Annotated in this window: 50 protein-coding genes and 1 other annotated feature (1 of these 51 running past the window's edge); of the genes, 5 read left to right on the top strand and 45 right to left on the bottom strand. The window is 41.1% G+C overall.

Annotated features, from left to right (window positions below; all coding sequences use genetic code 11):
• The first annotated feature begins 555 nt into the window (after positions 1–555).
• Entirely contained in the window at positions 556–1,824 is a 1,269-nt protein-coding gene (locus tag BLR42_RS11765) for an ArsB/NhaD family transporter (protein WP_091869285.1), read from the top strand.
• Between the two features lie 67 nt (positions 1,825–1,891).
• On the opposite strand, the gene BLR42_RS11770 is transcribed toward BLR42_RS11765, so the two are convergent.
• The 8 genes from BLR42_RS11770 to BLR42_RS11805 all read right to left on the bottom strand — a co-directional run bounded on the left by BLR42_RS11770 (position 1,892) and on the right by BLR42_RS11805 (position 10,487).
• Complete coding sequence (locus BLR42_RS11770; protein WP_091869288.1) at positions 1,892–2,674, bottom strand: HAD-IIB family hydrolase; 783 nt, start codon at positions 2,672–2,674, stop codon at positions 1,892–1,894.
• Positions 2,674–3,897 (bottom strand): tyrosine--tRNA ligase, encoded by a 1,224-nt coding sequence (tyrS, locus tag BLR42_RS11775; protein ID WP_091869290.1) that lies wholly within the window; start codon positions 3,895–3,897, stop codon positions 2,674–2,676. Before tyrS ends, BLR42_RS11770 begins: the two co-directional genes overlap by 1 nt.
• A gap of 88 nt (positions 3,898–3,985) precedes the next feature.
• Positions 3,986–4,238, bottom strand: a binding site (T-box leader).
• A 51-nt stretch (positions 4,239–4,289) separates the two neighbouring features.
• Positions 4,290–4,988 carry a hypothetical protein gene (locus tag BLR42_RS11780; protein ID WP_091869292.1) on the bottom strand — a complete coding sequence of 233 codons (699 nt, stop codon included), beginning with the start codon at positions 4,986–4,988 and terminating at the stop codon, positions 4,290–4,292.
• A 119-nt stretch (positions 4,989–5,107) separates the two neighbouring features.
• The gene (locus tag BLR42_RS11785) at positions 5,108–5,782 is read right to left on the bottom strand and encodes a hypothetical protein (protein ID WP_091869294.1); all 675 of its coding nucleotides are present in this window, start codon (positions 5,780–5,782) and stop codon (positions 5,108–5,110) included.
• A 201-nt stretch (positions 5,783–5,983) separates the two neighbouring features.
• The gene (locus tag BLR42_RS11790) at positions 5,984–7,006 is read right to left on the bottom strand and encodes an NAD(P)H-dependent glycerol-3-phosphate dehydrogenase (protein ID WP_022760195.1); all 1,023 of its coding nucleotides are present in this window, start codon (positions 7,004–7,006) and stop codon (positions 5,984–5,986) included.
• Positions 7,007–7,016: 10 nt separating this feature from the next.
• Positions 7,017–7,682 carry a glycerol-3-phosphate 1-O-acyltransferase PlsY gene (gene plsY, locus BLR42_RS11795; RefSeq protein ID WP_022760196.1) on the bottom strand — a complete coding sequence of 222 codons (666 nt, stop codon included), beginning with the start codon at positions 7,680–7,682 and terminating at the stop codon, positions 7,017–7,019.
• Between the two features lie 118 nt (positions 7,683–7,800).
• Positions 7,801–9,132, bottom strand: coding sequence for a ribosome biogenesis GTPase Der (der, locus tag BLR42_RS11800; RefSeq protein WP_091869296.1), 1,332 nt, complete (start codon positions 9,130–9,132; stop codon positions 7,801–7,803).
• Positions 9,129–10,487, bottom strand: a complete 1,359-nt coding sequence (locus tag BLR42_RS11805; RefSeq protein WP_091869298.1) for a DUF512 domain-containing protein — start codon at positions 10,485–10,487, stop codon at positions 9,129–9,131. The genes der and BLR42_RS11805 overlap by 4 nt, the downstream gene beginning before the upstream one ends.
• A gap of 96 nt (positions 10,488–10,583) precedes the next feature.
• Here BLR42_RS11805 and BLR42_RS11810 point away from each other — a divergent pair, with 96 nt between their 5' ends.
• A complete protein-coding gene (locus BLR42_RS11810; RefSeq protein WP_091869300.1) occupies positions 10,584–11,783 on the top strand; it encodes a ribose-phosphate pyrophosphokinase in 1,200 nt (399 codons plus the stop codon).
• A gap of 34 nt (positions 11,784–11,817) precedes the next feature.
• Here BLR42_RS11810 and BLR42_RS11815 read toward each other — a convergent pair whose 3' ends face one another.
• The 26 genes from BLR42_RS11815 to rpmF form a co-directional block, all read right to left on the bottom strand.
• The gene (locus tag BLR42_RS11815) at positions 11,818–14,349 is read right to left on the bottom strand and encodes a sensor histidine kinase (protein WP_091869301.1); all 2,532 of its coding nucleotides are present in this window, start codon (positions 14,347–14,349) and stop codon (positions 11,818–11,820) included.
• A 2-nt stretch (positions 14,350–14,351) separates the two neighbouring features.
• Entirely contained in the window at positions 14,352–15,056 is a 705-nt protein-coding gene (locus tag BLR42_RS11820) for a response regulator transcription factor (RefSeq protein ID WP_091869303.1), read from the bottom strand.
• Between the two features lie 23 nt (positions 15,057–15,079).
• On the bottom strand, positions 15,080–15,460 hold the full coding sequence (locus tag BLR42_RS11825) for a YraN family protein (RefSeq protein ID WP_091869305.1): 381 nt from the start codon (positions 15,458–15,460) through the stop codon (positions 15,080–15,082).
• A 5-nt stretch (positions 15,461–15,465) separates the two neighbouring features.
• On the bottom strand, positions 15,466–15,783 hold the full coding sequence (locus tag BLR42_RS11830; RefSeq protein WP_022760203.1) for an EscU/YscU/HrcU family type III secretion system export apparatus switch protein: 318 nt from the start codon (positions 15,781–15,783) through the stop codon (positions 15,466–15,468).
• Between the two features lie 12 nt (positions 15,784–15,795).
• Positions 15,796–17,730 carry a flagellar hook-length control protein FliK gene (locus BLR42_RS11835; RefSeq protein WP_091869307.1) on the bottom strand — a complete coding sequence of 645 codons (1,935 nt, stop codon included), beginning with the start codon at positions 17,728–17,730 and terminating at the stop codon, positions 15,796–15,798.
• A gap of 14 nt (positions 17,731–17,744) precedes the next feature.
• A complete protein-coding gene (locus BLR42_RS11840; protein WP_091869309.1) occupies positions 17,745–18,512 on the bottom strand; it encodes a ribonuclease HII in 768 nt (255 codons plus the stop codon).
• Positions 18,505–19,074: a signal peptidase I gene (gene lepB, locus BLR42_RS11845; protein ID WP_091869311.1), complete on the bottom strand. Its 570-nt coding sequence runs from the start codon at positions 19,072–19,074 to the stop codon at positions 18,505–18,507. The genes BLR42_RS11840 and lepB (BLR42_RS11845) overlap by 8 nt, the downstream gene beginning before the upstream one ends.
• Complete coding sequence (ylqF, locus tag BLR42_RS11850) at positions 19,071–19,949, bottom strand: ribosome biogenesis GTPase YlqF (RefSeq protein ID WP_091869313.1); 879 nt, start codon at positions 19,947–19,949, stop codon at positions 19,071–19,073. The genes lepB (BLR42_RS11845) and ylqF overlap by 4 nt, the downstream gene beginning before the upstream one ends.
• An 11-nt stretch (positions 19,950–19,960) precedes the next feature.
• Positions 19,961–20,554 (bottom strand): signal peptidase I, encoded by a 594-nt coding sequence (gene lepB / locus BLR42_RS11855; RefSeq protein ID WP_091869315.1) that lies wholly within the window; start codon positions 20,552–20,554, stop codon positions 19,961–19,963.
• 76 nt (positions 20,555–20,630) lie between these two features.
• Complete coding sequence (rplS, locus tag BLR42_RS11860) at positions 20,631–20,978, bottom strand: 50S ribosomal protein L19 (protein WP_022760209.1); 348 nt, start codon at positions 20,976–20,978, stop codon at positions 20,631–20,633.
• 112 nt (positions 20,979–21,090) lie between these two features.
• Entirely contained in the window at positions 21,091–21,867 is a 777-nt protein-coding gene (gene udp, locus BLR42_RS11865) for a uridine phosphorylase (RefSeq protein ID WP_022760210.1), read from the bottom strand.
• A gap of 88 nt (positions 21,868–21,955) precedes the next feature.
• Complete coding sequence (rimM, locus tag BLR42_RS11870) at positions 21,956–22,477, bottom strand: ribosome maturation factor RimM (RefSeq protein WP_022760211.1); 522 nt, start codon at positions 22,475–22,477, stop codon at positions 21,956–21,958.
• Positions 22,474–23,253 carry a tRNA (guanosine(37)-N1)-methyltransferase TrmD gene (gene trmD / locus BLR42_RS11875; RefSeq protein ID WP_091869317.1) on the bottom strand — a complete coding sequence of 260 codons (780 nt, stop codon included), beginning with the start codon at positions 23,251–23,253 and terminating at the stop codon, positions 22,474–22,476. The genes rimM and trmD overlap by 4 nt, the downstream gene beginning before the upstream one ends.
• A 59-nt stretch (positions 23,254–23,312) precedes the next feature.
• Positions 23,313–23,543: a KH domain-containing protein gene (locus tag BLR42_RS11880; protein ID WP_022760213.1), complete on the bottom strand. Its 231-nt coding sequence runs from the start codon at positions 23,541–23,543 to the stop codon at positions 23,313–23,315.
• Positions 23,544–23,568: 25 nt separating this feature from the next.
• Entirely contained in the window at positions 23,569–23,811 is a 243-nt protein-coding gene (rpsP, locus tag BLR42_RS11885) for a 30S ribosomal protein S16 (protein WP_022760214.1), read from the bottom strand.
• A 110-nt stretch (positions 23,812–23,921) separates the two neighbouring features.
• Positions 23,922–25,298 (bottom strand): signal recognition particle protein, encoded by a 1,377-nt coding sequence (gene ffh / locus BLR42_RS11890; protein ID WP_022760215.1) that lies wholly within the window; start codon positions 25,296–25,298, stop codon positions 23,922–23,924.
• Between the two features lie 3 nt (positions 25,299–25,301).
• On the bottom strand, positions 25,302–25,646 hold the full coding sequence (ylxM, locus tag BLR42_RS11895) for a YlxM family DNA-binding protein (RefSeq protein WP_091869319.1): 345 nt from the start codon (positions 25,644–25,646) through the stop codon (positions 25,302–25,304).
• A 109-nt stretch (positions 25,647–25,755) separates the two neighbouring features.
• Positions 25,756–26,844 (bottom strand): glycoside hydrolase family 25 protein, encoded by a 1,089-nt coding sequence (locus tag BLR42_RS11900; protein ID WP_091869321.1) that lies wholly within the window; start codon positions 26,842–26,844, stop codon positions 25,756–25,758.
• Between the two features lie 5 nt (positions 26,845–26,849).
• On the bottom strand, positions 26,850–27,725 hold the full coding sequence (locus BLR42_RS11905; RefSeq protein ID WP_022760218.1) for a YitT family protein: 876 nt from the start codon (positions 27,723–27,725) through the stop codon (positions 26,850–26,852).
• 3 nt (positions 27,726–27,728) lie between these two features.
• Positions 27,729–28,958 carry a threonine ammonia-lyase gene (gene ilvA, locus BLR42_RS11910; protein WP_022760219.1) on the bottom strand — a complete coding sequence of 410 codons (1,230 nt, stop codon included), beginning with the start codon at positions 28,956–28,958 and terminating at the stop codon, positions 27,729–27,731.
• An 11-nt stretch (positions 28,959–28,969) separates the two neighbouring features.
• On the bottom strand, positions 28,970–29,884 hold the full coding sequence (gene ftsY / locus BLR42_RS11915) for a signal recognition particle-docking protein FtsY (RefSeq protein ID WP_022760220.1): 915 nt from the start codon (positions 29,882–29,884) through the stop codon (positions 28,970–28,972).
• Positions 29,884–33,441 (bottom strand): chromosome segregation protein SMC, encoded by a 3,558-nt coding sequence (gene smc, locus BLR42_RS11920; protein WP_091869323.1) that lies wholly within the window; start codon positions 33,439–33,441, stop codon positions 29,884–29,886. Before smc ends, ftsY begins: the two co-directional genes overlap by 1 nt.
• Before the next feature lies 1 nt (position 33,442).
• Positions 33,443–34,135, bottom strand: coding sequence for a ribonuclease III (gene rnc, locus BLR42_RS11925; protein ID WP_091869325.1), 693 nt, complete (start codon positions 34,133–34,135; stop codon positions 33,443–33,445).
• 93 nt (positions 34,136–34,228) lie between these two features.
• Complete coding sequence (acpP, locus tag BLR42_RS11930) at positions 34,229–34,465, bottom strand: acyl carrier protein (protein WP_022760223.1); 237 nt, start codon at positions 34,463–34,465, stop codon at positions 34,229–34,231.
• A 109-nt stretch (positions 34,466–34,574) separates the two neighbouring features.
• Positions 34,575–35,585 (bottom strand): phosphate acyltransferase PlsX, encoded by a 1,011-nt coding sequence (gene plsX, locus BLR42_RS11935; protein WP_022760224.1) that lies wholly within the window; start codon positions 35,583–35,585, stop codon positions 34,575–34,577.
• Between the two features lie 248 nt (positions 35,586–35,833).
• On the bottom strand, positions 35,834–36,016 hold the full coding sequence (rpmF, locus tag BLR42_RS11940) for a 50S ribosomal protein L32 (RefSeq protein ID WP_022760225.1): 183 nt from the start codon (positions 36,014–36,016) through the stop codon (positions 35,834–35,836).
• Positions 36,017–36,312: 296 nt separating this feature from the next.
• On the opposite strand from rpmF, the gene BLR42_RS11945 reads away from it, so the two are divergent.
• Positions 36,313–37,287, top strand: a complete 975-nt coding sequence (locus BLR42_RS11945; protein ID WP_091869327.1) for a fibronectin type III domain-containing protein — start codon at positions 36,313–36,315, stop codon at positions 37,285–37,287.
• Positions 37,288–37,368: 81 nt separating this feature from the next.
• Here BLR42_RS11945 and BLR42_RS11950 read toward each other — a convergent pair whose 3' ends face one another.
• Both BLR42_RS11950 and BLR42_RS11955 read right to left on the bottom strand, forming a co-directional pair.
• Positions 37,369–43,533, bottom strand: a complete 6,165-nt coding sequence (locus BLR42_RS11950) for a non-ribosomal peptide synthetase (protein WP_091869329.1) — start codon at positions 43,531–43,533, stop codon at positions 37,369–37,371.
• Between the two features lie 55 nt (positions 43,534–43,588).
• Entirely contained in the window at positions 43,589–44,923 is a 1,335-nt protein-coding gene (locus BLR42_RS11955) for an MATE family efflux transporter (RefSeq protein ID WP_170832747.1), read from the bottom strand.
• 208 nt (positions 44,924–45,131) lie between these two features.
• Here BLR42_RS11955 and BLR42_RS11960 point away from each other — a divergent pair, with 208 nt between their 5' ends.
• Complete coding sequence (locus tag BLR42_RS11960) at positions 45,132–46,160, top strand: DUF3089 domain-containing protein (protein WP_091869333.1); 1,029 nt, start codon at positions 45,132–45,134, stop codon at positions 46,158–46,160.
• A 4-nt stretch (positions 46,161–46,164) separates the two neighbouring features.
• On the opposite strand, the gene BLR42_RS11965 is transcribed toward BLR42_RS11960, so the two are convergent.
• From BLR42_RS11965 to BLR42_RS11995, 7 genes are all read right to left on the bottom strand, one after another.
• On the bottom strand, positions 46,165–47,175 hold the full coding sequence (locus BLR42_RS11965) for an ABC transporter permease (RefSeq protein WP_091869335.1): 1,011 nt from the start codon (positions 47,173–47,175) through the stop codon (positions 46,165–46,167).
• Between the two features lie 45 nt (positions 47,176–47,220).
• Entirely contained in the window at positions 47,221–48,159 is a 939-nt protein-coding gene (locus tag BLR42_RS11970) for an ABC transporter permease (RefSeq protein WP_091869337.1), read from the bottom strand.
• 11 nt (positions 48,160–48,170) lie between these two features.
• Positions 48,171–49,811 (bottom strand): peptide ABC transporter substrate-binding protein, encoded by a 1,641-nt coding sequence (locus BLR42_RS11975; protein WP_170832748.1) that lies wholly within the window; start codon positions 49,809–49,811, stop codon positions 48,171–48,173.
• Complete coding sequence (locus tag BLR42_RS11980) at positions 49,808–50,770, bottom strand: ABC transporter ATP-binding protein (RefSeq protein ID WP_091869341.1); 963 nt, start codon at positions 50,768–50,770, stop codon at positions 49,808–49,810. The genes BLR42_RS11975 and BLR42_RS11980 overlap by 4 nt, the downstream gene beginning before the upstream one ends.
• Complete coding sequence (locus tag BLR42_RS11985; RefSeq protein WP_091869343.1) at positions 50,767–51,273, bottom strand: hypothetical protein; 507 nt, start codon at positions 51,271–51,273, stop codon at positions 50,767–50,769. Before BLR42_RS11985 ends, BLR42_RS11980 begins: the two co-directional genes overlap by 4 nt.
• 4 nt (positions 51,274–51,277) lie before the next feature.
• Positions 51,278–52,165, bottom strand: a complete 888-nt coding sequence (locus tag BLR42_RS11990) for a ParB/RepB/Spo0J family partition protein (RefSeq protein WP_091869345.1) — start codon at positions 52,163–52,165, stop codon at positions 51,278–51,280.
• Between the two features lie 231 nt (positions 52,166–52,396).
• Positions 52,397–53,590: an acetate/propionate family kinase gene (locus tag BLR42_RS11995; RefSeq protein ID WP_022760237.1), complete on the bottom strand. Its 1,194-nt coding sequence runs from the start codon at positions 53,588–53,590 to the stop codon at positions 52,397–52,399.
• 29 nt (positions 53,591–53,619) lie between these two features.
• Between BLR42_RS11995 and BLR42_RS12000 the strand changes: the two genes are divergently transcribed.
• Positions 53,620–54,912: a nucleotidyltransferase gene (locus BLR42_RS12000; protein WP_091869347.1), complete on the top strand. Its 1,293-nt coding sequence runs from the start codon at positions 53,620–53,622 to the stop codon at positions 54,910–54,912.
• Here BLR42_RS12000 and BLR42_RS12005 read toward each other — a convergent pair.
• Both BLR42_RS12005 and BLR42_RS12010 read right to left on the bottom strand, forming a co-directional pair.
• The gene (locus tag BLR42_RS12005) at positions 54,875–56,167 is read right to left on the bottom strand and encodes a hypothetical protein (RefSeq protein ID WP_091869350.1); all 1,293 of its coding nucleotides are present in this window, start codon (positions 56,165–56,167) and stop codon (positions 54,875–54,877) included. The genes BLR42_RS12000 and BLR42_RS12005 overlap by 38 nt on opposite strands.
• Positions 56,168–56,315: 148 nt before the next feature.
• On the bottom strand, positions 56,316–57,671 hold the 3' portion of the coding sequence (locus BLR42_RS12010) for a GGDEF domain-containing protein (protein ID WP_091869353.1). 561 nt of this gene lie beyond the right edge of the window; 1,356 of the gene's 1,917 nt are visible here — the last part of the coding sequence; the start codon falls outside the window, past its right edge; its stop codon occupies positions 56,316–56,318.

The raw sequence follows: 57,671 nt of genomic DNA on the forward strand, positions 1-57,671 counted from the left end.
TGTCTCAGCCTGTATTTTGACCATTAACTATTAAATTCCGAGGTTTCTGCGGAGCAGAAACTTCCATTTCATAATAAAAAAAGCCGGAGTTCTGCGTAGTTGGATGACATTCATACCTACCATCATTAGGGGTGGAATTCACTAACTCTTAACAGGACAACGTGAACTCGACTTCTGATTGTCATACGCATTTTTCCGACTTTTGTGCTATTATAGCCGTAAATGTGGATAAAAATCCATCATTTTTGTAAAAAGAAAACTCCACCCCGTGGAATTTACTCCTACAAGGTGGAATTTACTCTTACAAAGTGGAATTAACTATTACAAGTCACCGCCATAACTTGTCCATATTTACATTTGACGCGCTCTTCCAAATTTGATATTTTATTATAGGTAAAAGGGAGTAGTTGTCATGCATCTGCATGTAACATTCATCCGTCAGTACGGGAAGATGTCCTTCCCCGGATATGTTGTAATTAACGAGACTTTTACTGCATTATCTGCAGTATCAGTCTCTTTTTTTATCAAATATAAAATGGCGAAAGGAATTATAAAATGAAAACTCTTGCAATTATCTTATTTGTGGCAATGTATGTCGGACTTATCGCATTTCCGAAAAAGCGTGCATATATCGCTCTGGGAGTTGCCGCAATATTTATTGTGACCGGTATTCTCCCCTACACTAAAGTAGTTTCCGCAGTTGATTGGAACGTACTTCTCATGATTTTCGGTACGTTACTGCTCGTAGATTACTTTATTGAGTCAAAGATGCCCAACCTGATAGCAGATCATCTGCTTGATCTTGCTCCAAATGTAATGTGGGTAACAATTTATATGTCACTGTTCTCAGGACTGATATCTGCATTCATTGACAACGTGGCTACCCTTCTGATGGTTGCACCGGTCGGTCTCGCAATCTGCAAGAAGCTCAAGATCAATCCTGTTCCGATGATTATTTCGATTGCAGTATCATCCAATCTGCAGGGTGCTGCTACACTTGTCGGCGATACAACATCCATTATGCTTGGTGCTTATGCCAAAATGGACTTCAATGATTTCTTCTGGATGAACGGCAGACTTGGAATCTTCTTTGCAGTAGAGCTTGGTGCTATTCTTACAGTTCCGATCATGATGATACTTTTCAGAAAAGATAAAGAGCCTGTATCCGCAGAAGAAAAAACAGTCGTTAAAGACTATGTTCCTACAATAATGATGGTTGCCCACGTCGTTTTGCTCATGGGCGCTTCATTTATCCAGAACAAACCTGAGATTACAAATGGTGTCATCTGTCTTGTATGTTCTCTTATCGGAATCGTATGGGAATACTTCAAAGATCACGATGTAGACAGAATAAAAAATGTTGTTAAGAATCTCGACTATGATACCGTGCTCCTTCTTACCGGATTATTCATGGTAATTGGCGGCGTTACAGAGGTTGGTCTTGTGGATGATCTCGCAAAGCTCATTGTTAAAGCCGGTGGAAATAACATTTTCTTATTATTTACAATTGTAGTTTGGAGCTCAGTTCTCATTTCTGCCTTTATCGACAACATACCTTACGTAGCTACGATGCTTCCCGTACTTCAGGGTGTTACCGCGTCTCTCGGAATTGCTCCGTATCTGCTCTATTTTGGACTCCTTTGCGGTGCTACCCTTGGAGGAAACATCACTCCCGTAGGAGCAAGCTGCAATATTGCAGGTGTCGGAATGCTCAGAAAAGAAGGATATGAAGTAAGCTTCAAAGATTTCACCAGAATCGGTATTCCTTTCACATTGGCTGCCGTTATCGGCGCATATGTGTTCTTATGGGTACTTTGGAGATAATAATGCAGCAAAAAACTTCCTCTTGTCTCTCCTTTGAGAACAAGAGGAAGTTTTTATTTTACATTTTTTATATCAATTCAAAATGTTTCAGAGCCTTCCATATCCCATCATCATCAAGCGATGCTGTAATATAGTCGGCATATTCGGAAAGATCATGATAGGTTCCGCCCATACCTACACCGACACCGGCTGCTATAAGCATCTCCTTATCATTTATGCTGTCTCCGAAAGCAAAAGTATTGTTGATATCTTCTCCGAGAAGCTCACATACCTTCTCAATTCCGACGCCCTTATCAAAGCCCTTGGGAACCATCTCAACTACGGTATCGCTATGTATCATGTAATCATATAGGTCAGACAGCTTTTCAAAGCATTCATCGCGCTTTTCTACCGGAATCTCTGTGGCGCAGGAAAGCTTTTGCATCTCCCATTTGCCCCAGCATTCATCGATTCCTCGTAGACGGTCTCCCATCTCAGCTATCACTTTATCCCCATACATATCGCCCTCAAAATCAGACAATTCCAGGTATAAGTGATTTGGACCTTCCAGGATAGGTTTAAAACCATAAGCCCTTACTGTCTCAATAGTTCTTATGGCATCTTCTGCCGATATAAGGCGATTATAAACCACCTCGCTGTTGTACTCGATCATAGTTCCACAGGCTGATACTATGCCATCAAAACCTATTCCCAGCAGATCTTCATTAGTGACAAAGGCTCTCGCCCTGCCGGTATTTATAAAGCACTTATGCCCATTCTTCCGTGCAGCGCGAATACCTTCTATAGTCTTATCACTTATTTCATTTTTGTAATTCCAAAGTGTTCCGTCTATATCAAAAAATAAAACCATTAAAATACAACCTTCTTGAAGGACTTCTTACCTCTCTTAACCATCACACCATCACCGGCAAAAGTCTCCTTAGTGTATGTAGTCTTAAAATCGGTAACCTTGTCATCGCCAAATGTTACACCACCCTGCTGAACTGCTCTTCTAGCCTCACTTCTTGTAGGGCAAAGTCCTGAAGAAACAAGTACCTGAAGGATATCAATAACTCCGTCTCTGAAATCCTCTTCCTTAAGAGAAACAGCAGGAACATTTGCAAGATCTCCGCCGCCTGCAAATAAAGCTCTTGCACCATCCTGTGCCTTCTTTGCCTCTTCTTCTCCATGAACAAGCTCTGTAAGCTCATAAGCAAGAATTTCCTTCTTCTCATTGATTCTGGAATCCTCCCACTTCTCCATCTCCTCTATCTGCTCGATAGGAAGGAACGTAAGCATCTTAAGGCACTTATCAACGTCAGCATCTCCGACATTTCTCCAATACTGATAGAAATCATAGGGTGATGTCTTCTTGGGATCAAGCCATACAGCATTACCAGCTGTCTTACCCATCTTATTGCCTTGTGAATCTGTCAGAAGAGTTATAGTCATAGCATGTGCATCCTTACCGAGCTTTCTTCTGATAAGCTCTGTACCACCAAGCATGTTACTCCACTGATCGTCACCGCCAAACTCAAGGTTACAGTTATATTTCTGGAACATGTAATAGAAGTCATAGGACTGCATGATCATGTAGTTAAACTCAAGGAAAGACAGTCCCTTTTCCATACGCTGCTTATAGCATTCGGCACGAAGCATATTGTTAACTGAAAAGCATGCACCAACCTCTCTGAGAAGTTCTATATAATTGAGGTTCATCAGCCAGTCTGCATTGTTTACCATCATAGCCTTGCCTTCGCCAAAGTCAATGAATTTCTCCATTTGGCGCTTAAAACATTCTGCATTGTGATCGATATCCTCTCTTGTGAGCATCTTTCTCATATCGGATCTTCCGGAAGGATCTCCGATCATGGTAGTACCGCCACCGATAAGAGCGATAGGCTTATTTCCTGCCTGCTGAAGTCTCTTCATAAGAGTAAGTGCCATAAAATGGCCTGCTGTAAGGCTGTCTGCAGTACAGTCAAAACCGATATAGAAAGTAGCCTTCCCTTCATTTACGAGATCTCTTATCTGCTCTTCATCAGTTACCTGCGCAATAAGCCCTCTTCTTTTAAGTTCTTCATAAATTTGCATAATACACCTCCGTTTTTTATGCGAGGACGTCCTTTTGGTTCTCCTATAAAAACCAAAATAAAACGCCCTTCGCAATCAATTATAGATTACGAAGGACGGGTTTAAATCCGTGTTACCACCTTCATTCACATGTAATTCACATCACATGCCTCAGCAAGTACTTGGAATATTCCGCATACTCTTCCGACTAACGCTCGGTTCTCGTCGCGGCTTACTAGATATATCATTCCTCCGCGCAGCTCCCGGATGTATTCATCTAATGAGCATATCCGCGCCTCTCACCAACCGGCAACTCTCTGTGGCTGAATCATTAGACTACTTATTCCATTCATAGCCTTTACGTAATAATTATCAATATTTTTGATTTATTGTCAAGAATATAATTTTATAATTCAGATTTTTGTCCAGATTGAAAGCGACTTCATATTTTTCTTGAAATATGGAGTACTCGTAATAGATGCCCGGCCACTTGAAAACTCTGAAAAACCACCATTATTCTTTCCAATCTCCTTTTTAACTCCCGTGATACCTATGAGAAGTTTCCCTTCACTTTTTTTAGGATATGTAACATCATATGTTACATCCCAATTTTGGGTAATTGTATAACTGGCCTTAACATTTCCTTTTCTCTGTACAAGTTTTTTTAACTCTCTATTTGTGACAATCATTTTACAGGAAAGTACAGAACCCAAACGTCCCGTGTCCGCATCAAGTATAAATGAGCCACGATCAAGAGCACTGTTTTTATGCTTACTTGCCATAACAATCTTTGCTGCATTGTTTTTGATTTTATTGAGCGTCGATTTTGGATAGTAGCAATGAATTGATACTTTGGCCCGCTTTGCCTTATAGCTTTTACCATTGTATACGAATTCCCCATCTTTTTTCTCTACAGTTTCAAATCTTACTTTCATCTTTTGATAACCGATACCGGGAAAATATGTCTTTATCGTATATGTGCCGTTCTCTTTTGCAGATGTATTTAACATCCCCGGCGAATATGCTGCAGCACTTACAGTATTGGGTGTGTATGAAAATACTATTACAGATGCGAGAATAACCATTGAAAGGATTTTAAAAACTTTTTTCATATACCATTCCTCTATATTTTTTGATCAAGGATATTATATCAAATTCAAGGAGCTTCGTTCAAAAAAATACAAAAAGGGATCGGTGCGAGACCAATCCCTTTCACTAATGCGATTTTTAATTACTGAAGTCTGATAGCTGCAATGTTCTTTTTGCTTCCACCAAATCCTGCCTGATTAAATGTGCAATAACCATACTGATAGGAATTCAATGCGCTGTATGAAGGCTGACCCTTTTTAAGACCTGCTATACCAACGCAAACGTCCGGTGAATAAGCAGGGCATACAACCATAAGCTTGAAATTTCTGCTCTTAGGAGTAGAAACACTACAATGATATCTGTAATATCCACTTCTGTATACAGCTTTCTTTTTAAACTCACTGCTTGACTTTGTGATACTTGAATATTCCGCTGAAACTGCTGCTCTGGTACCGTTTATATCATTACCCTGACTATCTGTAAGAACCCAAGTATAAGTCGAGAGTGAAGACAAACCTTTCCTGGAGCATTCCTTATTAATTCCTATACATTCATCTGTGGTGAATTTTGTGTTCTGCAATGTAAAATCAACATAATATACATTGTAGCCCTGGGCAGATCCCATAAATCTTTTGTCGTGACAGGTAACCTTTGCCTTGTGTGCCTTGGCACCCTTATAATACTTTGACTGTACCTTCTTATTCTGTCCTACATTTACAGTAGTAATTCCGGCAGCAAATGCTGTCTGAGGCATTGCAGTGAATGTAATAGCACATGCAAGAACAACGCCTGCGAGTGTTTTCAATACTTTTCTCATTTTCTTTTCCTCTTTCCTCTCTCATATAGAAGACAAATCATTTCAGCAATGAGCCCCATAACTCATTAAATGATTTATCAGCTTAAAACGTACTTTGTAATATTACCACATTTGGAGAAAAAAATGAAATAAAATTTTATAATTATTTTATATTTACGAAAAAAACTCACATACCATTGTTAAATGGTATGTGAGCTTAAATTACCATCCCTGAAGGTCGTTTTCGTCCTTACCTTCTCTGTTCATAAGATCCGTAACAGCTTCAATCGCCGGTTTATTGTTAAACAATACCTCATTAACCTGCTCGACAATCGGCATCTCAACGTCATACTTTTTCGAAAGTGCAAGCGCAGCTGATGCACTATTAATTCCTTCCACAACCATCTTTACCTCTTTGGTTGCCTCGTCAGCGGTTTTACCCTGCCCGATAAGAATTCCAGCTCTGCGGTTTCTCGAATGCATAGATGCACAGGTCACGACAAGATCACCGATTCCTGACAATCCCGAAAACGTCTCAAAGTCGCCACCCATAGCAACTCCAAGTCTGGACATTTCCGCTATGCCTCTTGTTATGAGAGCTGCTTTGGCATTGTCACCATACCCCAGTCCATCGTTAACTCCTGCCGCAAGCGCAATAACATTTTTAAGGGCTCCGCCTATCTCTATACCAAGCATATCCGGGCTGGTATAGACACGAAATGTATCAGCCATAAACGTATTCTGAACTTCTTTTGCGGTATCCTTGGAGAATGCACTTACAACAATAGTTGTCGGCAGATCCTTTCCAACCTCCTCGGCATGTGACGGGCCGGAAAGAACAGCCACATCCCTTCCCGGGAGTTCATCAAGAATAACATCAGACATAAGCATAAGGGATTCTGCTTCGATTCCTTTAGCACAGTTAACGATTATCTGGTGCCCCTCTTCCTCAGGCATGAGATAGGGTTTCATTTTCTTACAAACCTCTCTGACTGCAACAGAAGGAACTGTTATTACTACCATATCCTTGTTCTTTAGTGCGCCTTCGAGGTTATCCGTTATCTTTATACTTCCATCCAAAATTACTCCGGGAAGCTTGTCCTTGTCCTCTCTGTAAGTTCTGAGCCTCTCGGCAGATTCTCTGCTCCTCGCCCATAAGGTTACATCCGATCCGTTTTTCCAGAGTCTCCATGCGAGTGCAATTCCCCAGCTTCCGGAGCCTATGACGGCTATACTGTTGTCCACATTATCCTCCTCAATCTACTTTATTTTTCTTCCAAATATAGGTTTTTCTCTCTTCACCGCGAATCAGCCTTCCAATATTGGTTCTGTGCTGATAAAACGCAAGCGCAGTCATAGCAAATGCTATAATATACATTTCAATAAGGTGCGGCTGAGACATGTTTAAAAGTCCCATTTGTCCTTCTACTACGAGCTGAATAAAAAATACTGCATAAAGGCAAAGTGAGCCAAGAGATACAAAATGAGTGATATTAAAAGGAATCAGAAATGCAAGTAGTCCTCCGATCACGAAGGTCCATTTAAATGCAAGAATATATCCTGCCGTACAAGCTATTCCTTTTCCGCCCTTAAATTTCATATAAAAGGGGAAATCATGCCCCAGGACACATCCTGCAGCAGTATATATCTTCAACAGATACTTCATGTCACCATATCCGTCACCAAGAATCATCTTACATAAAAATGAAGAAACCACTACAGCCGCTATACATTTAAGCATATCCCCAAAAAGTACTGTAAATCCGGCTTTTGCCCCAAGAACACGAAGCGTATTTGTTGTACCGGCGTTGCCGCTTCCGACATTTCTGATATCCACACCTTTCATCCTGCAATAAATTACAGCAGTCTGAATAAGGCCGAAAGCATAGCCAATTAGCAGACACAAAACTCTAGCAATCATACAAATCCCCTCCCGGGCCCCCATCCGTCAGCTTCGCTGACACCTTCTCCCCAGGGAGAAGGTATATATTTTAGAGTCCCCTTCTCTTTTTTACTTACTTTAATGTGTATTTCTTACTTTACTTCTTGTCATTAGTCCTCTCTCGGATAATAAACTTAAGAGGTGTACCCTTGAATCCGAAAGATTCCCTTATCTGATTCTCAATATATCTGGTATAGGAAAAATGCATCAACTTCTTATCATTAACGAAAATCACAAAAGTAGGCGGCTTAACCGCAGCCTGGGTGATGTAGTAGAGCTTTAACATTTTACCCTTGTCTGACGGAGGCTGCTGCATTACCACTGCCTGCATCATTATTTCGTTGAGGACACCGGTCGCAACACGCATAGCGTGATTCTCACTTACTGCATCTATCATGTCATACAGCTTTACAAGTCGCTGTCCGGTCTCGGCCGAAATAAAAATAATCTCTGCATAAGGCATGAAGGAAAGTACGCTTCTTACATCCTTTGTGAACTCATTAACCGTCTTATTGTCCTTCTCGATAAGATCCCACTTATTAACCGCAATTATGATTCCCTTGCCGCGATCATGCGCAATTCCAGCAATTTTGGCATCCTGTTCAGTGACCCCTTCATCAGCATTTATAACTATGACAGCCACATCAGCTCTTTCAACCGCGGTAACAGTTCTAAGGATCATAAATTCCTCTAGCTTTTCCTTGACTTTATTTTTCCTTCTAAGGCCTGCGGTATCTATGAAGGTATATTTCTTACCGTTATATTTAACCTCTGTATCAATCGCATCTCTTGTAGTTCCTGCGATATCTGACACAATAAGTCTGTTTTCTCCGCAAAGTCTGTTTATTATAGAGCTCTTGCCAACATTGGGTTTACCTATAACAGCAACTCTTATTGAGTCATCCTCTTCATCTTCGCTGTCAGAAGCTGTAAAGTTCTTGGTAACTTCCTCAAGAAGATCTCCGATTCCCTGCTTATTCGCAGCGCTTATGGGGAACGGCTCACCGATTCCCAGATTGTAGAACTCATAAACATCCATGGAATCACGCTTAAAGCTGTCCACCTTATTGACGCAAAGAACAACCGGTTTTCTGGATTTCCTAAGCATATCCGCAACCTGTGAATCCGCATCAGTCAGCCCCTGTTTTACATCACACATAAAAATGATAACATCGGCAGTCTCAATCGCTATTTCAGCCTGAGCTCTCATCTGCGCGAGAATCGTGTCATTTGTATCCGGTTCTATACCGCCTGTATCCACAAGTGTGAAATTGTAATTAAGCCACTCGACATCCTGATAAATTCGATCTCTGGTAACTCCGGGAGTATCCTCAACAATAGAGATATTTTTCCCTGCAACTGCATTAAACAGGGTACTTTTTCCTACATTGGGTCGTCCCACTACCGCAACTATGTTTTTTCTTTTCATAAAATACCATCCTGCTTCGTAATTAGTCCCCTTATGAAATCCATACCTCCGCTTTTTATAATGCGAACCTTAACCCCAAGTTCGCTCTCGATATCGGATACTCTCACATCATCCAGGAGATAATCTTCTCCTGCCCTAAGTACATTCTGTGGAAGTATCAGCGCATCTCCGAGCTTTTGACCTTTAAGCTGTGCAATTATGTCCTGTCCTGTAAGAAGCCCTGTAACGGTTATTCTCTCACCAAAGAAATTATTTATAATTTCATGAACATGAACCGTAAATCCCGGTGCTGCTTCGGTAAGCTTTCTTGCCATCTCGCATATAAACGGATATATAAGCCTGCCGCTAGCAGTTGACACCTCTCCTTTATATTCACTTAACGGAATGCCATCGACCCCGTTTTCTATTGCATCCCTAAGCGCTTCATCAAACTCATCCAGAAGAAGCCTGACCATCCCCACTCCGTTTTCAAGCTGTCCGTAATCGTCATACGCTTCTGCGGGAGGAATCGGAAGCTGTGCAATCATATACCACTCATCCGAGGCATGTACAAAATGGTCTCCGTATTCCTCAAAAGACTTCTCCTGCCAATAATTGATTTCCTTTATTACAGCTACGGCATCATCTTTTTCAAACGGTTCCAACGGAAACAGACCATCCCTGTATTTGGACAAACCGACCGGAACTACTGAAACACTCTTAAGATTTGGTCTGTAATTATATAGATCGGTAAGCGACCTGTGAAGTTCTTCCCCGTCATTAACACCCTTGCACAGAACAATCTGTCCGTTCAGCTCAATTCCGGTACCCGGCTCGCAAAGCCTGTCAACCTTTTTCAGTGCTTCGCCGGCAAATCTGTTATTTAGCATCTTGCAGCGAAGTTCAGGATTAGTAGTCTGAAATGATACATTTATCGGAGAAAGATGATATTTCAGAATCCTGTCGATATCTTTATCACTCATATTTGTAAGAGTGACATAATTCCCCTGAAGGAAGGATAGTCTCGCGTCATCATCCTTAAAATACAGCGTTTCTCTCATCCCCGGTGGCATCTGATCTATAAAACAAAAAATACATTTATTGCAGCAGGATCTGTAGTCATCCATAAGTCCGTTATCAAACTCTATACCAAGATCCTCGTCGTAATATTTTTCTATGTCAAGCTCCCACTCTTCTCCGTCCGGTTTTCTGACAAGAAGGGTGAGTTCTTCATCCTGCACCATATACTGGTAGTCAAATATATCCTCTATAGGTTGCCCATTTATTGCAAGCAAATAATCCCCGGCGGCAATTTCCAATTCGTCCGCTATGCTTCCGGGTTCAACCTTTTTTATCAAATGTCCTTTATTATCCATAAAACTGATTATACATTAAATTTCTTGACGTGTCAGTATAAGATACAATAAGATAATAGCGTAAAAAATCTATTATTATTTTTGTTAGGAGATAAAATGCCTGATTTTCATAAATTAGATTCATCAATACCTGTTGCTCCGATTGCACTCATGGTCATGGAGTCTGCCAAAGGGCTCGGAGAACTGGTCAATGCACGTCTTGTCGAATTCAGACACGACCTTCACAACGCCCCGGGTAACGACCCCGCTTTTCAGGGATATGTTAAGGATGAGTACAGGGTTAAATATGTTAATCCCCGCTTCGGAAGCGGTGAGAGCAAGGCTCAGATTTATGAGTCACTTAGAGGTAAGGATGTCTTCATTCTCACCGATGTTATGAATCATTCAATGACCTACAAAATGTATGGTTATGATAATTACTACTCTCCTGATGATCACTATCAGGATTTAAAAAGAGTCATTGCTGCCATCAACGGTAAGGCAAGAAGGATAAACATCATTATGCCTTTCCTCTACGAGGGCAGACAGCACAACAAGAACAATCGCGAATCGCTCGATGCCGCAGTTATGTTCTCGGAGCTTTACAGCATGGGTATAAGCAATTTCATTACCTTTGATGCCCATGATCCCAGAATATCCAATGCAGCTCCTATTTCAGGTTTTGATAACTTTATGGCATCACCGCAGTTCATGAAGGCGATTATTTCGGAAATTGATGATCTTACTGTTGATAAGGAACATCTGACCGTTATAAGTCCTGATGAAGGCGCTTTGGACAGAGCGGTTTATTTTGCAAATGTTCTTAACGTTGATACCGGAATGTTCTATAAGAGACGTGATTACAGCAAAGTTGTAAACGGTTCCAACCCCATTGTGGCACATGAGTATCTCGGTTCCGCAATTGATGGCAAGGACGTTATCATAATCGATGATATGATTTCCTCCGGTTCGAGCATGATAGACACCTCCAGACAGCTCAAGAAAAAGGGCGCAAAGCGTGTATTTATATGCACAACCTTCGGTCTTTTCACCAACGGAATGGAAGTATTCGATGAGGGTTATAAAAACGGTGACTTCGATGCGCTTATAACCACTAATCTCATCTATCAGAATCCTGACTTTATGAACAGAGAGTATTATCACATTGCTGATATGAGTAAATTCCTTGCGACAGTCATTGATTTCATGAACCACGATGCATCGCTCAGTAACGTTATTACTCCAACAGAATCTATTCACAGTATCATTGATAAATATAATGCCAGAGCAGCAAAAGCTGAGGACCTGTTTGATTAACAGGTCCTCATTTTTTAATAGTCTTTTTTATTATTTATCCCATTTTTTCCGAAGCGGGATTTCCGTTGCTGAATTTTCCGGTTTCAAATCCCACATTTACCTTGAACAAATCACCGTCAAGAATAATCTCAAACTCTCCTCCCATTGCTGTAGTAAGACTTTTTGCAATGGATAGTCCAAGTCCCGAACCTTCGGTACTTCTGGAAATATCTCCTCTTATGAATCTCTCTGTAAGTTCATCCGCGTTTATATTCAACTCATTTTTCGAGATGTTCTTAACAGAGAAAACTGCTTTGCTGACACCTATCTCCGTTTTTGTCACAAAAAGATCCATATACACTCTTGTATCAGGAAGAGCATATTTGCATACATTGTTCAAAAGATTCTCGATGACACGATACAGCTGTCTTGCATCAGCCTGAATAAACACATCATACTTCTCGCACTTAAGAATGGGCACCAGCCTGAAGCTCTCGAATTTCTCATAGAACTCACCAAGAATCTGATTTACAAACTCGGCAAAATTGAGCTCCGTCATCGTAAGTGTAATATTGCCGGAAGAAATCTTCGAAGCCTCCACAAGATCGTCTGTGAGCTGCCTCAGTCTCTGCGACTTATTATCAAGTATCCTTATATATTCACTGACTTTCGGATCGTCAATGTTTTCTCTTTTCAGAAGATCAACATAATTGATTATGGATGTAAGAGGCGTCTTGATATCATGCGATACATTTGTTATAAGGTCAGCCTTCAGCTTCTCATCTCTCATACTTCGATTTACAGCTTCTTCAACAGAAACCGAAATCTTGTTTAGTTCTTCCCCAAAGTAGACATTACTGCTGTGAAGCTTATTAACATCCACCTTGACATCAATCTCGCCCTGAGCAATCCTTTTTAGCGCATCAAGGATGATAAACTTATCATTGTTAAGGTTTATAATATATATCGCCACAGCAACATCAAGGACTACAACTATAACAATTCCTACAGCGCCCCATCTAAGAATAAGATATAGATTAAGCAGAGTAGAAGTCAAAAACGGCAGCACCGTTCTCACAAAAAGATTCTGCCTGAGTGTCATCTTATCAAAAAGCTTATGAATCAGCCCGATAATAAACTTAAACAGGGATGTTTTATATAATTGTCCTGCCTTGGCTCTTCTGATTATGCTGTAAATTGCATAACATATTGCATTATCACCTACAAAAGAGAGTCCTCCTGCAAGAAGCGACATACTCATTGTGTTATATTTAACAACTTCATAATTATTGATGGCGAATTGGAATAGCCCAAACAAAATACCCAAAACAGCCAGTGAAAACACAAACACAATTTCTATCGGGATAACATCTATTCTCTCAATCCCGCCTACTTTTCCGTCAGCGTATTCGATTCGTCCTTCATATATTGAAAGATGGACAAGTACAATCACATACATCACCGCGAAAATTGCACTTATTATATACAGTTGCCTGTAGTACGGCATATACCTGTTAAACGCTTCTTTTCCAACCTTGAAATCATCTATATTGGCAGTCTTGTTAATATCGATTGCAAAATAGAACTTCATTTGATCGGGGAAGGCATATTGATAATTGCCAAGAAGCTGTCTTAAGGAATCCTCGCTTATCTGAGTATTGGTTGAATATTCGATATCATAAGGGCAGTAATAAATATACCTTCCGTAGGACTTGAAAACATCCTTCATATTCAGTCCGTTTGTGCCGCTCTTAAGTGAATCAACATTTGTAAATACTTCAGTGCGGGCGTTAATCGTTCTGGTGATATAATATCTGAAATTCGATTTGTAAAACGAATATTTGTCCTTATATGTATCATAACGCTCATACCCTGCAGCCATTGTGGATGCGGTCTCGGTGATATTTGCACATAGCTGATTATACTCATCCCAGCCCGAAACAATATCCTCGATATTTTCACCGTTAATGGTTTTATATCTGGGAATCAAAACAGTATGTGATCCGGCTCCGTCCTTATCGACTTCCTTCACATTGGCTCTTACCGCATTGTTTTCAAGCTGAGAGTTTAAGAACGCATTCATTCCACCCTCAGCATTATTTTTCAAGAGATGCGTGTATACTGTAGTAGCAGATAAGAAATCCTTGCTTTCTTTTGTAGTAAAATTCGCATCATCATATTCAAAGCCATTCTGGGACCACTTGATCAAATTTGAAACCGGGTAAACCGCAGTAATATAATCGCTCTGTAAAACTGTATTTCTGTTAATAAAAGCGGTTACATCAATATTTTTATCTCCGTTATATACTCCATCGGTCTCAAAAAGAGTCTGATATGCGGCAAACTCCACCGCATTTCTCAGATTGTCAAATAATATTGAATTAAAAAGCTCCGAATCGGCATATTCTTTTCCGATGTCGTCCTTCTGCAAATTATAGACAACACCGTCCGTGCCCGTGAAGGTAGACCCTTTATAAATATAAAAAACAAGAGCAACTACCGCAGCAAGACATATGTGCTGAAAAATTCTAAGTATATATCTGCTGATCCAGGACATGGTCTTATGCCTGAATATTTTATCAAACATTATCAATCCTCAGTGTCGATTTTATAGCCTACACCCCAAACAACCTTAAGATATTTGGGATTTTTGGGATCAATCTCAATTTTTTCCCTGATATGCCTGATATGTACTGCAACAGTATTATCAACAGACACAGCGTTCTCGTTCCAGATATTCTCGTATATCTGGCTGATAGAAAACACCTTCCCTTTATTCTTGATAAGGAACATCAGAATGTTGTATTCAATTTTGGTAAGCTTGACCTCTTCTCCGTCCACGGTTACAGACTTGGAATTGTCATTGAGAACAAGTCCGCCGGCGCGGAAAATGTATTCATCATCGGCATCCTTTGTATCCGCATTTCCAAGCTCCGTATAGCGACGTAGATTTGACTTTACTCTGGCCACAAGTTCAAGCGGATTAAATGGCTTAGTCACATAATCGTCTGCACCAATATTGAGTCCCAGAATCTTATCCGCATCCTCTGATTTGGCGGAAAGAATAATAATCGGAATGGAACTGTGCTCTCTTATCTTCATTGTGCACTGAATTCCATCCATTACAGGCATCATAATATCGATGATAGCCGCATGAATCTCATTTGTTTTTACAATCTCCAATGCTTCAACGCCATTGAAGGCTTTAAAAACATTAATTCCTTCCTGTTTTAAATATATCTCAATAGCTTCAACTATCTCTTTATCGTCATCACATACCAAAACGTTCTGCACTATCTGTAAATCCTCCTCTATTATCACCACGCATTGTAGGGAATATATGAAAAAGCATTTTTATGCCATCTTATATGAATAGCTGATGTTTCGTCAACCTTTATGGCAACAACATCATATCTTATCGGGCATTCCTCGCTTATACCGAACCGTATTTTATAAAAATCCGACACCCTGCAGATTGTCTTCTGCTTCCGGGAATCCACCGCCGCTTCCGGTTCACCGAAACGAGCTGATGTTCTGTATTTTACCTCAACAAAAGTAAGATATTTTCCATCTCTTGCTATAATATCGATCTCACCCTTTTTACTCCTGAAATTTCTGCAAACAATCTTTGCTCCATTTTCCGAAAGATACTCACAGGCGAGATTTTCATAATATTGTCCTGTTTCTCTTTTATTCATAAAACTTATCTATTATTTTCTTTGGCCTTAATCCTATCCATAGCATCTACGAATACCAGAATCTCAGCCACTACCTCATAAAGCTCGGGAGGAATCATTTCACCGATTTCCAACTTCGACAGAGTATCTGCAAGCTTCGAATCCTCGTGAATCGGGATATCCTGCTCTTTAGCAGCATCAATAATTCTTTCGGCCACGATGCCCTTTCCGCTTGCTATAACGCGGGGAGCCCCGTCTTCATTCGGATCATACGCAAGAGCTATCGCCTGCTTTGGTTTTCCATCCTTCGTCTTTCCTTTTTCAAGATCACTGTTATCTGCCATGTGTTAGCCCTCTTATGCTCTCGCATCAAATGATGTTGTTGATAAAAAAGCTGTCTTTTTCGAATCAAGCAAACTGCTGACGGGCGGATCCTCACTGTTTTCATCCTGATCGGTATGAAGCATCATCCTCGCTTCCATAGTGTACCCACGCTTATTCAGTCGATCGTTCAGCTCACCGATGTGCTCTGCAATAAGATCAATAACCGATTCGTCTGCGACATAGAAATTTGTCTTTACATTGGTATCTTTCATCTTCACGTAAACATCGAGCGGTCCGAGATTATCCATATCCAGATGCAGGATCGCACTTACCGTATCTCCCGGTTCAAACTTTTTCTTGCCGTTTGAATAAACATAAAGATCACCGTGAGCATCCTGGTCTGCCATCTTAAGAGGCAATTGAATATAATGAAACATCTGGTTAATCTGATTCATGAAATCAATATTATTCTGGAGATTCATGGCACTTTGTGCAACTTTGTTCTCGGGTCCAAGACTCTCTGTAAGCTGCTGGGTAAGCTGCTTGGCCTGTGTACTCAGTCTTGTGTAGAGATTTTCAACATTCTCCTTTATACTCACATCATCAGGTCTTATCAGCCATTCTTCCTGCATCACATTTTTCATGAGTTTATTGTACTCATTACTACTGAATATTTTTGAAAAAGCAGCTTCCTTATTTTCAGCTGAATGTGATGCTGCCTGATAAGCATCGGCGAGTTCTTTTATAAGAGCCATCTGATCAATCTCAGTACTTTTACCCGTACCGGCCTGAGCAATAAGCTTTTGTATCTGGTCACCGGTAGCGCCTGTATTTGTGTTTAGTTCTTTGATAAGCTTGGCAAAGTCATTATCAAAAACCATTTTCTGTGTGCTTGCACTTTGGTCACCGGCTGCTTTCTCTGTTACTTTCCCGGACTGCGTTTCTTCAGAGTTCACCTGAAGCTCTTTGATATTCGGATCATCACTTACAGTACTTTGCGTATTCTGCACATTTCCGGACTTTTGTGCTTCACTTGCCACGTCGTCGCCCGGATTTATAATATTCTCACCGTTTGCAGTTATAACTTTTGCATCATTGTTCTGGGGCGTAACTGTACTTTCGTTTTCACCCTCGGCGAGTATCGTTTGTTCGCCGTTTGCCGCATCTGCGTTTTTTATTACTTCACCTGTAGCCAGATTTGTCCCCGCCGCTGCATTCTGCTCCGGAATCATAGTGGCAGCATTACCCTTGACCACAGTCTGCTCCATATGCTCTGCGCCATCCGAGAGCATATTTAATATCTTCCCGTAAAGATCATTTGCCTTTTCGCCTTCACCATTTTGTACAAGCTGATTATAAGCCTCGGGAAGATCATCCATAATAGATTTCATGGTCTCCACAACCTGATGCTCATAATTTTTATAGCTTTCAAATTGCCCGATATTCTGTTCTGTTATTGGAATATTAAGAGCCTTCATCTGAACCAGAGAAGTAACCTCTGCCTCAGGGTGAGAATTCACCGTCTGTTGCATGGCATTTAAGGAATCCTTGTCAATTCCCATTCCGTTTTCCATCATGGTCTTTACCATGTTAACGGTATCCTGTGTGACCTCAATTCCTGCTGCGTTTAGCGCTTTCAGAGCAGTCGGATCCACAGAAGTATTTTCATAAAGAGGTGTAAGTGTTATCTGTCCTGATGTTCCGCGCACCTGAAAAGATATTGTCTGTCCTTCCTTAAGGTACATGCCATCCTGGAGCTTTGCATTTATTACAGTGTCGTCTCCAAGTCTTATCTGGGCATTTTTTGCCCCATTCTCATCAGACATGGAAATAATCTTGCCGGACAGTCTCTCCCCTGTCTCCAAAGAGCGCAATGAGTCCTGCGATTTTGCAGCATTCTGATTAACAATATGGCCATCAACCTGTACAACAGGCCTGTTACCGGTCAAATTCTGAATGATACTCATGCAGGCACGCTTTCTTAATTAAGAAAATTTTTTATAAAGGATTTTCTGTGAATCTCACAAGGTCCGATTTGCCGAAGAGCAGCTATGTGATCTGCACTTCCGTACCCTTTGTTATGTGAAAAACCGTAACCCGGATACTTACTGTCAAGTTCGGCCATAAGTCTGTCTCTCGTAACCTTGGCAATAATACTTGCCGCAGCTATAGATACACTTTTGGCATCACCCTTTATTATCGATTCCTGAGGATAGGCTTCAAGCTGCGGTATATGAACCGCATCAATAAGCAAAATATCAGGCTTAACAGAAAGATTATCTACAGCCTTAGCCATAGCCTCAAATGTAGCCTGAAGGATGTTGATTTCGTCAATTCGCTCATGGGTACTAAAGCCAATACCAACCGATACAGCTTTTTCCATTATTTCCTGATAAAGCTCTTCTCTCTTTTTTTCGGATAATTTCTTTGAATCATTTATATACAGTATTTCAGCATCCGCCGGAAGAATGACCGCTGCAGCGTATACCGGTCCCGCCAGAGGGCCTCTTCCAACCTCATCTATACCACAGATATATTTTTTATCAGAATGAAGCCTCTCGTAACTTCTCATCTCATAGAGGCGCTTCTTCTCATTTTCAATAGCTGTTATATGCTTTTTTGCGGACTCAACCAGTTTTTTGACTCCCGCTCTGTCATCAGCCTCATATCTTTGGCAAAATGCTTCGTAATCCTCTACGGAAACAGCATTTGAAAGTTCAGACTTAATGACACCTATTTTCTCAGTCATCGCTCTTATTTTCCTTGTTTTTGTCAATTATTCCGAAAGATGAAAAAGGATACATCCTGAGCCAGGTTCTGCCGATAATATCAGCTCCCTTTATATTTCCTACGAGCGGTTCTCTTGAATCCATACTGTAATTTCTGTTATCTCCCATAACAAAATACTCATCATCACCAAGAGTTATCGGTTCTTCAGCTCTGCCGGGATTCTGGATTATTTCTGCACCGTAATGCTCCTCAAGTATCTCTCCGTTTATGTAGATATTACCGTCATAATCTATCTGAACGGTCTCTCCGGGAAGCCCTATAACCCTTTTAATAAAGTATTCGCTGGGATCCTGTGGATACGGGAAAATAACTATATCAAATCTCTTTGGCTTGGAAAACTTGTAAGTAAGCTTATCTGCCATCAGCACATCACCATCGTGAAGTGTATACATCATAGACTCACCGTCTACATCTGTTCTCTGAGCAACAAATTTCATAAACAGCATTGTTATAATGCAGACGATTAAAACTGTAAGGATAGTACTGCCTGCACTTTTCATAAACTCTTCTATTTTATTCATATTGGTCTCTCCAAAGATATTTTTCCAAGTCTCCCATTCCTGAAATCATCAAGAAGCTGCATGCATGCTCTTTCTATATCAGCTTTTCCGCCCTGTTTTATCAGTTTCCTGTTATCGGCTATAGCTGTAAGAATTGATGACTCCGGGGTCTCATACATATCCTCTTCATAGAGGAGTTTCTGCTTGTCCGTAATTCCATATTTGTCTGAAAGGACACCGGGATACCAGTCCTCGAGAATTCTTATAAGGCTTACTGCAAGCTCACCCTTATCAAGGTTCTCATCATTCATGGAACCGATAAGTGCAAGGTGAAGTCCTACAGTTTCATCATCAAACTTTGGCCACAATACTCCGGGCGTATCAAGAAGCTGCAAATTCTTCCTGAGCATAATCCATTGCTTACCCTTTGTAACACCGGGCTTATTGCCTGTTTTTGCTGCCGCCTTTCCGGAAATCCGGTTTATAAAAGTTGATTTGCCCACATTGGGGATACCTGCAACCATCGCCCTTATAGGTCTGTTTACTATCCCCCTCTTTTTATCACGCTCAATCTTCTCCCGGCAGCTCTCAGTGACCTGATCCAGAACTGTTCTTACCTGCGAGCCCGTTTTGGAGTTCATCTCCATAACTCTTGCCCCGGTGGATAAAAAATACTCTATCCACTCCTTACTGATATCAGGGTCTGCAAGATCAGCTTTATTTAAGATAACAAGTCTGGACTTATTTTGCCCGAGTTTGTCAATATCGGGGTTTCTTCCCGACATCGGTATTCTTGCATCCGTAAGTTCTATTATCAGGTCTACAAGCTTGATGTTTTCCTGCATCATGCGCATAGCCTTGGTCATATGACCGGGATACCACTGATAATTATTCATACATTCTACCTTTAATCCACAAAGCCTGTTTTACCCTCTTTAGATCCATAGGATAACCACGCTTTGCCTGCAATGGTCGAAAGCTTCACAACACCAATATTGGCACTTCTGGAATCTTCACTGCTGTTTCTGTTATCACCGAGAACAAAAAACTCTCCGCTCCCCAAAGTAATATCATTTTCAGCTATTCCAGCTTCTTCCATTTTATCATATTCACGATCTTCAGTGACGACAGTTTCGCCATTCACCAAAAGATTGCCGCCTTCAATTTTTACCGTCTCCCCAGGGACCGCAACCACTCTCTTGACATAATAATGTGATTTCTCATTACCATTTGGCAAAAAAACAATCACATCATCCTTCTTTGGCGAGGTGAGCTTGTAGACAATCCCGTTAACAAGTACACTCTGACCATTAGTAAGCGAAGGTTCCATCGAATCTCCGATGACTCTGACTCTTTTTCCGAAACAGAGCACAAGAACAAAGGCCACAAAAAAAGCCACCGCGGTATAGAACACCCACGAAAGAATCTCCTTGAAAATTTCGGGCGTTACCTTCTTTTTCTTTTCCAAATACATTGGTCTGTATCTATTTTTCCGAAGCATAAACACTCCTTAAAAATCCCAAAAGATAAAAAGGGCAATTACTAAAAAGTAACTGCCCTTACCAAAGAAATCATTCTTAGCGAACCTTTTCCTTGACCTTTGCCTTCTTACCTGTGAGGCCCTTAAGGTAGTTAAGCTTAGCTCTTCTAACCTTACCCATTCTCACAACTTCAACCTTCTCTACAAGAGGAGAGTGAAGAGGCCATGTCTTCTCAACACCTACGCCATTTGAGATCTTACGAACTGTGAATGTTGTGCGGTTTGAACCACCCTGAATCTTCTTAACAGTTCCTTCGAAAACCTGTACTCTCTCGCGGTTTCCTTCCTTGATCTTGTTGTAAACACGTACTGTGTCACCTGTGTTGAACTCAGGAGCGTTCTCGTTAAGCTGCTCCTTCTCGATCTCTGCAATGATTGTGTTCATTTGCTTTCTCCTATACTATATAAATGGACGTTCTTAAATACATGATAAAATGCGTACCAGAGGACCGTCATTTTCGCAACTATGAAATAATACCATAATTTTGCTCGCGAAGTCAAGCTTTATCTTTGGCAATCAGCTTCTTTAGTGCCTCTATAGCTACCCGGATAGCCGCATCAGTATCATGTGCCTGAGGATTATCAAGCCCGGCCTTAGCCCTCTCCTGGTTGGCAACTGTAAGCATTACAGCACCCGTTCTTGCGCGAAGCCATTGTCCAACAATAAAAAGTGCTGCGGACTCCATCTCAGAGCCAAGACATCCACATCTTTTCCATGCTTCCCACTTGTTCTCAAGCTCATAAAATACCGGCTTTGTCTCAGGTTCATGCTGTCCGTAAAAAGCGTCCTTACACTGAACAACACCGACATGATGTCTTATGCCAAGTTTCTCGGCAGACTCCTTCAGTGCCTGTGTTACATCAAATGTAGCAACCGCAGGATATTCAATCGGCGCATATTCTTTTGACGTTCCTTCCGCTCTTATAGCGCCGTTAACGACAATAAGATCTCCGCCCATGACATCAAGCTGCATTCCACCGCAGGTTCCAACTCTTATAAAAGTATCTGCGCCTATCTTGTGAAGTTCCTCTACTGCAATAGATGCTGATGCTCCTCCTATTCCGGTCGAAACAACACTTACTTTCTCTCCGTCAAGATAACCGGTATAGGTGTTATATTCACGGTTATAAGCAACCTGCTTCGCATCATCAAAATAGGCCGCAATTTTCTCACATCTTCCCGGATCACCCGGCAAAATAACATACCGACCCACATCACCTTCTTTAAGATGAATATGATACTGATATCCGGCACCTTCAGTATAATCTACCATAACCGCTTCCTCCTTATGAATTTAGCTACAATAATTATACCACCTGCACAGCTTAACCGCTAATTTCATTTCAGCTCTTGCCCGATCATCAATCAAACAAACCATCCATTACATGTATGGTCATAATCCCGTTTTCTATATCAATATTCTTAACGCATTCTTTAATTCCCGGAATCATGACTGTTTCTGCATCAGGATCATCGGTACGCTTCATTTCATAAACATCATTGGAACCGGTCTGAATAACCTGCTGCAAAATACCGAGCTCTTTTCCATCCTCATCAACAATCTTCATTCCTTCGAGATCCGCAAGATAGTACTCACCCTCTTCCAAGGGAATGGCGTCCTCTCTGCGAACAATAAGCGGTTTCTGCCTAAGGCGTTCAACCTCATTAATATCATTGAATTCCTTGAATTTTACGATAACGAATTTTTTGTTAAAACGAACTCTCTCTATCGTAAGCTCCTTTTTTCCGTCTCTTCCGGTATCAAGGATTACTTTTTTCAGATCAAGAAATCTCTCCGGATCCTGTGTGGTAGGAAAAACATTAACTTCACCCTTAAGTCCGTGTGTCGAGGCAATTACGCCAACCTGAAAATATTCTGTCATGTCTGCTCCTTAATTTTATCAAGAATCTTGTTTCTCTTCTTTATCGCTTTGGGTGTAAACTGCTCCGGATGTTCCTCTACATATTTATTGTAAAGTTCCGGTCTTCGCTCTTTTGTTCTTTCAAGCGACTTCTGAAAACGCCATACATCTACATTCGCGTGATTACCCGAGAGTAAAACCGGCGGAACCCTCTTATCCATCCAGATTTCCGGTCTTGAATACTGCGGATATTCAAGAAGTCCGTCATCAAAAGATTCCGTCTCTGCAGATTCATCATTGTTAAGAACTCCGGGAACAAGTCTTGCCACAGCATCAATCATTACCATGGCCGGAAGCTCACCTCCCGTGAGCACATAATCACCTATAGAAATATAATCAGTGACTATCTCCTCAAGCACACGCTCATCTATTCCTTCGTAGTGGCCACATAGAAAAATAACGTCCTCCTCTGAGGAAAGTTCTCTAGCTTTTGACTGACTGAAAACCTCCCCTTGAGGCGTAACATATATAACTCTCGGATTCGAATCAGGCTTATCTTCTCTTTTAGACCTCAATATATCCTGATAGCAGTCATAAATTGGCTGTGCCTGCATCAGCATTCCCGCTCCGCCGCCATATGTATAATCATCAACCTTGTTATGCTTGTTGTCTGCATAATCTCGGATGTTTATTGCCTTTGCCGTGATTATTCCCTTATCCATGGCACGTTTTAATATGCTTGTATTAAGTACATCCATAACCATTTCCGGGAATAATGTCATTATATAAAAATTCATAACTCTCCATAGAAAAATAAATACCCGGAGCTGTAATTGCAGCCCCGGGCATAGTCATATCAATCGACGATTTCAACGTCAACCTTAAGGTTCTCTCTGGTTGATGCAGCCTTAACAACAGAGCGGATTGCTTTTGCAATTCGTCCCTGTCTTCCGATTACCTTACCCATATCAGAAGGTGCAACGTGTAGCTCCAAAACAATGGTCTGGCCGTCTTTTTTCTCATTCACAACGACCTCATCAGGGTTTTCAACCAGAGCCTTTGCAATAACTTCAACCAATTCTTTCATGAATTTTCCCCTAGTTAAAAAGTGATTACTTAATACCTGCCTGCTTGAAGATCTTGCTAACAACATTTGTAGGCTGAGCACCGTTTGCAAGCCACTTCTTTGCAAGTTCCTCATTTACCTTGCATGTGCTGGGATCTGTGTTAGGATCATAAGTTCCGATCTCCTCGATGAATTTTCCGTTTACAGGGAACTTTGAATCAGAAACAACGATACGATAAAAAGGAACCTTCTTTTTACCAATTCTCTTAAGTCTAATTTTTACTGCCATTTTTAAAATCCTCCGTTTAATAAATAAAAATGTTAACTATGATAAACGAATTTCTCCGCAATCATCATGTATCTATATGAAATCCTTTCAGGATACTCATAACTAATTGTTTAAAAGAACTTACCAAAGCCGCCCTTTCCAAGGCCGCCTAAACCGCCAAGTCCGCGTCTGCCCTTTTTACCCATAAGTCCGGGCATCTGCTTCATCATCTTCTGCATCTGATCAAACTGCTTTATGAAACGGTTTACATCTGCTATATCATTGCCGGAACCCTTAGCTATTCTGTATTTTCTCTGAGGGTTCATGAGCTTCGGATTTTTACGCTCGGCCGGTGTCATTGAAAGTACTATGGCTTCCATTCTGGCAAGCTGCTTTTCATCGGGAAGCTGATCATCTCCGATCTTACCCATTCCGGGAAGCATTCCCATAATTGCTCCAAGGCCGCCCATATTTCGCATCTGCTTCATGGACTCAAGGTACATCTCAAAATCGATCTTACCTTTTTTCATCTTGGAGGCCATCTCGCGCTCTTTTTCTTCATCGCGCTCACGATTGGTCTCTACAACCTTATCGATGAGGCTGAGCACATCGCCCATTCCCAAAATTCTGCTGGCCATACGGTCGGGATAAAACTGCTCAAGATCTGAGAGTTTCTCGCCCATACCAACATAAAGAATAGGCTTGCCTGTAACCTGTCTTGCAGAGAGTGCCGCACCACCTCTCGTGTCACCGTCCATCTTACTGAGGACGATTCCATCGATGCCGATTCTATCATTGAACTGAACTGCTACATCTACAGCAGCCTGACCTGTCATGGCATCAACAACAAGAAGTGACTGGTGAACAGTGACTGCTTCTTTAATTGCCACCAGCTCCTGCATCATATCTTCATCGATCTGCAGTCGGCCTGCGGTATCAAGAATTACCACATTTTCATTATTTTTCTCAGCATGTTCTATTGCAGCCTTAGCAATTTCTACAGGACTGACATCAGTCCCCATGGAGAAGAAATCAACTTCCTGTTTCTTGGCATTGATTTCAAGCTGATCAATAGCCGCCGGTCTGTAAATATCACAGGCTACAAGAAGAGGCTTTTTACCTTTAAGCTTAACCTTGCCTGCTATCTTGGCTGCGGTAGTCGTCTTACCTGTACCCTGAAGGCCGCACATCATTATAACAGTGATGCTCTTACCGGGTTGGAACTGGATCTCTGTGATCTCAGATCCCATAAGATCAGTCAACTCTTCGTTAACAATTTTAACAACCATCTGCGCAGGATTCAGTCCGTTTAAAACATCCTCACCGACAGCTCTCTCCTGAACCTTGTTAACAAAATACTTAACCACACGGAAGTTTACATCCGCCTCGAGAAGTGCCATCTTGACTTCCTTCATGGCAGTCTTGACATCCTCCTCCGACAGACGGCCCTTGCCGCGCAGATTCTTGAATACATTCTGCAGTTTATCGGATAAGTTTTCAAATGCCATATGTTATGACAGCTCCTCTGTAATTGATTCTATTGCCTTAAGGACAACCGCTCTAAGTTCATCATCCTTAAGTTCCTTGTCAGAAGCAGCACCCGCAAGCTCATTAAGCTGATGTCTGATCCTGTCTGTTCTTTCGATCATGTGAAGTCTTTTCTCATATCCTTCAAGAGAATTGGTGCATCTCTTTAAAAGGTCATGAACTCCCTGCTTGCTGATATCATACTCTTCAGCTATCTCCACAAGGGAAAGATCATTGTAGACCGCATCCTCATATACTTTTCTCTGATGATCAGTCAGAAGCTCGCCGTAAAAGTCATACAAAAGCCCCTGTTCAACAATTCTCTCCATTGTATCTCCAAACAGATAATAAACAATACAAAAAATGCGATACTATACGCACGAAGCATATAATATCGCATATATTTTAAAGTGTCAAGTATTTTTACTTTACTTTCATTTATTCTTTACGGATAACACAAAAATCCAGGTTTACCTCTCCTTCAATACCATCAATAACGCCATTTCTTGAAAACTGCCACATCCTATAGTCATAAGGATAGTATTGGGGGAATCCATAATAGGATACCCATACAGGATATTTTTCCAGCGATACCGGCTCAAGGAACTCTGTAAAAGTCCTTATGCCGCCCATTATCATGGGAGTATATCCTTCTTCTTTTACCCTCTCGCAAAAAGCATCGGCGATTTCCGAATAAATCTGCTTTGTCAGCTTTGAGGTCCTGGCATCCGATGAATTTGTCTGTTCAAGATCAAGTGCCACAGGGTAAGTAATTTCATAATTCTTAATCTGTTTTAAGACGTATTCCGCCTCTTCCACAGCCTCATCAGCATCAATTGATTGTGAATAGAAGTAAACTCCGACCTCCAGTCCGGCCTTCTGAGCATTCTTTATATTTGTCTTAAAATAGTCATCTTCAAGAATAGTGCCCTCGACAGAACCGCGAAGTCCCACTCTTATCATTACAAAATCTATGCCTTCGGATTTAACCTTATAAAAGTCAATATCGCCCTGGGTTCTGGAAACGTCAATTCCTTTAGTAACAGACAGACTCTCATCCGTTCCTATATACTTTACAGTTCCGTCTTCAAGGAGCTGAAAATCCTCCTCTGTCAGCGGACTTAGGGGAAGCGACTCATCTATAGGAGTAAAATAATACTGCCCTGCATATTCGGTAATTATTTCATCGGGATAGAGGGTTCTTATAGCACCTATTCTATCGCCCTCTTCGAGCTTCCCTCTGAAGGTGTCCCTGAGCCTGTCTCCTTCTTCCTTACGCGCCTTTGCATCAGCCTGATCGATAAGCTGGTTGGCTCTCGCAGTAGTGTAATACCCCTCCGTCTCAAGTGCGTCGAGCTCACTCTGCGATGCATCAGCCTGTCTTCTTATCGCAGCATTGCTAAGAAGGAGTCCGATACAGGTCGACAGCGCCAAAAGACTCACAAGGCTGAGGAAAATAACCGAAATCAGATTCTTGGTATTCTTAACCATTTTGCTGTTGTTTTTGGTATTTTCAGTTTTCTTCATAAGTATTATATCCGCTCATCAAAATAGCTCTTATAGCCTTCACCGAATATCTCTGACGCACTTGTAACTATCATAAATGCATCAGGATCCTCCTCACGGACTATATCCTCCGCCATAGGAGAAAGTCTCTTTTTTATAGCACAGAGTATAACCTTCTTATTTTCACCACTGTAAGCACCCTGTCCGAAAACATGTGTTACACCGACATCCAGTTCCTTAAGAAGTCTGGATGTGATCTTATCTGTATGATCCGAAATAATATAAATAAGCTTAGCTTCATCTCGACCATAAAGAACAAAGTCGATAACATAGGATGTTATCATTACAGCAAGGAATGAATACAGAACAACTTTTATATCTCTTAAAACAACACCGGCAAAGCTCACAACAAATATATCTATCATCATGAAAAGCACACCGGTCTTGATATGAGGATACTTAATTCTAAGTATCTTTATTATAACATCCGTTCCGCCCGTAGTCGCGTGGCATTTAAATGTAATACCGATTCCTACGGCAACAAAAATACTGCCGAATATCACACCGAGAATTACATCCTTAACGATAATCCCCGACGCATATCTTGCGATAAGATCCGTAAAAATAGAATTGACTACCGTAGCGTAAACAGTCGAAATCGTAAATCTTATTCCAAATTTATAGATTGCCAGAAAAAGAATAGGAATGTTCATAAGCATGAACCATACACCCGTTCCTATAGGCACAATTCTGTTCAGAACGATAGCTGCACCGGTAAGACCACCGGGCGCAATATTATTAGGATCATTAAACAGACTGGTCCCTATTGCGTATAAGAATGCTCCGAACGTAATAAGGAGATAATCCGTACCTTTTCTGGTAATCTTTTCAACATATGCCATAAATTAAATAATTGTGCGAACAAGCTTCGGCCTGTAACCATGCTCTTCAAGGATCTTTATAATCTGTTCCTTGTGTTCGCTGCCAAATGCCTCCAAAGTAATACGCAGTTCAACAGCTGCGCTTCTGTTGATCGATACAAACTGATTGTGCTCGAGTTTGATTACATTTCCACTGGTCTTCGCTATAACCTCTGCCACTGCAGCAAGTTGTCCCGGCTTATCGGGAAGAAGAACCGAAACTGTAAATATACGATTTCTCATAATGAGTCCCTGCTGGACAACAGAGCTCATTGTAATGATATCCATATTTCCGCCTGAAAGAACACAGACAATTCTCTTATCCTTAACATCAAGCTGTTTAAGCGCTGCAACGGAAAGAAGTCCGGAATTCTCCACAACCATCTTATGGTTTTCCACCATATCAAGGAAGGATACGACAAGATCCTCATCCGGAACAGCAATTATGTCATCAATGTTTTGCTGGATATAGGGGAATATTTTTTCACCCGGTGTTTTAACCGCAGTACCGTCAGCAATTGTATTAACTGTAGGAAGAGTTGTAACTTTACCGTTTTTAAGGCTCTCCTGCATACAGTTAGCACCTGCAGGCTCAACACCGATTACCTTTATCTTGGGATTAAGGAGCTTCGCAAGGGTACCCACACCTGTTGCAAGTCCGCCGCCGCCGATGGGAACAAGAATCATGTCCACAGTAGGCAGTTCTTTGATTATCTCCATAGCAATGGTTCCCTGACCTGTTGCCACATCAAGATCATCAAAAGGATGAACAAAGGTATATCCATGCTCATCTGCAAGCTTAAGTGCATGCTCGCAGGCTTCATCATATACATCACCATGAAGAATGACCTCTGCGCCGAGAGCCTTTGTTCTGTTCACTTTGATAAGAGGAGTTGAAGTAGGCATAACGATTGTAGCCTTTACTCCGTAGCTCTTTGCTGCATAAGCCACACCCTGCGCGTGGTTACCTGCTGATGCAGTGATGAGTCCCTTCTTTCTCTCATCCTCAGACATTGTAGATATTTTGTAATAAGCACCTCTAACCTTATATGCACCGGTTCTCTGGAGATTCTCAGGCTTTAAATAGACCTTACTGCCTGTGGCAGCGCTCCAATAGTCACTGTAAATAAGTTTTGTTTCAAGAGTTACCTTTTTAACATCCTCATACGCTTCCTCGAATGCGGGAAGCGTCAGGCTTTCGTTTTTCTCAGACATGTCCCTTCTCCTTATGAAAATAATGCATCTACAAACTGGTCGGAATTAAATCTCTCAAGATCCTCGAGAGCTTCACCGACGCCAATATATTTAACCGGAATATTAAGCTCTGACACAATAGCAACTGCTATTCCGCCCTTCGCCGTACCATCAAGCTTAGTGAGAACTATTCCGGTAAGATCAGCAACCTCACCGAACTCTCTCGCCTGCGATATAGCATTCTGTCCGGTTGTGCCGTCAAGAACAATAAAGTTTTCTCTATGTATTCCGGGAAGCTCCTTGTCAAGAATCCTGTTCATCTTGGCAAGCTCCTCCATCAGATTCTTCTTATTGTGTAGTCTTCCGGCCGTATCAATCATAAGAATATCGCAATCTCTCGACCTGAAAGCAGCAACAGCATCATAGATTACACTGGCGGGATCCGCTCCCTCTTTTCCGGAAATAAGCGGAACTTCGGCCCTGTCTGTCCACTGTCTTAATTGCTCAGTAGCACCTGCCCTGTAGGTATCGGCAGCCGCAACAAGTACCTTCTTGCCTTTCTTTCTGAAATGAGCAGCAAGTTTTCCGACAGATGTCGTCTTACCGACACCGTTTACTCCGATAACAAAAATAACTGTCTTATCTTCCTCAAACTTATAGGTATCGTCATCCGTCTTCATCTGCTCTCTGATGTTGGATACAAGGAGTGTCTTGCATGCCCAGGTATCTGTTATATGATTATCCCTGACCTGCTCGCGGAGCTTGTCCATAATCCTGCTGGTAGCATTAACTCCGATATCTCCCATAATGAGAGTCTCTTCAAGTTCCTCGTAGAAATCCTCATCCACAGTTGAAAAGTTGCTAAGGACATTATTTATTCCCTTCACAACACCTTCTTTAGTTTTTGATAGGCCATTTGAAAGCCTTGAAAAAAAGCCACCTGCCATTAATCCGTCAGCTCCTTATCAATCAAATTAACACTTACAAGTGTCGACACACCCTTCTCCTGCATGGTTATACCATAGAGTCTGTCAGCACTTTCCATTGTACCACGCCTATGGGTAATTACAATAAACTGGGTTGATTTCAGCTTATGCAGATAATGCGCAAATCTAACTACGTTATTTTCATCAAGCGCCGCCTCAATCTCATCAAGCAAGCAGAAAGGTGACGGCTTCAGATTCTGAATTGCAAACAGAAGTGCAATAGCAGCAAGTGCCTTCTCTCCACCGGAAAGCTGCATCATATTAACAAGCTTCTTTCCCGGAGGCTGAGCATTGATTCTGATTCCAGCCTCAAGGATATCCTCGTCCTCAACAAGTTCCAGCGTACCCTTACCGCCTCCGAACATTTCTTTAAATACCTTGTCAAACTCTGACTGTATTTTTGTAAACTCTTCCATGAACTGCTTTCTCATGGATTCATCGAGTTCGGAGATAATCTCGCGAAGCTGCTGCTCGGCTGTAACAAGATCATCATGCTGTGTCTTCATGAAGGTATATCTCTCCATGAGTACTCTGTAATCCTCAATGGCATTAACATTAACATCACCGAGTTTTCTTATAGCATCCTTTAACGAGCCTATCTGCTTCTTCATCGCAGACATATCGGTGAGACTTTCGTCTCTCATGGAGGATGCATCGGTTAATGTTATCTCATACTCATCCCACATATAGTTGATCTGAGTCTCTATAGCTTCCTTTGCTCTCTCACATCTGGCACCAAGTCTTGTAACTTCCTTATCAAGCCCGTTCATCGTCTGATTCAGTTCTTCTGTAAGTTTAAAGAAATTCTTCTGAGAAGCTGTAAGTTCTTCCTTCTTTGCACGCTTCTCTTCCATCTCCTTATTTACATCGAACTGAACATCCTTGGAACTCTCAATTGTAAGCTTTATCTCCTCGATATCCTTCTTCCTCTGCTCGAGGATCTCATTATTTTCTTTTATTGATGCAAGAATTTCATCGAGAGCTGCCTTCTCTGTAGCTATCTCACTGTTTATACGATCAAGATTCTGCTGTTCGAAGGTCTCCTTCTGCAAAATCTTCTCATATTCAATATCCCAGGAAGAAACATTCTCAGCTTCTTTCTCTTCGTCGGCATGCAAGGCTTCAAGCTTAGCCTGATACTGAGTAACCTTCTCGGATTCATCCTTCTCGGTTTTTTCAGAAAGTTCAAGAGCTTTCTTGTACTCCTCACGCTCACCATCAATATCGATAATCTGCTTCTCTATTGACGCGCTCTCTTCCTTTAGATCTGAGTAATTACCCTTCTGCTGATTCTGTCTCTCCTTCTCATTCTCAACATTGATTCTGGCTGTATTCTGCTCTATGAATTTAGTCTGAAGAGAAGTTCTGGTCTCCTCAACGATAACTCTCAACTCATTTCTGCGCTTCTTGGTATCCTCTATCTCCTTTTGGAAAAGAGCGATATCCTCCTTGCACTTCTTGATATTTTTCTCAAGTTCCTCCATCTCTCTGCGTCTTCCGAGGAGATTGGAATTATTTCTGAAGGTACCACCACTTATGGCTCCTCCGGGAACAAGAAGTTCACCCTCAAGTGTAACCATTCTGATGGTATACTTGTATTTTCTTGCGATTAAAACCGCATTATCTACTGTATCGACAACAACAATTCTTCCAAGCATTGCCTTCGCAACACTTCTGTATCTGTCCTCTGTCTCAACAAGTTCATCCGCCATACCAAGAACACCCTTTTCGCTTAGGGCTTCCTGTGCCTTGAACTCCTGAGGTTCGCGGATACTTGTAAGTGGAAGAAAAGTTGCTCTTCCGGCCTTGGTCTTTTTCAGATAAGCAATCATATCCTTTGCGGTTTCTTCATCATCGGTTACGATATTCTGAATATTACCGCCAAGTGCTATCTCTATAGCCGTTTCATACTTAGGCTGAGTCTTTATAATATCGGCAACAACACCAATAATTCCGGGATTGTCGTCTTTTTTCTCCATTACCTTCTTAACGCTTCCGCCGTAGCCTTCATAGCGTTCGGTAAGATTGCTCAATGTTTCAAGCTTTGACTTTTCCTGCGTATAAAGGTTCTGTGCATCACGTAGCTTCGAATCCTTTGCGGAGAGTTTATCTCTTATACCCGCAAGCTCATTCTCCGAATCCTTCTGCTTCATGTTCATTTTACGGATTTCATCCGTAATCTGATCGAACTCGGCCTGAAGCTTTTTGATTATTTCTTCCTGCATGGACTCATCGGAACGCGCCTTAACAAGCTTTCCGGTAAGCTCTGCCTTTCTGATATTTATCTGTTCCTGTCTGGTATCAAGAGAACTCAGTTTACCTTTGATTGACGAACGCTCCGACAATGTCTCGATTATCCTACTCTTGCAGTTCTCAATCTCATTATTTATCTCGTTAATGTTCGCAACGATACCATCAAGCTTTTTTCTTGCTTCCTGTCTGTCTGCGGAAAGGATCTCAAGTTCCTTGTCTATCTCGCCCTTTACGACAAGAACCTTATCTCTTTCCTTTTCCTTCTCGGAAATCTTAAGTTCCTCATCGGCTTTTCTTTTTTCAAAATGCTCGGCATCACTTGTAGCCGATCTGATCTGCTCATTCATGATACCGATCTGGCCTTCAAGCTTCTCACGTTTTACCGAAGTGTCCGTAATCTTTACTCTGGCTTCTTCAATATCATGGTCGATAGCTTCCAGCTCTTCCTGAATCTGCTCGTACTTAGTCTTTGTATCTTCATACTTTTCCTTTGCTTCTTCAAGATTCTTGGTCGCAATCTTAAGGCTCTCTTCAGACTCCTCGAGATTCTTCTTCTGTGCCGCATTTTCCAAAAGGAACATGTTTACATCCAGAGTCTTCAACTCTTCTTTATGTTTTAAGTAAACCTTTGCAACCTCTGACTGTTTCTCAAGTGGCTCAACCTGTTTCTCAAGTTCTGAAAGGATATCATTCACTCGGGTCAGGTTCTGCTTTTCCTGCTCCAGCTTCTTGATAGCGGTATCCTTTCTGGACTTAAACTTAACAATACCTGCAGCCTCATCAAATAGATTACGTCTGTCCTCGGGTTTACTGGACAAAATCTGGTCAATCTGGCCCTGTCCGATAATAGAGTATCCCTCTTTACCGATACCGGTATCAAAAAACAGCTCATTAACATCCTTAAGTCTGCATGAGTTGCCGTTTATCATATACTCACTCTCTCCTGAGCGGTAAAGCCTTCTGGAGACAGTTACTTCATCATATTCAATAGGAAGCGCATGATCCGAATTATCAAGCGTTATAGCGACATAAGCGTAGCCAAGGGGTTTCCTCAGCTCCGTTCCCGCAAAGATTACATCCTGCATAGTGCCGCCACGAAGCTGCTTGATTCTCTGTTCTCCGAGAACCCATCTGACAGCATCGGCGACATTACTTTTACCCGAACCGTTAGGTCCGACAATTCCTGATATTCCGTTGTGAAATTCCAGTTTTATCTTATTTGCAAATGACTTAAAGCCGTGAATTTCTATGCTTTTTAAATACATGTTACTCTTTTTTCAATTCCAGGATAGCCTGATATGCAGCCTTCTGCTCAGCCGCTTTCTTGGTACGTCCTGACCCCTCTCCCAATTTTTTATCGCCCACGTAGACCGCAGACTCGAATATTTTATCATGCTCGGGCCCTTTTTCGCCACAAATTTCATAGCGAAGCTCCAAACCGTTGTCTCTCTGCACCATCTCCTGAAGCACAGACTTGCTGTCATAAAAAATCTGCTTCTCTTCGGGATTGTCCAGTATAAATTTCTCAATATGAGCTTTAGCAGCTTTAATTCCGCTGTCGAGATAAATAGCACCTATAATAGCTTCCATTACATCAGAAATAATGGATTCTCTGTATCTTCCGCCGGTAGCCTCTTCGCCCTTTCCGAGAATGAGGTATTTTTCAAGGTGAATACTGCTCGCACAATATGCAAGCGCAGGCTCACAGACCATAGATGCTCTCATCTTGGTCATCTCGCCCTCTTTCTTATCCGGGTATTTATTATAAAGATAGTGACTGGAAACAAGTTCAAGTACAGCATCTCCGAGGAACTCAAGCCTCTCGTAATCTCCCCTTTTATTTATCTTCTGCTCGTTTGCATAGGAGCTGTGTGTAAGCGCCTGTAAAAGCAGATTACTATCCTTAAAATGATATCCGATACTCTCCTGTAATTCGTTAAGTTCATTCTCGCCTATCATAATATTCTCTCCTTAAACAAACAAAGTGATATGACGCAAAGCAAACATCGCGGGCTCTGCTCCATATCACCTGATTGTTGTTATTATAGTCTGTCAGCCTTCATTTCTGGCTTTTTTCAGAAGCTCAACCGCCTCGCCTACTGTTGTGATCTTCTCTGCAAGTTCTGCATCAATTTTCACATCAAACTCGTCCTCTATCCCCATGATGATTTGGAATACATCGAGTGAATCAGCTCCAAGATCGTCAGTGAAGGTTGAGTCCATAGTGATCTCATTCACATCAACATTGAGTACGCCGGCAATTACTTCCTTAAGCTTTTCGAATTCCATAACTTTTCCATCCTTTTTACATATTATAATACGATAAAAAACGCATATCATATCTGTGTTCTAAAACTATAATACTATTCATGGTACCTTTACAAGTACTTTTTATACATCAGGTATCTGACAAAATAGATTCCTTGATTTTCTCGGCAATATTCTGCTCCTTAAAGGTTACACACTGCAGAATACTGTTCTTAACCTCTACGGCCTTGGCACTTCCGTGGGTCTTAACAACAAGTCCTGTAAGTCCAAGCATGGGTGCACCGCCGTATTGATTCATATCATAGTCCTTCAAGGCATCCTTGAGAGCCGGTTTAATAAGCAGTCCTCCGATCTTTGCTCTTAAGGAACTCATAAGTCCCTTCTTAACTACTTTGAGGAGCGCAGTTGCAACGCCTTCATACATCTTAAGTATTACATTACCGGTAAAAGCCTCACATACTATTACATCAGCAACGCCGTAGGGAATATCCCTTGCTTCAACAGAGCCGATGAAGTTGATGTCCGGGCAGTTCTTAAGAAGTGGAAAGGTCTCTTTAACAAGCGCATTGCCCTTCTCCTCCTCAGCACCGATATTTACGATTCCAACTCTGGGATTTTTAATCCCACAAACATTCTCCATGTATACCGAACCCATCTTTGCAAACTGTACAAGATGAGAAGGTCTTGCATCAACATTGGCACCGCAATCAATCAGAAGAGACACTCCGTTCTCTGTAGGAATAAGCGGTGCAAGAGGTGATCTCTCAACCCCCTTAATTCTTCCTATAATAACCTGACCACCGACAAGTGTCGCACCTGTACTTCCGGCAGAAACATATGCATCACACTCACCGTGTTTTACAAGGAACATAGCCTTAACTATTGAAGAATCCTTCTTAGTCCTTATTGCCATAACCGGAGGTTCAGCCATCTCAATGACTTCCTCTGCATTTACTATCTCGACTCTGCTCTCATCATAAGTATATTTAGAGAGTTCATCCTTAATTATCTGCTCTTTTCCCACAAAAAAAATCTTAAGTCTGTCAGATTCCTCAAGAGCATCCACAGCGCCCTTAATTATCTCTCCGGGTGCATTGTCGCCACCCATGGCATCCAGCGCCACTTTTACAAGCTCAGCCATAATTCCTCCTCTATAAACCACGGTTTATATCTGACTAAATCTTGTCGGATGTCCGTTTTTGTACTGTCGTACAAAATACGCACGACAACAAAAAAAGACTCCGCATAAAAAATAAGTTTAAATAATCCATAAAAATTCTACTAAATAAATATAAAAAAAGCAACGAACCGAATTATAAAAAACTTTTACATATAGCAAAAGCCCGAGACCAAAATGATCTCGGGCCAAATATGCTTAAATAATTAAAATCAATCCTCGTTAACCACAACGCTCTTCTTGTTGTAGTAGCCACATTTCTTGCAAACCTTGTGAGGCTGCATAAGCGCGCCACAGTGGCTGCACTTAACCAGTGTGGGAGCAGTCATTTTCCAGTTTGCTCTTCTCTGGTCTCTGTGACCCTTGGAAGACTTATTCTTCGGGCAGATAGACATTCGGTAACACCTCCTTACAGCGTTCATATCATGAACCATAAATGGTCATTTAGCATTTTTCAACACACTCTTGGTATTATAAGCATATAATCCGCAGTTGTCAACGATAAAATTATAATGTATTATCACCGTCTCTTCCACCTGTTATAAATATGAAAAAACTATAAACGGAAATACATCCATTATAATTAGCAATTGGCGTTAAAAGTTTAGCATTTTTTTAGAATTATTTATAAATTATTCGTGTTATAATGAATTTCATAAAATAAAATTTTTCCTATGAGGAGGAGAACTAAATGAAGAAACTATTAAAGTATTTGTCTCTCGCAATGATGCTCTCATTGCTGCTGGTTCCTGCCGTTAAGGCAAAAGCCGCTTACAGCCAGCCTGTAAAGGTTGAATCCGGAACCGAAAATTCATTTACCGTATCCTGGCAAGCACCTGCTGCAGGAACTACCTATTATTACAAATTAGGTATTGGTACAAGCGTTGAGGATGCCACCACGAAACTGGCTGCAGTTACTCCAACTACTGTTGGAACGACCAATACATGCACCATCCCGAACCTTACACCCGGCACAAAATATACAATACTGGTTCAGGCTTCTACCGACAATGTAACATTCAACGATCATGCTACTGTTGTTGCAGTAACTCTCCCTGCCGTACCGAAGAATATAAGACAGGACTATTGGAGAGCTTCTGATGAAAAGACAGTCTTTTCATGGGATTGTGACGGAAATGCAGCCGGATTCCAGCTTATTCTTAACGACGGCGTTGATAAGGTAACGAAAGAAACAACAGAGAAAACATGTACCTATAACTGCGACGATGACGCAACAAAGCTTGATGTTACAATTCGTTCTTATGTTATAGATACTAATAACAGCAAAATTTTCAGTGAATGGTCAGAGACCTACAGATGCTTCGGTCAGCCGATGCTCAAGGAAAACGATGACGGATATGCTATTAGCGTAGTAGGCAACAAGCTTAAGCTTGAATGGGAAAAAGAGCCTCGTGCTAATGGTTATGAAATTTATATCGGCTCAAAGAGAAACGGCACTTACAAGAAGGTAAAGACAATAAACGGCAAGGACAAGACAAAGGCAACCTTGTCTAAAGACAATAAGAATAAGAAGTTCAAAAAGAACAAGGATTATTATGTTTATGTTCTTTCCTTCAGAAAAGATAATGGTAAGATTACAAGATCAAGTTCAACTTATCTGTATTTCTACCATAAGGGCGAAACATATATGACTCTTAAGAAATAACATACACTGACAACTGAATATTGAATACATAATTTCAGGAGCTGTTTCAGATTTGAAACAGCCCCTTTATTTTTTGAATATTTAAGCTTTCACCATTGACTCTAGTATCTTCACATAAAGATCGTGGAAAGTCAGAATATTTTCTTTATCAAATATCTCTTCCACATACTCGAGTTCCGCATCAAAACCGCCGTCACCATACTCATTCTCAAGAAGTTCCAGCTCTAGGCGTGCACTGGCAGCAGAATACGGATCATCCAGTTCAATGAATTCCGGTCCCAGTTCATCGAGCTCATCCGCATTAATTCCAAGCTGCAAATTGACCTCCATGGGATCGGAATTAAATGCCGAATCAAAGCCCGTGAAATAGTCGTAGGAACAATGTGCTATACCCTCTCCGATCTGACGTTTAACTTCAAAAAGTAGGTCTGACGGATTATCATACTTCGAAACATCAACACCCACAGGAAGGTTCTTAATAAGAAGTCCTACGGCATGCTCCGCTTCAGGAGACAATCTGTCATTATATATCCAGTTGCACATTACCTTATCTTCTTTTTCATGCTCAGACAAAGCTACAAGTGCGCTTGTAATAGCCATACACGAATGAGTAACTCCCCATTTCTCCTCTGCCTTTTTGACCTGCTCAGCATCAAAATCAAGACGCACCATTCTTCCGGCAGAAGAATTCTTATTGGACTTATGATCCGGTGTAACGATTATCTTAAAGCCCTCAGCATTCTTTCCGTACTGAGCCTCAAAATATTCCCTGTCATCATCGTAAATTCCCTTTTCACGCCCAAGTGCTGCATTCTCAAGAAGTGTAAAATAGAAATCTCTTTTAAGCTCCCTTCCATAATAAGCATCTGTCACATCCTGAAGGAGCACGCCAAGTGATCCTCCATCCATAAGCAGGTGATGAACATCCAGGAAGAAGTAGCTATGCTCACCGGTTCTGAATACTCTTGTTCTAAACAAACAGGATTTCAGGATTTTCCTAAAAGGAACGACAAGCGTCTTAGCAAGTCCGCCTATATCACTCTCCTCAATATCTTCAACAGTCACTCCCGAAAAGATTGAAGGATCATATCTCTGCTGAAGCTCACAATCGTCATTGTACTCAAAAACAACACACAGACCCGGATGATTCCTGATAGCCGTGTTAACAGCATCACATAGCTTATCGGCATCGATTTCTTTACCAAATCGAACCAGTATATGCATGTTGCTCCACATCGAAGAACCGGGATTATAGAGCTGATAATCAACCATCTTAATCTGCATTGAAGACAAACCATAGGTCTTTGTTCTCGCCTTGTCGTCAATTTCTACAGGGTCTCCCATCGAACTTCTGGAATTAACAACAAGAGCTATTTCCTTCGGAGTCTTCTTCTGGAAAATGTCAGCTGCGGTAAGTCCATCTATAGCAACCTCCGAAAGAACCGCCATCGCCTTTAACGAATCTCCGCCAAGTTCAAAGAAATCATCCGCCGTACCGATAGAGCCTGCCTCAAGCGATAGAGCCTTCTCAAATGCCTCGCATAGCTTCTTCTCAACCTCATTCTCGGGAGCGACATATTCAGCCTGAAGTTCGGAAGCATCAGGAACTGGCAGAGCTTTTCTGTCAATCTTGCCGTTAACCGTAAGCGGCATATCATCAACCCGCCTGAATACCTGTGGAACCATGTATTCCGGAAGTTTTCCCTTTATAAATTCCTTATATGCATCAATATCCGGTCCGTTCTCTGAGTCTGCACCGGTTGCCACTTCGCAGGAATAATAACCTGCCAGAAATTCCTTGCCACCCGTCTTAATTACCCTGACAGCTGCTGCCTTAATTCCTGCAAATTCGGACATGACCTTCTCAATTTCATCAAGCTCGATTCTAAAGCCGCGAAGCTTGATCTGATTATCTATTCTTCCGAATATACGAACCTTACCATTATCCGCCCAGGAACAGAGATCACCGCTGTGATATGCCTTCTGTCCCTTATGCTCGAAAAATGCAGCCGCAGTCTTCTCGGGAAGATTCACATATCCGCGTCCAACCTGGTCACCTGCTATGATCAGTTCTCCTCTAAGTCCTACAGGCAACTCATTTCCGAATTTGTCAAAGATATAAAAGGCTGTATTAGCTATAGGATTACCTATCGTTACATTTGCGGGATCATCGACAACATCTGCAGAGCATCCCATAGTGCACTCTGTAGGTCCGTAAACGTTCAATATTACGCTATCATCTCGAAGGCTCCTGAGGTTGTCGTACAAAGGAGCAGGAAATGCCTCAGCGCCTATGTCAAAGAAAGTCAGATTCTTAATAGCATCCCTTGATACCGGTATCCCAAGAAGGCTTGAAAGATATGTAGGAGTGCAGGTAATACCGTTTACACCATTTTCATTAACAAGCTTTGCGAAAAGCTCAGGGTCATGTATCTCATCCTCAGTTGCAATCACTACCGTGTTGCCGTTAGTAAGCGGAACAAACTGCTCAACCACGGAAACATCAAAGGAAAATGATGCCAGAGCAAGACATACCCTGCCCTCATCAGCATAGTTCATTATTTCAACGGACTTCTCATTTCTGTGGCAGTAATTGAAAATATTTCCATGTTCAATCATTACCCCCTTAGGTCTCCCGGTGGATCCGGAGGTATAAATGCAATATGCTAGGTCATGTCTATCGGACTTGTACGGAGTGAAAGCACCCTTATTAACATTCCCGGTACCGGCCTCGATTATTTCTTCCAAAGTTACCACTTTGTATCCATTGTCACAAAGCCCCTCCCTGGCTTCTTTAATTTCCCCGGATGTAACCAGTATAGGAATCTGAGCATCCTTCATGCAAAAATCAATTCTTTCATCAGGATACTCAGGAATGAAAGGCACAAAAGCTCCACCGGCCTTTAATATTCCATTTTCAAGAGCATAGACATCGATCGACCTATCCAGGAGAACTCCCACAGGCACATCTTTTCCCACTCCAAAGCCTGATAAGAAGCATCCGATGCTGTCCGATAACACATCCAGTTCTTTAAAAGTAAGGGACTTCCCGTTACAGATTACCGCTTTCTTATCAGGAGACTTCTTGGCATAGGCAGCAATCTGCTCATGCACAGGTACAAACTCAATAGGAAAAGCCGTCTCATTAAATCCTGAAATCTTCTCTTTTTCGGCATCGCTCATCATCACGATATCGCCGATATTCTCACATTCAAGAAGCCCTTTTGCCACAATAAAGAGATGATCGGCAAAGATCTTGATCCACTTCTCGGAGAACTTCTCATTTCTGTACTCAATAGTCATGTTGTAGAAGCCATCGGTAGAAAACAGCTGAATCGACATGCAGCCTGTGACCATGCCTGTATGGTAATGTTCCATAAAGTAAGAATTGCTCTTAAGGAGCTGTTCTCCTCCGTCTTTTCCCATCTTATCCGTAAAAAGATCCCCCTGGAAAATGAGCTCCACATCCTCATTTACCGGACAGTTTTTTAACACCTCATCAAACGAATAAATATCATTGCTCATATTGGCAAAGATCTGTTTACTTACATCTAACAGAAAGTCTTTTACGGATTTATCCCCGGTAAGATCTCCGTAAACAGGAATTCTCTTTATCAGAGTGCCTATTGTATTCTCCATTTCGCTTAATGATCTCCCGTTATAAACCATGGAGAAAGAAACCTGGTCGGAATATAAATACTTTCCAAGAAGGATTGCCATAGCACCCATGAAAAAGGCGCCTTCACTTATCTGATTTTCAAGGCAGAATTTCTTAACTGTTTCTGCTTTAAGAGTACCTGGTTCATATCTGTAGTTCTGACTGACACCGGGCGTAAGAGGATGGTTAAGGTCTCCTGCAAGCGGATCGATTCCATCCATTTTGGCAAATAGTTTTTTATAATAATCTGCTGCCTTATCATGAGCACCATTCTGAAGAAGCAACTGTTCATATAAGCCTGCCTGCTGAACCAGGAATCCATCCTTTTGGAGCTCAGTTCCATGAATAGCCCTGTTAAGATCTGATATAATGAGACTAATAGATGTTGCATCCGATGCAATAAGGTGTGTCCTAAGAATCAGATAGCAGCACTTTTCACTCTTATAAACAGCAAAATTAAACAGCAGATTATCAAGTACCTTAACCACCGGCATGTAGCTTTTTAAAAATGTAAGTCTGTCCTCATCTTTTCCTTCAAATACAGGTACTTCCACCTTGGCATCAGGGACAAACTCAGAATATGGAAGCTCATTTTCCCTGCATCTGATCATATATTTCATCGAAGGGTGAGCATCGAAGAGCTTGTGCACGGCATCAATAATCCGGTTCTCATCAATCTCAGGGGCCGCTTCCATCATATACTGCATAGTATATGTTTCTTTATTCCCTCCCGTAATTCCTTCAAGATAAATTCCAAGTTGAGTTTTCGTAAGAGGATATTCATCCCTGTCAAGCTGTGGAATACCTAGCTTGTCTCCGGAATTCTCTATAAAATCAGCAAGTTCCCCCGGAGTGGGATGTTCATTAACATCGCCGTATGAAACAGAATATCCCTCTTCAGATAATTTGGATAAAAACTTCGTTACACTAAGAGACGTGCCTCCAAATTCGAAGAAATCCGCATTCTTTCCAAGACCATCCATACTTAGAACAGTCTCGAACAGGTTGCATATCTTTTTTTCAAGTTCCGTCTCCGGAGCAACATAATCACTTCTGTTAACTGTAATGGGCATCTCAAGAAGCTTGACACGATCAATCTTCTTGTTTGCATTAAGCGGCATTTCATCAAGATAGACAAAAGCAGAAGGAACCATATAAACAGGAAGTTTGACCTTCAAAAAATCCGAAAGTGTATTTTTTGTATACTCCTCTTTAGCTGTGTAAAAGGCTGCAAGGAAATCCTCTGCCCCGTTATTTCTCATAAGGACCTTACACTGCTTAACTCCCTCAAACTCACGCAATACACTCTCAATTTCTCCAAGTTCTATTCTCTGCCCATGGAGCTTAACCATATCATCTTTTCTTCCGACAAGATGGTATTCCCCCGCACTATCCTTAAATGCAATATCTCCTGTTCTGTAGTATCTTTCTCCGTCCAGTATCGTAAATGAAGACTTATTTTTCTCATTATTCCCCTGATATCCGACAGTAACTGCAGGTGAAGCAACAAGAAGTTCACCGTTTTCATCCACTCTTAGCTGATTATGATTATCCCCTTTGCTGTCTACAATATAAGTTGTAGCCATAGGCAGAGGTTTTCCTATGCTTATCTTCCTATCCTCAGAGGTAAACAGCTTGCATACGGAAATTCCATTTAATTCCGTGGCGCCAAATCCGTTAATTATGTGAATCCAGGGATTGATCTTAAAGACAGCCTCCATTACACTTTCATCCATGACTTCTCCAGCCAGGAACAGAATATCAAGAATTGCCAGAGCAGGTTTTGTTCCCTTTACATCAAGAAAAGTTTTAATAAAAGATGGCGTAGCAAAAACACTCTGAACCTCATATTCAAGCATCTTTGAGGCAAGCACTTCCATATCCCTGTAATCTTCTTCAGGAATAAAAAGGACACTTCCGCCGTTATATAGTATCGCATAGTCTAAGAGCGACATAACAAACGATATCTGGGTCACAGCCATAGTAAGCTTCTTGAAATTGTAATATTCAAAAATCGGGCAATCTCCTGTCTTGGTGTTTACTATATACGCATCTGCGTAGGCAGTATTTCTTACACCCTTAGGCACCCCCGTAGAGCCTGAAGTATAAATAATATGAGTAAGTCTGTCTCCCTTTATCTTCGGAAGTTCCTTAGGTTCTCCTTCGTAGGATAAAATTTCTTCAACAAAGAGAACTTGAAAATCCATATCCTTAAGTTCATCTTTTCTGTCAAGAATTTCTTTGGTTGTTATAAATACCCCGGCACCGGCATTTTTCAGGCAATAGGCTATTCTCTCTTCCGGGTATTCATCAGTCATTGGAATATATGCAAATCCGGCGCGAACTATCCCAAGTTCCAGTGGGAAAACATACGATTTTCTGTCAAGAAGAAGTCCTATAGGGGTACCCTCTTCCATCTCACCACACTTTGAAAGAATCCCATAAGCCGCCTTATCAGATAATTCATCAAGGTTTCTGTATGTAAGTATCCTATCCTTGGCAATAATAGCTGTCTGATCAGGTATACTTTGCGCATTTTGTTTGATCTTATCAGGAATAAAAACCATTTCGGAATACTCTTTTGTCATTATCAGCACCTCTCGATCTTTACATTTTTCTGACTCGTTACATATTTCCCAACTGTTATACAGATATATCTTTCCTATATCTTGTTTTATTTAGAATAACCACTATTACGATAGTAATAATTTCCGCCACCAGAGCTGTGTACCATATCGAGTCTTTACCAAATAAGTAAGGAAGCAGATAAACCAGTATTATCGGCATAAAGAAGCTTCTTGTAAAAGCAATAATCGCAGACGAAAGTCCATCCGATATTCCTGTAAAAAATGATGATGAAAACATATTTACTCCGGAAAGGAGAAATGCCGCTCCGCAAACTCTGAGTGCATAAGTGGACATATCTGCAAGAACCGTATCATATCCCACAAATATCTGTGAAATCAGAGGGCTAAAGACCATAGATATCGCCAGCATAATACTCCCCCAGATCAAAGAAAGTTTTATTCCCTCATTACGAAGCCTTGTAAGCTCATCATAGTTTTTCTCTCCAAATCTATAACCGAAGACAGGAATCATTGCTATACCAAAGCCCATAAATACAGCATAGAATATTCCGGTTACATATTCCGTAACGGCATAAGCAGAAACGCCTCTTGTTGCAAGAAGAGTAATGAGTCGCTTATTGAAAATAATAGCAACAACTGCATAAGAAACAGCATCAACCATCTCAGAGGATCCGTTGCCCAGAGCCTGTCCGATATAGTTCACATGAATCTTAAATGAAGTGAGGTGAAGGTTATGCTTTTTATCAACAAAATAGCGAACCGCCACAACCAGGCTGACGCACCAGGCAATGCCCGTTGCAACAGCAGCACCGGTTAGTCCAAACCCCAAAATTCCCACGAACAGGAAATCAAGTATTATATTAGTTACAGCATTCACCACAGAAACAATCAGTCCAAGCCTTCCCTCATCGGCAGTAACCAGGTACTCCTGAAAGGCATAATTCATCATCTCCGCAGGCATAAAAGCTGCCAGTATTCTTCCGTATGCAGCGCAGTACGGAACAAGATCATCAGTTGCACCTACTATTTTCGCGATCTGTGCCATGAACACAAATGCCACCGCAGACACGATAGTACCAAAAATAAGAAGAAAAATACTGAGCATGGACAATGTCTGCCTTGCTTCTTCGTCCTTTCCCTCTCCGAGCAAAGCTGCAATAATAGCGCTTCCGCCTGCTCCAACCACAAGTCCCAAAGACATCAAAAGGGCCAGAGGCGGAAATATCATATTTTCGGCAGCGAATACTTCCTCACCGAGAAAATTGGAAATAAAATAGCCGTCGACAACCTGATAAGTGTTATCAACCAGCTGCATTCCAATACAGGGAAGTGAAAACAGAATCATTTTTTTCAGAGTGAATTTATCGGAAATTTTAATGGTTTCTTTCATAATAATCATCCCGTTTTTAGTGTTGTCTGTAACAAATTAATTTTACAACACGCAGGCCTAATTAGCTCCTTAAATTTATCGTTTTTATGATAAATACTTTATTAAAATTTTATAAAATCAAAGTATTTTAATCATAAATGGCTCATAATATATCCATAGTCTCACATACTTTCGTAATATAAATTGTCATATGTCAGGAGGATGAAAAATGGTTACAGCAAAGAAGTTTCTTTCTACACTTTTCTCATTTGTTCTAGCTCTTTCATTTATTATTTCTGCCAATATAAACGTTACAGCAGCTGAAAATGTCAACGTCCTTCCTTTTACCAGTCCGCTTAATTACGCAGACAGCAGCAACTGGCTATATGATGGTATCGGCGATGACAAACCTGTTGACGTCTTTATAGTTGCACCGTCAGTAGATGTTAAAAGTGAGATCAATTCGGCGATTACGCCCGGATATAAAAAGAGCTTCAGAAATGCCATGAATCAACAGCAGGCCCTCTATGCATATACCGCAAAACTGTATGCACCCTATTACAGACAGGCCGCTTTGAAAGCCTACGAATATGATAACGTAACCAGAGAAAAAATTCTTGCCAATGCTTATATAGACGTTTCTGCATCCTTCAAATACTATCTTGAGCACAAAAATAATGGCAGGCCTATAATCCTTGCTGGCTTTTCACAGGGCGCAGATATGTGCTACAGACTTCTTCAGGAATATTATGGAGGGGATAGTGAAAGGGCAACATCTCTTAGAAATAACCTTGTGGCAGTATATGCAATCGGTTGGAATATGACAGAGGATATGGTACAGAAGTACCCTCAGATAAAGCCTGCCACAGGCGAGCTTGATACAGGAGTTGTAATAAGCTATGACTGTGAAGATGGGAATGTGACAGACAGTATCATCACCCCAAAAGGAACAAGAGCCCTCTCCATCAACCCGCTAAACTGGAGAACAGACAGCAAAGTGGCCGATAAGAAACTCAATAAAGGAAGCGTTACGCAGGATTCTACCGGTGCGATAACCTCCTGCACAGTTGGAGCCTATGGCGCATACATAGATCCCGAAAGAGGTACTCTGATCGTCACAGGAATTGACACCAATCAGTATCCTGCAGGATTATCCATATTCCCCACCGGCTCACTTCACCTTTATGATAATTTTCTGTTCTTTGTGAACCTTCAGGAAAATATACAAAAAAGAACAAATGCTTTTCTCGAAAGATAAAAGCTTACTCAAACGCATCCTTTAATCCTTCTGCCACAAGATTTGCCGATATCATTAATAGGACAAGCAAAATCATAGGTGGAATAAGTGTATATGGGTGGATCAGGCAATTATCAAAACCTTCGGAAATAAGTCTTCCAAGGGAGCAGCTTCCAACAGGAAGTCCAAGTCCCACAAAGCTGAGGAAAGTTTCAAAAAAGATTGCCGTTGGGATGGACACCATAAGTTCAGTTACCAGGGATTCAAAAATATTGGGAAGTATTTCCCTGAACAGAATAAAGAAATCGCCCGCTCCAAGTGTTCTGGCAGCGAGAATATATTCCCTGTCCTTAAGCTTAAATACCTGAGCTCTGGCAATAATACTCATCTCCATCCAGCCAGTCAGCATAATAGCTATGATAATAGAACTGATACCGGGCTTAAATACCAGCATCAAAAGCGTTACAACCACAAGGGTGGGAATACTGCTAAGCACGTCCACTATTTGTTGCATGATTAGATCTGTCTTTCCACCTATATACCCGGATATCATTCCGTAGTTCATACCGATAACCAGTGAAATCATGCCTGCTGCCAAGGCAATAAGAAGAGACACCTGCATGCCTTTGAAGCATCTCGAAAACAGATCCCTTCCCAGCTGATCGGTTCCAAATAAATAGGCCGTTTCATCTATGGAAAGCTCTTCATATTTATTAACTGTTCTCTCTCCAGTTGTATAAGGTATTCTCTCCGAGCCGTTTAAAATTCCGGGTATCTTAGGAGCTACAAAGCTTCGATCCGGATTCTGTGCATCTATCGCTTTTCCCGAAAGAGCAGGAATAAGTATACTGGCAATAACAAGTATAGTTAGTGTAATAAGCCCAAACATTGCTGCCTTATTCCTCTTATATCTTCTGAGCGCAGTTTTCAACCTTCCTTCACCCGAGAAGGTAGTATCTATCTCCATATCATCAGTTCTGACCGCCACTTCAAAATCTTCCGCAGTAAAACCATCCTCATATTTTTCGATTGCCATAGTTCTACCCTTTCTTAATCAAGCTACTTTTAACCGGCTCTGTTATTACTTACCGGCACCTCCGGATACTCGTATTCTGGGATCTATAAGTCCATAAACCAGATCCAGAACAAGTCTTGCAGCCACATATATAACCGCATAAACAAAACTCAGTGCTATTACCACGTTGTAGTCATTAGCTGTTATTGCGGTGGTAAGAAGCGCCCCAATTCCCGGTATGGAAAAAATTCTCTCTGTAACGAGAGATCCCGTAAGAAGTGAAACCAACAGCATTGCCATCACCGTTATTACAGGAATCATTGAATTACGAAGAACATACCCAAACAATATCTCTTTCTCCGAAATCCCCTGACTCCTTGCAAAGAGCACATAGTCTGACTTAAGAACCATAGTTGCTTCATCCCTTGTGAACTTCATAACAACTCCCATAACGCCTATTGAAAGTGCAATCACAGGCATAATGGAGGTTCTTACCGGAATTCTGAAATCATATAGAAGAGGCAAAGCTTTCCATCTAAATCCGACATAATAATTCAGTAATATAGCAAAAATATATGAGGGAACAGACACTCCAAGTATACTGATTATCATGCATATTACGTCCATGGCTTTTCCTCTGTTAAATGCTGCAAGAAAGCCAAGTGCAAGCCCCGCAATGCTTCCGATAAGCATTGCCGCACCTCCTACCTGCATGGAAACCGGTAGTCTTGTGCTGATAAGCGACGCAACAGGAGTATTAACCGAAATGCTGTAGCTATCACCAAAATCCCCATGAAGCATATTTATCATATATACTCCAAATCGGTATATGACAGGTTTATCCAGCCCATAAGCTTCATATAGCACCTGCTTTTGCTCTTCGCTTAGCTTCTCATCGTTAAACGGAGATCCGGGCATCAATTCCATAAGCATGAATAGTATAAAAATTATAAGGATAAGAGATAAAACTGATATCAATATTTTTTTGATAGTATATTTAACCATTTTTCTCTCCTTTACCTATTCTTAGAAACCCACGTCGGATCCAAAGTCGAGCCGTTAAAGTCAAACACCACATCCTTAACCCCGCCGGATATCAGCCATGCATTCCCTTTTGCATATATAGGAAAATAAAGACTCTCTTCCATCAGCAAATCCTCTGCTTCATGAAGCATTTCGAATCTGCGAGTAGGATCTGTTTCAATCACTGCATCATCTAAAAGCTTGTCATATTTTTCGCTTTTAAGGTCCGCATAATCATATTTCGACGTAGATATAAATAGTGACAAGAATGTATTGGGATCTGAATAATCGGCTCCCCACCCGGCTACATATAGATCATTTTCTTTTTTATCCAGGTCATCCCAATACTGCTTGGCAGGAATAACCTTTGCATCAATACTTAGCCCTGGAAGATTATTCTCCCACTCATTAATAATCATCTCTATCACAGTTTCATCATTGGGTCTGCATATTAGCGAAAGCTCAAGTGTTTTAGCGTTTATTTCATCAAGTCCCTGCTGCCAGTATTCCAGCGCTTTCTCCTTATCATAGGCACATACATCGCTATATTCACCCGGCTCTTTCACATAGTCATTTCCGTTGGTATCAAGACTGAAGTTTTCGGGAATAAACCTTTCCAGCGGTGCAGTTCCTCTCTTTGTTATATTTCTTACAATACTTTCCCGGTTAATTGACTTTATAAGTGCACGCCTTATATTTTTATTTTTGAGTGCGCTGTTATGAGCCGGAACCGTACCCATATAAAATATGCTTCCTGAAGCATTCTCTGTAACGTTCTCGTCATCTTCTGCCAGCTCCTGAATAGAACCTGAAAGATTTATAACATCCAGTGCACCACTCTCATAGCACATCATCGCCTGCTGGCCGCTTTGTACATATCTTATTGAAATACCAGAAAGCTTTACTGCTTCAGAATCGTAATAATAGGGGTTCTTACTGTAATGAACCTGGGTATCAAATGGTTCATAGCGATCTATGTAGAATGGCCCGCTTCCTAAAATATATTCGGCCTTTGTGGCATAAAGGCTCCCGCATTTTTCAACAAAAGATCTGCTGCAGGGTGCACTACATGAAGTTGCAAGAGTGCTGATAAAATATGGGCATGGTCTTTCCAATTCTATCACCAGCGTCCTGTCATCAGGTGCAGAGACCCCAAGTTCCGACAAAGGTAGCTGTCCCTCATTAACTGCCTGTATATTCTTCACCTCGCAAATATCATGAAAGACAAAAATTGCGCTGCTTCCTGATAACGGATCTGCAATTCTTTGAAGAGCATAAACAAAATCCTCCGCTGTTATCGGTGTTCCGTCACTGTACTTTATATCGTCCCTCAGCTTTATCGTGTAGATAAGCCCATCTTCAGATGCTTCATAACCTGCTGCCAGATCCTCTTTAATTTCACCGTTTACATCTTTGAAAAGTGTTGAGATCATTGGCCTTAGGTAATCAGTGGAAGCTGAATCAAAAGCCATCTGCGCATCCATCGTAATAGGCAAATTTGCAAATCCGATATTGAGTTCTTTCTCCGCATCTATGTCCGCACTTTCATTTGCACCCGAACAGGCCGTAGCACAGAAAACTATCAGAGCAACTGTCAGCAACGCAATATATCTTTTGCTTACATACCTACTCATATCGATAACCCCCATTTCTCAAATTCACTGTCCGTGCACCATACTTTATGTTTTTCGTTGCCATTTACGTCATGCCAAAATCCATTTTCATAGAGAATACCGGAGGTCTCATAGTCATAATGCTCATCCTTCTTAAACTGAACAATTGGATTTGGAATTGGATTGGCGGCAAGAAGATTGCGTGTATAGGGATGCGCAGGATTTTTGAAAATCTCCTCTTCCTCTCCGGTCTCGAGGAGATAGCCGCGGTGAAGAACGCCTATCCTCTGGCACAAATACCTTACCATTGACAGGTCATGGGAAATGAAAAGAAATGCAGTACCGGTTTCCCTGCATATTCGCGATATCATATTTACAATCTGGGCCTGGACAGATGCATCCAAAGCAGCTATGCATTCATCGGCCACAATAAGCTTCGGCTTCATAATAAGGGCTCTTGCTATTCCAACTCTTTGCCTTTGTCCACCGGAAAACTGTCCGGGATATCTCTCTGCTTGTTCTTTTGACAAACCTACAGTTTCAAGAACTTCACTTATCATGCCATCCCGCTCTTCCATGGAAGAATACAGTTTATGGATATCCAGTCCGGCACCAACTATATCCTTAATCTTTTTCTTAGGATTAAGTGATGACATAGGATCCTGAAATATCATAGCAATCCTTTTTCCGACGATATTTGTCCTTAGATAAGATGGTGATTGTTTTAGAATATCTATCTCTTTCTCACCATCCTTTAGGATAATACTTCCCTTATTGATAATGGAACCTTCAGGCAAGATACCCATTACAGCTTTCATGGTGATCGACTTGCCTGAACCCGATTCACCAACGAGTGCAACCGTTTCACCTTTTCGAAGGATAAGATCAAGCCCTCTTATGGCATGTATTTTTTCCTTCCCCATCGATATACTTATATCCAGATTACTTATCTTCAAAACTTCCTGCGCTCTGTCAATCATTCTTCATTCCTCATATTCATCTGCCTTATTTGTTCAGCACGTTCAATTACCTTCTCTGTCCACTCTTCATCCTGTCCTTTTACCTGATAAGCGGTATAACCATATTGCCTTCCCAAGGTACAAACAATATTTTCATCATCAATATGCAGTGAAATCCTATATCTGCTGGGGAGCTTTTGCGGGAGGGTCGATCCGTTATCCCTCTGAACTTCTCTTAAATGTCTGTCAGCATTGACGATGCCGTCAAACCGAACCCCATAATGCTTAAATAATTTGCTTATATATTTCTCAGTACGAAATGATGACGTATATACCCAGACTTCATATCCCATATCCTGAAGCCTGTTTATCAGATCGGGGGTGCCTAGCCGCAGCCTCTCCTTATATATTTTGTTAAACGGAAATTTTAATTCGGGTTCGGTTTTTACGATATCAGGATGTACAAAGAGCACTTCATCCAGATCAAAGGATACCCTCATTTTTGCTTCACTTTTATCCGGCATCTCCTTATTCTTCCCCTTTAGTGTCAAATCCTTCAACTATGTTCATCACCATAGCTGACCACTCATTACTCTCTTTGCTTAACTCATATTGTTCGAAATCCTTTGTATCTTTAATAATCCGGACAACCTGTTCATTATCTATATTTATAGTTTCCTTATATTTCATTGTCATAAGCTCTTCGATATTCTTTTTTCGTTCCTCAATATTCCCAACCTTTCTTGCTGTACCTGTCACTATTCCATCTACCTTTGCAGAATATTTATTCAATAATTTCCTAATATATTCCATTGAGTAATACTCTGAAGTAAAAATCCATATATCATATCCTCTGATGCGAAGAAAATGAAATAATGCCGGTATTCCCAGACGGATTTTTTCCTCGAATTTATGCGAAAATAAAGATCGTTTCAAAACCTCGCAGTCTGAGCCTTCATCTGCAAACACAACCTCATCAAGATCAAAGGTTACTCTCTTTTGCCTGTTTGAATTTTTAAGCATTTTTCTTATATCATCTTCCTGTGTAAGGTTTACAATTTCTACAGGCACATTCTGTAGACCCGCATTTCTTGCAGCTGCCCACCTATGATGCCCATTAAGGATAAGATAACCGTCCGGTCTCACTTTTTCGACAACAATCGGCTCTGAAAATGGCATTAGCTCCTTTCTAAGGTTATCTCTGATCTTTTTTTCATATTCAGAAATAATCCTGAAGCTCGGCCCAATACTTTCTGAGCAAAACTCATCATCGGGATTGGGATGAAGGCTTGAACACGGTAGCTCTGTTATCAATAATCTTTCCCATCTGCCAGCTTTAATAGGGAAATAAACTCCCTTGTATTTTTTTATCTCACTTTTTATAAATTCCTTGAATTGATAATTTGTTTCCGCCATAAATAGTCCTTTTCCGGATACTTGATCATTCAAATATTCCGATAATTATCCATGATACATTTCACTATCCTTCATTAATTCTACTATTTTTGACTTCATAAAAATCTTAAATAAGCATAAATACCCCCGTAAATATGCATAAAAACTCCCGGCATGTTTTATCATGCCGGGAGCTCAAAAGATAATTCTTATTCCGTTTTATTTCGTTGTTCGTTTGTAAAAGATTATCAATTACTTACAAAGTTCATTTGTATCTCTTGCAATTGCAAGTTCCTCGTTTGTGGGAACAACAAGTACCTTAACCTTAGAATCAGATGTAGATACTTCTTTCTCTTTTCCATGAACTTCGTTGGCATCCTTGTCTATCTTTACTCCAAGGAAACCAAGTCTCTCACAAATGATATTTCTGACAAGAGGTCCGTTCTCACCGACACCTGCTGTGAAACAGATGCAATCCACGCCGTCCATAGCTGCTGCATATGAACCGATATACTTTGCTACTCTATAGCAGAAGGTGTTGATTGCACGAATACATCCCTTATCTCCATTGTTGTAACCATCCTCAAGATCTCTGAAGTCTGAGGAAACATCACCTGAAAGACCGTAAACACCGGACTTCTTATTGAGGATATTCTCTGCATCGGATACGTCGCATCCCTCTTTTTTCATAATAAATTCAACAACAGAAGGATCGATATCGCCGCTTCGCGTTCCCATGATAAGTCCTTCAAGAGGGGTAAGTCCCATTGAAGTGTCCACACACTTACCATTCTTAACTGCTGATACGGATGCGCCGTTACCGAGATGGCAAACGATGGTCTTAAGCTCACTGTAATCCTTGCCAAGCATTTCTGCTGCTCTCTTACTTACATATGAATGGCTTGTTCCGTGGAAACCATATCTGCGGATCTTGTACTTTTCGTAAAGTCCATAAGGAATTCCGTAGAGATAAGCCTCCTCGGGCATTGTCTGATGAAAAGCTGTATCAAATACGGCTACCATAGGAACACCGGGCATAGCCTTCTGACATGCTCTTATACCTATAAGATTTGCAGGATTGTGAAGAGGAGCCAGGTCAGAAACCTCTTCGATAGCTCTGATAACTTCCTCATCGATAACAACTGACTTGGTAAACTTCTCGCCGCCATGCACAATTCTGTGACCTACCGCACCTATCTCATCAAGTGATGCGATAACTCCTGTATCCTTATTTGTAAGTGCAGCTATTACAAGCTCAATAGCTTTGTTATGGTCCGGTATAGCAGTATCATTTGTAATCTTATCGCCATCACCGGGAGTAAATACAATCCTTCCGTCAATGCCGATTCTCTCACAAATGCCCTTTCCGAGTACCTGCTCTGTCTCTGAATCAATAAGCTGGAATTTAAGTGATGAACTTCCGCAATTGATAACCAGTATTTTCATTATGAAACCTCCATGATAATATATTTTTTATGAAGACTGTCGGAATCATTGCTGAATTTAATCCGTTTCACAAGGGACACGAATACCTGCTTCGGACTCTGAAAGAAGAGACCGGAGCTGATTATGCTGTCATTGTCATGAGTGGCGATTACACTCAGCGTGGTGCTCCAGCAATCCTCGATAAATATACAAGAACAAAAATGGCTCTCATGTCCGGAGCCGACCTTGTATTTGAATTGCCTATATATTATAGCACATCCAGCGCAGAATTTTTTGCAGGCGGTGCTGTTTCTGTTTTAAATAATCTTGGATGCATAGACTACCTTGGCTTCGGTTCTGAGTCAGCAGATCTTGATTCCATGAAAAAAGTGGCCCGCGTTCTTGCCGATGAGCCTGAAGAATTCAGTGCTCGTATAAAAGCATATATGAAAACCGGAATGAACTATGCTGCCGCCAGATCAAATGCCTTATCAGATTCCGCATCTGCCGATGGGACCGATAATATAAATTTATCCCTTATCTCTACTCCCAATGACATTCTTGGAACCGAATATATTAAGGCTCTTTTTCTGCAAAACAGCTCTATCAAACCTTATGCCATAAAAAGAGTCGGTGCATCCTATGATGATATGGGTATAAGTCCGGATGCAGAATATTTCTCATCAGCAAAAGCGATCAGAAACATTCTCGAAAACTGTGACCTCTCCTCAGAAGACTTCTCAGGAGCGCTTTCACAGTTTCCATCAGACATCAAAAATTATTTAGAAAGTTCTTACCCGGACGGAAATTTAAAAATTATTTCCGCCGATATTTTTTCCGAGCTTCTTCATTACAAGCTTATAAACGAAAAAGACTACGGTTTTGAGAAATATCTTGATGTAAGTCCTGATCTCTCTGATAAGATAACCGGAAAAATTCCAGAGTACACCTCTTTTTCAGATTTTACGGCACTTCTTAAATCAAAGGATCTTACCTATACCAGGATAAGCAGGGCTCTTTTGCATATTCTTCTTGGAATGACCACAGAAAAAATGTCTTTGTATTCACCCGATCGAAGCGCATTTACTTCCTATGCCCGCGTTCTTGGCTTTAGAAAAAGCGCCTCTCCTTTGCTGAAAAAAATACAGGAATGCTCCCGCATTCCTGTTATTTCCACGCTCTCTGATGCCTATAAGACACTTGATGAAAACGCCTATAGCTTGCTTAGTGAGACTATAGCCGCATCAAACATTTATGATCTTGTAAGAGGCATATCACCCATCAATGAGTATGCCAAAACGCCTGTTATTCAACCTTCTTGTACTGATAAGCATAGGGACTGAATCTCTGTACATAATCACTTCCAAGCAGTTCCTTCTCATCCACCTCGAACTCCAAAGCAGCATTTGATGACAAGTCACCTTTTTCCTGCGCTTCTTTTATCTTTTTAACATACTGTATATCATAACCAATTACTTTTGCCAGATATAATAAGCCGCCAAGTTCCTGGACATCATATTCTTCATAGGCAATCCTTGCCTTTTCTTCCAATTTCTCCTGGACTTTTGTTCTTGGCGATTTTTTTAGAACTTCAACAGCCATCAGGAAATATGTCTCATCAACATCTTCAAGGCATCTAAAAAGGAAATCCATTTCATCATATTTTGCCTGTTTCCCGATCACGCTAATAAGTCTGATTCCGTTACATACGCTAAACTCATTCTGATACTTCTCAAAATCCGTATAATAAGAAAGACTTACCTCTCCTTTTCCAATAGCCCTTACCACTCTGGCGATTTCAGCATCCGTAAGAACTCTCTCGAAGAAATCATCTCCGATTTTTCCGTCCTTATTACTGCTGCCGGCAATAGCTTTTTCCCACTGATAACGAACCATTCCCCAATCTGCCCTTGAAAGGTCTTTGCGAGGTCTGTCAAGAGCAGCCTCAAATCTAACTTCAGCTTTGCCGGGCATTGATTTATAATAGAAACCTCTGTCTTCAAAGAATTCCTCAATACCGGTACCTGCACTACGAAGTTTGCATCTTATAGGAAGCTTTATTATTGTTCCGTCAATAGCATATATTTCATTCTTTGTCTTATTGTATCCGCAGATCAGGTCTATAGGATAATACGCACCGAAAATACATACCCACTTATCATCTTCACTGACACGAATTATTCCAGACTTCTTCCCATTCGGGCGAATAAACGGATGAAATGAATGGTTTGATAGTATATGTTTTATCTGATATTCCCTATACATAGAGCTAAAATGAGGCATCGTTCCATAGCCGCTCACCACACTGTAATCATTCTCATCATTAACTTTTTCGTCATTGCAAACCTCACCGGATTCTTTTTCTTTTTTGTCAGCAATAAGAAAAAACCATAGTGTAAACATCGGAATCAAAAAGCATATTGATATTATTTCAACCTCTACACTATTTGTAATTTTTCCTAAAAAAAGCCCAAGTATATAAGAAGCTATGCCTGCAAATGCTTCAATCCCAAATATTCTTGTTATAATCTGAACACCTATCTTAAGCCTTTCCTCATTGTTTGCGTGTTCAGCCTGTTTTAATAATTTGTCGAACATTAAAAATACTCCATTCCACATATACAGGTTCAAATTACCTGTATAACATACAGTCCCCACGAACGAAGATTATATCAGAAAAAGAACATAATAAAAAGAGCTGCCAAAACAGCTCTTCTTACTCAAAGTCATAGTTTACAGTAACAATTCATCCCGCTGTAATCTGATCTGGGAATATCTCCGATGGCATCGGCTTAGCAAAGTAGAATCCCTGGATCATCTCGCAGCGAAGCTTTCTGATATAATCATATTGCTCCTGGGTTTCCACACCTTCAACAACGATCTGAAGGCCGAGTCTTTTAGCCATCTGGACAACAGATTCAAGAACAATAAGTCCTTTCTCACTGTTCTCAATATTCCTAAGAAAATACATATCTATCTTCACAATATCAAGGGGCATATCCTTAAACATATTGAGGTTAGAGTATCCGCTTCCAAAGTCATCCATCATGACGATGAATCCGTTTTCCCGCAGCTTCGTGAGCATGGTAATAATACTGTCGATATTATCATTGAATGCACTCTCAGTAAGCTCTATCTTAATCAGTTTATGATCGAGTCTGTATTTATCAACCGTAGCGATAATCTCTTCCACAATCCCATGGTGATCCACATCAACTCTTGAAAAGTTAACCGAAACCGGAACCACATCAACTCCCTGGTTGATCCATTCCCTCAAAATTCTGCATACTTCGTCAAGAACATATAAATCCAATTCCGTTATGAATCCGTTTTTCTCCAGTATCGGAATAAAATCTGCAGGATTGATCATCTGGTTTTTTGAATCAATCCATCTTACAAGAGCTTCCGCACTAACTCTTTCTCTGGTCATAGTGTCGCATACAGGCTGAAGATATACCTTAAACTCTCTGTCCTGAATAGCTCCCCTTACCCTCTGCTCCACAGATTTTCTATGCTCGTCCTCTCTCCTGATATCATCATCATAGAACGCAACATTGGTCTTAAAATTACCGGAAACCCATTTCAAGGCATATCCCGCATGATCAAGCATCTTGTTGATATCGGTATCGTCCTCTTCAAGTCTGTAAACGCCGGCATAGAAAGATACAGCATAATCAAGGCCGGTAAGAGGGTTTCTTATTGACTCAGACAAATCCGCTTTAGCTATTGTACTGATCGATAATTCTTCATCAGTAAGAACAGCAAAAGTATCTCCGCCTATTCTGCCGCATACTGCTTTATGATTTGCATTTTCAACGCATCTTTGTATGTTATCAGCAAGGAGCATCAGCACTCTGTCCCCATTCTCAAGTCCTGTGCGCTCATTAAGCTCCTGCATGTGATAGACCTGAACTTTGATCATTGCATAGCCATCCATTTTTTGCTTATGCATAAGTTCATCACAGGATCGAATAAATCCGGCTCTATTGTTTAGTCCTGTGAGCTCATCAACCGTAACGTCCACAAAACAGAAAACAACAATTGTCATGGCAACAGCAAGTGCAATGACAAGTCCTGTAAGTGACTGTTCCGGAAGGAAAGT

Origin of the sequence: Butyrivibrio sp. INlla16 (assembly GCF_900104155.1) — a bacterium.
GTDB lineage: Bacteria > Bacillota > Clostridia > Lachnospirales > Lachnospiraceae > Butyrivibrio.

Excerpts from the sequence above, each read along its gene's own strand:
- rimM (WP_022760211.1), bottom strand. The coding sequence starts at position 22,477 with ATGACAGAATATTTTCAGGTTGGCGTAATTGCCTCGACACACGGACTT.
- BLR42_RS11785 (WP_091869294.1), bottom strand. The coding sequence starts at position 5,782 with ATGAGAAAAGTATTGAAAACACTCGCAGGCGTTGTTCTTGCATGTGCT.
- BLR42_RS11905 (WP_022760218.1), bottom strand. The coding sequence starts at position 27,725 with ATGGCATATGTTGAAAAGATTACCAGAAAAGGTACGGATTATCTCCTT.
- trmD (WP_091869317.1), bottom strand. The coding sequence starts at position 23,253 with ATGAATTTTTATATAATGACATTATTCCCGGAAATGGTTATGGATGTA.
- BLR42_RS11835 (WP_091869307.1), bottom strand. The coding sequence starts at position 17,730 with ATGAGTATCATTCAGAATTTGACCGGTAACAGGCCTGTTGTACAGGTT.
- BLR42_RS11975 (WP_170832748.1), bottom strand. The coding sequence starts at position 49,811 with ATGAGTAGGTATGTAAGCAAAAGATATATTGCGTTGCTGACAGTTGCT.
- udp (WP_022760210.1), bottom strand. The coding sequence starts at position 21,867 with ATGGTAGATTATACTGAAGGTGCCGGATATCAGTATCATATTCATCTT.
- plsY (WP_022760196.1), bottom strand. The coding sequence starts at position 7,682 with ATGATTGCTAGAGTTTTGTGTCTGCTAATTGGCTATGCTTTCGGCCTT.
- BLR42_RS11770 (WP_091869288.1), bottom strand. The coding sequence starts at position 2,674 with ATGGTTTTATTTTTTGATATAGACGGAACACTTTGGAATTACAAAAAT.
- ylqF (WP_091869313.1), bottom strand. The coding sequence starts at position 19,949 with ATGAATAATTATCAGTGGTATCCCGGTCATATGACCAAGGCTATGCGC.
- BLR42_RS11960 (WP_091869333.1), top strand. The coding sequence starts at position 45,132 with ATGGTTACAGCAAAGAAGTTTCTTTCTACACTTTTCTCATTTGTTCTA.
- ftsY (WP_022760220.1), bottom strand. The coding sequence starts at position 29,884 with ATGGCAGGTGGCTTTTTTTCAAGGCTTTCAAATGGCCTATCAAAAACT.
- BLR42_RS11980 (WP_091869341.1), bottom strand. The coding sequence starts at position 50,770 with ATGATTGACAGAGCGCAGGAAGTTTTGAAGATAAGTAATCTGGATATA.
- BLR42_RS11945 (WP_091869327.1), top strand. The coding sequence starts at position 36,313 with ATGAAGAAACTATTAAAGTATTTGTCTCTCGCAATGATGCTCTCATTG.
- BLR42_RS11985 (WP_091869343.1), bottom strand. The coding sequence starts at position 51,273 with ATGCCGGATAAAAGTGAAGCAAAAATGAGGGTATCCTTTGATCTGGAT.
- ylxM (WP_091869319.1), bottom strand. The coding sequence starts at position 25,646 with ATGGAGAGAATTGTTGAACAGGGGCTTTTGTATGACTTTTACGGCGAG.
- BLR42_RS12000 (WP_091869347.1), top strand. The coding sequence starts at position 53,620 with ATGAAGACTGTCGGAATCATTGCTGAATTTAATCCGTTTCACAAGGGA.
- BLR42_RS11990 (WP_091869345.1), bottom strand. The coding sequence starts at position 52,165 with ATGGCGGAAACAAATTATCAATTCAAGGAATTTATAAAAAGTGAGATA.
- BLR42_RS11765 (WP_091869285.1), top strand. The coding sequence starts at position 556 with ATGAAAACTCTTGCAATTATCTTATTTGTGGCAATGTATGTCGGACTT.
- BLR42_RS11880 (WP_022760213.1), bottom strand. The coding sequence starts at position 23,543 with ATGAAAGAATTGGTTGAAGTTATTGCAAAGGCTCTGGTTGAAAACCCT.
- BLR42_RS11830 (WP_022760203.1), bottom strand. The coding sequence starts at position 15,783 with ATGGCAGATAACAGTGATCTTGAAAAAGGAAAGACGAAGGATGGAAAA.
- BLR42_RS11970 (WP_091869337.1), bottom strand. The coding sequence starts at position 48,159 with ATGGTTAAATATACTATCAAAAAAATATTGATATCAGTTTTATCTCTT.
- BLR42_RS11900 (WP_091869321.1), bottom strand. The coding sequence starts at position 26,844 with ATGAAGAAAACTGAAAATACCAAAAACAACAGCAAAATGGTTAAGAAT.
- BLR42_RS11840 (WP_091869309.1), bottom strand. The coding sequence starts at position 18,512 with ATGACTGAGAAAATAGGTGTCATTAAGTCTGAACTTTCAAATGCTGTT.
- plsX (WP_022760224.1), bottom strand. The coding sequence starts at position 35,585 with ATGGCTGAGCTTGTAAAAGTGGCGCTGGATGCCATGGGTGGCGACAAT.
- tyrS (WP_091869290.1), bottom strand. The coding sequence starts at position 3,897 with ATGCAAATTTATGAAGAACTTAAAAGAAGAGGGCTTATTGCGCAGGTA.
- ffh (WP_022760215.1), bottom strand. The coding sequence starts at position 25,298 with ATGGCATTTGAAAACTTATCCGATAAACTGCAGAATGTATTCAAGAAT.
- rpmF (WP_022760225.1), bottom strand. The coding sequence starts at position 36,016 with ATGTCTATCTGCCCGAAGAATAAGTCTTCCAAGGGTCACAGAGACCAG.
- rplS (WP_022760209.1), bottom strand. The coding sequence starts at position 20,978 with ATGAACACAATCATTGCAGAGATCGAGAAGGAGCAGCTTAACGAGAAC.
- BLR42_RS11825 (WP_091869305.1), bottom strand. The coding sequence starts at position 15,460 with ATGAATAAAAGAGAAACAGGACAATATTATGAAAATCTCGCCTGTGAG.
- BLR42_RS11810 (WP_091869300.1), top strand. The coding sequence starts at position 10,584 with ATGCCTGATTTTCATAAATTAGATTCATCAATACCTGTTGCTCCGATT.
- BLR42_RS11950 (WP_091869329.1), bottom strand. The coding sequence starts at position 43,533 with ATGACAAAAGAGTATTCCGAAATGGTTTTTATTCCTGATAAGATCAAA.
- ilvA (WP_022760219.1), bottom strand. The coding sequence starts at position 28,958 with ATGTCTGAGAAAAACGAAAGCCTGACGCTTCCCGCATTCGAGGAAGCG.
- BLR42_RS12005 (WP_091869350.1), bottom strand. The coding sequence starts at position 56,167 with ATGTTCGACAAATTATTAAAACAGGCTGAACACGCAAACAATGAGGAA.
- rpsP (WP_022760214.1), bottom strand. The coding sequence starts at position 23,811 with ATGGCAGTAAAAATTAGACTTAAGAGAATTGGTAAAAAGAAGGTTCCT.
- BLR42_RS11995 (WP_022760237.1), bottom strand. The coding sequence starts at position 53,590 with ATGAAAATACTGGTTATCAATTGCGGAAGTTCATCACTTAAATTCCAG.
- BLR42_RS11780 (WP_091869292.1), bottom strand. The coding sequence starts at position 4,988 with ATGAAAAAAGTTTTTAAAATCCTTTCAATGGTTATTCTCGCATCTGTA.
- BLR42_RS11815 (WP_091869301.1), bottom strand. The coding sequence starts at position 14,349 with ATGTTTGATAAAATATTCAGGCATAAGACCATGTCCTGGATCAGCAGA.
- lepB (WP_091869315.1), bottom strand. The coding sequence starts at position 20,554 with ATGCTTCGGAAAAATAGATACAGACCAATGTATTTGGAAAAGAAAAAG.
- lepB (WP_091869311.1), bottom strand. The coding sequence starts at position 19,074 with ATGAATAAAATAGAAGAGTTTATGAAAAGTGCAGGCAGTACTATCCTT.
- BLR42_RS11955 (WP_170832747.1), bottom strand. The coding sequence starts at position 44,923 with ATGAAAGAAACCATTAAAATTTCCGATAAATTCACTCTGAAAAAAATG.
- rnc (WP_091869325.1), bottom strand. The coding sequence starts at position 34,135 with ATGATAGGCGAGAATGAACTTAACGAATTACAGGAGAGTATCGGATAT.
- BLR42_RS11965 (WP_091869335.1), bottom strand. The coding sequence starts at position 47,175 with ATGGCAATCGAAAAATATGAGGATGGTTTTACTGCGGAAGATTTTGAA.
- smc (WP_091869323.1), bottom strand. The coding sequence starts at position 33,441 with ATGTATTTAAAAAGCATAGAAATTCACGGCTTTAAGTCATTTGCAAAT.
- BLR42_RS11805 (WP_091869298.1), bottom strand. The coding sequence starts at position 10,487 with ATGGATAATAAAGGACATTTGATAAAAAAGGTTGAACCCGGAAGCATA.
- der (WP_091869296.1), bottom strand. The coding sequence starts at position 9,132 with ATGAAAAGAAAAAACATAGTTGCGGTAGTGGGACGACCCAATGTAGGA.
- acpP (WP_022760223.1), bottom strand. The coding sequence starts at position 34,465 with ATGGAATTCGAAAAGCTTAAGGAAGTAATTGCCGGCGTACTCAATGTT.